48 protein-coding genes and 1 pseudogene (1 of these 49 cut by a window edge) are annotated in these 56619 nt (G+C 69.4%); 31 read left to right on the top strand and 18 right to left on the bottom strand.

The genetic code is table 11. From position 1 onward, the window contains the following. Positions 1–45: 45 nt before the first annotated feature. Positions 46–510, top strand: coding sequence for a cupin domain-containing protein (locus AC07NX_RS15765; RefSeq protein WP_494643050.1), 465 nt, complete (start codon positions 46–48; stop codon positions 508–510). Positions 511–666: 156 nt separating this feature from the next. Here AC07NX_RS15765 and AC07NX_RS15760 read toward each other — a convergent pair whose 3' ends face one another. From AC07NX_RS15760 to AC07NX_RS15715, 10 genes are all read right to left on the bottom strand, one after another. After that, complete coding sequence (locus tag AC07NX_RS15760) at positions 667–1947, bottom strand: leucine-rich repeat-containing protein kinase family protein (protein ID WP_494643049.1); 1281 nt, start codon at positions 1945–1947, stop codon at positions 667–669. A 141-nt stretch (positions 1948–2088) separates the two neighbouring features. Beyond that, the gene (gene dapD / locus AC07NX_RS15755; RefSeq protein WP_494643047.1) at positions 2089–2946 is read right to left on the bottom strand and encodes a 2,3,4,5-tetrahydropyridine-2,6-dicarboxylate N-succinyltransferase; all 858 of its coding nucleotides are present in this window, start codon (positions 2944–2946) and stop codon (positions 2089–2091) included. Between the two features lies 1 nt (position 2947). Beyond that, positions 2948–3607 (bottom strand): pyrimidine 5'-nucleotidase, encoded by a 660-nt coding sequence (locus AC07NX_RS15750; RefSeq protein WP_494643046.1) that lies wholly within the window; start codon positions 3605–3607, stop codon positions 2948–2950. Between the two features lie 157 nt (positions 3608–3764). Continuing rightward, positions 3765–4679 carry an acetylglutamate kinase gene (gene argB, locus AC07NX_RS15745; protein WP_494643044.1) on the bottom strand — a complete coding sequence of 305 codons (915 nt, stop codon included), beginning with the start codon at positions 4677–4679 and terminating at the stop codon, positions 3765–3767. A 253-nt stretch (positions 4680–4932) separates the two neighbouring features. Further along, entirely contained in the window at positions 4933–5220 is a 288-nt protein-coding gene (locus tag AC07NX_RS15740; RefSeq protein WP_494643043.1) for a SemiSWEET family sugar transporter, read from the bottom strand. 2 nt (positions 5221–5222) lie between these two features. Continuing rightward, complete coding sequence (locus tag AC07NX_RS15735) at positions 5223–5687, bottom strand: response regulator (RefSeq protein WP_494643042.1); 465 nt, start codon at positions 5685–5687, stop codon at positions 5223–5225. Positions 5688–5706: 19 nt separating this feature from the next. Further along, positions 5707–6828: a photosensory histidine protein kinase LovK gene (lovK, locus tag AC07NX_RS15730; protein WP_494643040.1), complete on the bottom strand. Its 1122-nt coding sequence runs from the start codon at positions 6826–6828 to the stop codon at positions 5707–5709. Positions 6829–6987: 159 nt separating this feature from the next. Beyond that, positions 6988–8040 carry a sulfate ABC transporter substrate-binding protein gene (locus AC07NX_RS15725; RefSeq protein ID WP_494643039.1) on the bottom strand — a complete coding sequence of 351 codons (1053 nt, stop codon included), beginning with the start codon at positions 8038–8040 and terminating at the stop codon, positions 6988–6990. Positions 8041–8173: 133 nt separating this feature from the next. Then, complete coding sequence (locus AC07NX_RS15720; protein ID WP_494643038.1) at positions 8174–9643, bottom strand: OprO/OprP family phosphate-selective porin; 1470 nt, start codon at positions 9641–9643, stop codon at positions 8174–8176. Positions 9644–9892: 249 nt separating this feature from the next. Next, positions 9893–13159, bottom strand: a complete 3267-nt coding sequence (locus AC07NX_RS15715) for an autotransporter domain-containing protein (RefSeq protein WP_494643037.1) — start codon at positions 13157–13159, stop codon at positions 9893–9895. A 176-nt stretch (positions 13160–13335) separates the two neighbouring features. Between AC07NX_RS15715 and AC07NX_RS15710 the strand changes: the two genes are divergently transcribed. The 6 genes from AC07NX_RS15710 (at position 13336) to phoB (ending at position 20068) form a co-directional block, all read left to right on the top strand. After that, complete coding sequence (locus tag AC07NX_RS15710; RefSeq protein ID WP_494643035.1) at positions 13336–14733, top strand: sensor histidine kinase; 1398 nt, start codon at positions 13336–13338, stop codon at positions 14731–14733. A gap of 266 nt (positions 14734–14999) precedes the next feature. After that, positions 15000–16442 (top strand): phosphate ABC transporter permease subunit PstC, encoded by a 1443-nt coding sequence (gene pstC, locus AC07NX_RS15705; RefSeq protein WP_494643034.1) that lies wholly within the window; start codon positions 15000–15002, stop codon positions 16440–16442. Then, positions 16435–17736, top strand: a complete 1302-nt coding sequence (gene pstA, locus AC07NX_RS15700) for a phosphate ABC transporter permease PstA (protein WP_494643033.1) — start codon at positions 16435–16437, stop codon at positions 17734–17736. Before pstC ends, pstA begins: the two co-directional genes overlap by 8 nt. 52 nt (positions 17737–17788) lie before the next feature. Further along, positions 17789–18652, top strand: coding sequence for a phosphate ABC transporter ATP-binding protein PstB (gene pstB / locus AC07NX_RS15695; RefSeq protein WP_494643031.1), 864 nt, complete (start codon positions 17789–17791; stop codon positions 18650–18652). Between the two features lie 16 nt (positions 18653–18668). Beyond that, positions 18669–19358 (top strand): phosphate signaling complex protein PhoU, encoded by a 690-nt coding sequence (gene phoU, locus AC07NX_RS15690; RefSeq protein WP_035076664.1) that lies wholly within the window; start codon positions 18669–18671, stop codon positions 19356–19358. Positions 19359–19375: 17 nt separating this feature from the next. Then, positions 19376–20068 (top strand): phosphate regulon transcriptional regulator PhoB, encoded by a 693-nt coding sequence (gene phoB, locus AC07NX_RS15685; protein WP_012288542.1) that lies wholly within the window; start codon positions 19376–19378, stop codon positions 20066–20068. A gap of 16 nt (positions 20069–20084) precedes the next feature. On the opposite strand, the gene AC07NX_RS15680 is transcribed toward phoB, so the two are convergent. From AC07NX_RS15680 to AC07NX_RS15670, 3 genes are all read right to left on the bottom strand, one after another. Next, the gene (locus AC07NX_RS15680) at positions 20085–21056 is read right to left on the bottom strand and encodes a hypothetical protein (RefSeq protein ID WP_494643029.1); all 972 of its coding nucleotides are present in this window, start codon (positions 21054–21056) and stop codon (positions 20085–20087) included. Between the two features lie 567 nt (positions 21057–21623). Continuing rightward, on the bottom strand, positions 21624–22433 hold the full coding sequence (locus tag AC07NX_RS15675) for a nuclear transport factor 2 family protein (protein WP_494643027.1): 810 nt from the start codon (positions 22431–22433) through the stop codon (positions 21624–21626). 139 nt (positions 22434–22572) lie between these two features. Continuing rightward, complete coding sequence (locus AC07NX_RS15670) at positions 22573–22923, bottom strand: hypothetical protein (protein ID WP_494643026.1); 351 nt, start codon at positions 22921–22923, stop codon at positions 22573–22575. 197 nt (positions 22924–23120) lie between these two features. On the opposite strand from AC07NX_RS15670, the pseudogene AC07NX_RS15665 reads away from it, so the two are divergent. Next, a pseudogene (locus tag AC07NX_RS15665) lies at positions 23121–23258 on the top strand (hypothetical protein); the annotation flags it as partial. Here the strand turns inward: AC07NX_RS15665 and AC07NX_RS15660 are convergent. Further along, positions 23227–23694 carry an Lrp/AsnC family transcriptional regulator gene (locus AC07NX_RS15660; RefSeq protein ID WP_494643024.1) on the bottom strand — a complete coding sequence of 156 codons (468 nt, stop codon included), beginning with the start codon at positions 23692–23694 and terminating at the stop codon, positions 23227–23229. The pseudogene AC07NX_RS15665 and the gene AC07NX_RS15660 overlap by 32 nt on opposite strands. A 123-nt stretch (positions 23695–23817) precedes the next feature. On the opposite strand from AC07NX_RS15660, the gene AC07NX_RS15655 reads away from it, so the two are divergent. The 4 genes from AC07NX_RS15655 (at position 23818) to AC07NX_RS15640 (ending at position 29265) form a co-directional block, all read left to right on the top strand. Continuing rightward, positions 23818–24069: a DUF6356 family protein gene (locus AC07NX_RS15655; protein WP_035076140.1), complete on the top strand. Its 252-nt coding sequence runs from the start codon at positions 23818–23820 to the stop codon at positions 24067–24069. 248 nt (positions 24070–24317) lie between these two features. Continuing rightward, positions 24318–25736, top strand: a complete 1419-nt coding sequence (locus tag AC07NX_RS15650) for an amino acid permease (RefSeq protein WP_494643022.1) — start codon at positions 24318–24320, stop codon at positions 25734–25736. 35 nt (positions 25737–25771) lie between these two features. Further along, entirely contained in the window at positions 25772–28048 is a 2277-nt protein-coding gene (locus AC07NX_RS15645; protein WP_494643021.1) for a S8 family serine peptidase, read from the top strand. A gap of 68 nt (positions 28049–28116) precedes the next feature. Beyond that, entirely contained in the window at positions 28117–29265 is a 1149-nt protein-coding gene (locus AC07NX_RS15640) for an acyl-CoA dehydrogenase family protein (protein ID WP_494643019.1), read from the top strand. 113 nt (positions 29266–29378) lie between these two features. Here AC07NX_RS15640 and AC07NX_RS15635 read toward each other — a convergent pair whose 3' ends face one another. Continuing rightward, complete coding sequence (locus AC07NX_RS15635) at positions 29379–29690, bottom strand: hypothetical protein (RefSeq protein WP_494643018.1); 312 nt, start codon at positions 29688–29690, stop codon at positions 29379–29381. A 405-nt stretch (positions 29691–30095) separates the two neighbouring features. On the opposite strand from AC07NX_RS15635, the gene AC07NX_RS15630 reads away from it, so the two are divergent. The 13 genes from AC07NX_RS15630 (at position 30096) to AC07NX_RS15570 (ending at position 43152) form a co-directional block, all read left to right on the top strand. Further along, entirely contained in the window at positions 30096–32072 is a 1977-nt protein-coding gene (locus AC07NX_RS15630) for a methyl-accepting chemotaxis protein (protein ID WP_494643017.1), read from the top strand. Then, positions 32072–32359: an STAS domain-containing protein gene (locus tag AC07NX_RS15625; RefSeq protein WP_310083789.1), complete on the top strand. Its 288-nt coding sequence runs from the start codon at positions 32072–32074 to the stop codon at positions 32357–32359. Before AC07NX_RS15630 ends, AC07NX_RS15625 begins: the two co-directional genes overlap by 1 nt. After that, on the top strand, positions 32356–32721 hold the full coding sequence (locus tag AC07NX_RS15620; protein WP_028038734.1) for a response regulator: 366 nt from the start codon (positions 32356–32358) through the stop codon (positions 32719–32721). Before AC07NX_RS15625 ends, AC07NX_RS15620 begins: the two co-directional genes overlap by 4 nt. 48 nt (positions 32722–32769) lie before the next feature. Then, complete coding sequence (locus AC07NX_RS15615) at positions 32770–35043, top strand: chemotaxis protein CheA (RefSeq protein WP_494643015.1); 2274 nt, start codon at positions 32770–32772, stop codon at positions 35041–35043. A 4-nt stretch (positions 35044–35047) separates the two neighbouring features. Beyond that, a complete protein-coding gene (locus AC07NX_RS15610; RefSeq protein WP_494643014.1) occupies positions 35048–35515 on the top strand; it encodes a chemotaxis protein CheW in 468 nt (155 codons plus the stop codon). A 1-nt stretch (position 35516) separates the two neighbouring features. Beyond that, positions 35517–36401: a CheR family methyltransferase gene (locus AC07NX_RS15605; RefSeq protein ID WP_494643013.1), complete on the top strand. Its 885-nt coding sequence runs from the start codon at positions 35517–35519 to the stop codon at positions 36399–36401. Then, positions 36401–37429 (top strand): protein-glutamate methylesterase/protein-glutamine glutaminase, encoded by a 1029-nt coding sequence (locus tag AC07NX_RS15600; RefSeq protein ID WP_494643012.1) that lies wholly within the window; start codon positions 36401–36403, stop codon positions 37427–37429. Before AC07NX_RS15605 ends, AC07NX_RS15600 begins: the two co-directional genes overlap by 1 nt. A gap of 4 nt (positions 37430–37433) precedes the next feature. Further along, the gene (locus AC07NX_RS15595) at positions 37434–37823 is read left to right on the top strand and encodes a response regulator (RefSeq protein WP_019847929.1); all 390 of its coding nucleotides are present in this window, start codon (positions 37434–37436) and stop codon (positions 37821–37823) included. Then, positions 37820–38389 carry a chemotaxis protein CheD gene (locus tag AC07NX_RS15590; protein ID WP_035076165.1) on the top strand — a complete coding sequence of 190 codons (570 nt, stop codon included), beginning with the start codon at positions 37820–37822 and terminating at the stop codon, positions 38387–38389. Before AC07NX_RS15595 ends, AC07NX_RS15590 begins: the two co-directional genes overlap by 4 nt. Positions 38390–38394: 5 nt before the next feature. Further along, positions 38395–38784 carry a DUF8776 family protein gene (locus AC07NX_RS15585; RefSeq protein ID WP_494643009.1) on the top strand — a complete coding sequence of 130 codons (390 nt, stop codon included), beginning with the start codon at positions 38395–38397 and terminating at the stop codon, positions 38782–38784. Positions 38785–38787: 3 nt separating this feature from the next. Next, entirely contained in the window at positions 38788–39375 is a 588-nt protein-coding gene (locus tag AC07NX_RS15580; RefSeq protein ID WP_494643007.1) for a response regulator, read from the top strand. Next, on the top strand, positions 39372–39842 hold the full coding sequence (locus tag AC07NX_RS15575; RefSeq protein WP_494643005.1) for a chemotaxis protein CheE: 471 nt from the start codon (positions 39372–39374) through the stop codon (positions 39840–39842). Before AC07NX_RS15580 ends, AC07NX_RS15575 begins: the two co-directional genes overlap by 4 nt. A gap of 355 nt (positions 39843–40197) precedes the next feature. After that, entirely contained in the window at positions 40198–43152 is a 2955-nt protein-coding gene (locus AC07NX_RS15570) for a TonB-dependent receptor (protein WP_494643081.1), read from the top strand. Positions 43153–43247: 95 nt separating this feature from the next. Here the strand turns inward: AC07NX_RS15570 and nagA are convergent, their stop codons facing one another. The 3 genes from nagA to AC07NX_RS15555 are packed head-to-tail and all read right to left on the bottom strand — an operon-like array spanning position 43248 to position 46266. Further along, entirely contained in the window at positions 43248–44384 is a 1137-nt protein-coding gene (gene nagA, locus AC07NX_RS15565; RefSeq protein WP_494643003.1) for an N-acetylglucosamine-6-phosphate deacetylase, read from the bottom strand. Next, positions 44384–45475: an SIS domain-containing protein gene (locus tag AC07NX_RS15560; RefSeq protein WP_494643002.1), complete on the bottom strand. Its 1092-nt coding sequence runs from the start codon at positions 45473–45475 to the stop codon at positions 44384–44386. Before AC07NX_RS15560 ends, nagA begins: the two co-directional genes overlap by 1 nt. A 53-nt stretch (positions 45476–45528) precedes the next feature. Further along, complete coding sequence (locus AC07NX_RS15555; protein ID WP_035076181.1) at positions 45529–46266, bottom strand: GntR family transcriptional regulator; 738 nt, start codon at positions 46264–46266, stop codon at positions 45529–45531. Positions 46267–46520: 254 nt separating this feature from the next. On the opposite strand from AC07NX_RS15555, the gene AC07NX_RS15550 reads away from it, so the two are divergent. From AC07NX_RS15550 to AC07NX_RS15525, 6 genes are all read left to right on the top strand, one after another. Then, the gene (locus AC07NX_RS15550; RefSeq protein WP_494643000.1) at positions 46521–49292 is read left to right on the top strand and encodes a TonB-dependent receptor; all 2772 of its coding nucleotides are present in this window, start codon (positions 46521–46523) and stop codon (positions 49290–49292) included. Between the two features lie 76 nt (positions 49293–49368). After that, complete coding sequence (locus AC07NX_RS15545; RefSeq protein WP_494642998.1) at positions 49369–49566, top strand: hypothetical protein; 198 nt, start codon at positions 49369–49371, stop codon at positions 49564–49566. Then, on the top strand, positions 49566–51926 hold the full coding sequence (locus AC07NX_RS15540) for a family 20 glycosylhydrolase (RefSeq protein ID WP_494643080.1): 2361 nt from the start codon (positions 49566–49568) through the stop codon (positions 51924–51926). The genes AC07NX_RS15545 and AC07NX_RS15540 overlap by 1 nt, the downstream gene beginning before the upstream one ends. Before the next feature lie 26 nt (positions 51927–51952). After that, positions 51953–54469 carry a phosphoenolpyruvate--protein phosphotransferase gene (gene ptsP, locus AC07NX_RS15535; protein ID WP_494642996.1) on the top strand — a complete coding sequence of 839 codons (2517 nt, stop codon included), beginning with the start codon at positions 51953–51955 and terminating at the stop codon, positions 54467–54469. A 4-nt stretch (positions 54470–54473) separates the two neighbouring features. Then, a complete protein-coding gene (nagE, locus tag AC07NX_RS15530; RefSeq protein ID WP_494642994.1) occupies positions 54474–56228 on the top strand; it encodes an N-acetylglucosamine-specific PTS transporter subunit IIBC in 1755 nt (584 codons plus the stop codon). 4 nt (positions 56229–56232) lie between these two features. Continuing rightward, positions 56233–56619 carry the beginning of a tryptophan halogenase family protein gene (locus AC07NX_RS15525; protein WP_494642992.1) on the top strand. Its footprint extends 1206 nt past the window's final position, so 387 of the gene's 1593 nt are visible here — the first part of the coding sequence; it begins with the start codon at positions 56233–56235; its stop codon lies off the right edge, out of view.

Below are 56619 nucleotides of genomic sequence, written 5' to 3'. Positions count from 1 at the left end.
CCTCCGACGGGACGCAAACCACGCACGCTTCTTCCACGGATTCCCATGCCCAAGATCGACATCGACACGGCGCCCACCCGCTTCGGCACGGCCTATCCGCCGCCGTTCGACGCGCCCTGCCTGGGCCGCAAGCGCTGGGCCCTGGGCGACGCGGCCGGGCTTGACCAGTTCGGCGTCAACCTGATGCGCCTGCCGCCGGGCCAGTGGAGCAGCCAGCGCCACTGGCACTCGGCCGAGGACGAGTTCGTCTGGGTGGTCGAGGGCGAGGTGGTGCTGGTCGACGACGGCGGCGAGACGGTCCTGCGGGCCGGCGACTGCGCGGGCTTCAAGGCCGGGGTCGCCAACGGCCATCACCTGGAGAACCGCTCGAACCGCGAGGCGGTGCTGCTGGAGATGGGCTCGCGCCGCCTGGACCAGGACGCCTGCACCTATCCGGACATCGACATGGTGGCGCGGGCGGGCGAGGATTTCTACCGGCGCCGCGACGGGACGCCGTATCCGCGAGGCTAGGACTGGTGTGTCGTTAGCCCCTCTCCGTTGTCATCCCGGAAAGCGCGCAGCGCTTGTCCGGGACCCAGGTGAACCGCACCGCTTCTGCCCAGTCCCCTGGGTCCCGGACAGCCTCTGCGAGGCTTCCGGGATGACAACGGTTTGGGGTGCGCGGATCTAGGCCAGGGCTTCCACGGCTTCAGCCAGATCCGGCCGTTCGGCGGGGACGGGACTTTCGCAGGCGCGCCGCAGGGCCTGGATCGCGTCCGGGACGTCGCCCTCGCAATGTTCCAGCAACTCGCCCAGCAGCCGGCCCCAGGCCAGGACGTCCAGCCGTTCCAGCCGATCCCCAGGGCCGCCGGGCAGGAACGAGGCCCCGCCCAGGTCGCTGAGCACGGCCTGGCCGGTCGCGCCGTCCCACAGGGTGTTGTGGGCGTAGAGGTCGCCGTGCGACAGGCCCCGGGCGTGCAGGTGGGCCGCGCCGGTCGCCACGTCGCGGGCGATGCGCAGCGCGACGTCCAGGTCGAGGCGCAAGGTCGGGTCGTAGATGTCGCGGCTGCAGCTTTCCAGGCTGGGCGGCCCGGCCAGCACCCGCCAGTCCGGCGGCAGCAGGGCCATCAGCAGGCCCTGGGCGTCGTCGGGGTGGTCGACCAGCCGGCCCAGGGCGCCGGTCAGGTTCGGATGCTCGCCGGCGGCCAGGCAGGCGGCCATCTCGCGCTCGGGCAGGCCGTCGCTGGTCATGGCGCCCTTGAACAGCTTCAGGGCCACGGGACGGGTCCGGGCGCCGTCGATCCAGTCGGCCGCCTGGACCTGGCCCGAGGCGCCCTCGCCCAGCCGACGGCCCGGCCGCAGGGCCGACCAGGCGACCGTCCGGCCCGGGGGCGGGGCGCCGTGGTCGAACGGATTGCCGGCCCAGGCCAGCCAGGCCAGGCTCGGCGCCTCGGCCAGCCAGCCGGGCAGGGCGTCCAAGCGGTTGGCCGACAGCCGCAGCAGCTCCAGCCGCGCGTGGCCGGCCAGGCTGCGCGGCAGGGCCTGCAGGCGATTGCCCGACAGCATCAGCTTCTGGAGCGCGGGTCGCTCGCCCAGGGCGTCGGGCAGGGCTTCGAGGGCGTTGTCGGTCAGGGTCAGCCAGCGGAGCGCCGGCGGCAGGGCCTCGGCCGGGATCTCGCGCAGGCCGCAGCCGCGAAAGCCGACCTGGCTCAGCGCCGTGCAGTCGCCCAGGGCGGGCGGCAGGCGCTGGAAGGGATTGCCCGAGCAGAACAGCACCCGCAGCTTCGTCAGCCGGCCCAGGTCGTCGGGCAGGGCGGTCAGGGCGTTGCCGCCGAGGTCCAGCACCTCAAGCGTGTCCGCCAGGGCGAAGATCTCGCGCGGGAATTCGGTCAGGCCCTCGCGCAGGGTGAGCCGCCGGGCGCCGGCCAGGTCGCCGTCGCGCAGGGCGTTCAGGGTCTGGCCGGGCATCTCTTTATCCTTGGCGTCGGGGTGAAGGCCCCCTCAGTCGGCTTCGCCGACAGCTCCCCCAGAGGGGCAGCATCTGGCGCGACGTAGCTCCTCCCCCTCTGGGGGAGGTGGCCCGAAGGGCCGGAGGGGGCCCCGCGCGACCTAGTCGCGCAGCAGATCGTTGATCGAGGTCTTGGACCGGGTCTTGGCGTCGACGGTCTTGACGATTACGGCGCAGGCCAGGCTGGGGCCGCCCTTGGGGTCGGGCAGGCTGCCGGGCACGACGACGCTGTAGGGCGGCACCTTGCCGATGTGGACCGCTCCGGTGGCGCGGTCGACGATCTTGGTCGAGGCGCTGATGAACACGCCCATCGACAGCACCGAGCCCTCGCCGACCACCACGCCTTCGACCACTTCCGAGCGGGCGCCGATGAAGCAGTCGTCCTCGATGATGGTCGGATTGGCCTGCAGGGGCTCCAGCACGCCGCCGATGCCGACGCCGCCCGACAGGTGGACGCGCTTGCCGATCTGGGCGCACGAGCCGACCGTCACCCAGGTGTCGACCATGGTGCTGTCGTCCACATAGGCGCCGATGTTCACGAACGACGGCATCAGGATGACGTTCTTGCCGACATAGGCGCCGCGGCGGACGATCGAACCGGGCACGGCGCGGAAGCCGGCGGCCTCGAACTGCGGGGCGTCCCAGCCGTCGAACTTGTTGGGGACCTTGTCCCACCACGGGCCCACCGCCCCGCCCAGGGTCCCGGCGTGCATCACCCGGTTGGGGTTGAGGCGGAACGACAGCAGCACGGCCTTCTTCAGCCACTGGTGGGTGGTCCATTCGCCGTCGATCTTCTCGGACACCCGCACCTTGCCGGCGTCGATCATCAGCAGGGTCTCCTCGACCGCCGTGCGCAGCGGGCCGGTAGTGGCGGTGGAGACGCCGTCGCGGGCCTCCCAGGCGGCTTCGACTTCGGTCCGCAGGTCGGCGAGGGTCAGGCCAGGGTCTTGGGCGGTCATGTCAGGCTTCCTTCAGGCGCGCCGAGGTCAGGAACCCGGCGAGGTCGTGCGTGCGGTGATGGACGAAATCGGCGGTCGAGGCGGCCGCGTGGGCGCCGACCAGGACGGTGGTCATGCCCAGCAGGGCGGCGGGGGCGAGGTTCTTCTCGCTGTCCTCGAAGAAGGCGGTGGCCGGCGGGGCGAAGGCGTGGCGGGCCACCACCTTCTCGAAGGTCGCCATGGCCGGCTTGGGCAGGTAGTCGGCCGTCTCGATGGCGAAGACGTCCTCCATCAGGTGGGCCAGTCCCAGGTGGTTCAGCACCCGGTCGGCGTGGCCCAGCGAGCCGTTGGTGAACACCAGCCGGCGGCCGGGCAGGGCCTCGATCGCCGCCCGCAGCGCCGGGTCGGGCGTCAGGCAGTCCATCGAGACGTCGTGCACCTCGTCCAGGAACGCCTTGGGCTCGACGCCGTGATGGGCCATCAGCCCGGCCAGGGTGGTGCCGTGCTCGGTGTAGTAGCGCTTCTGGATGGCCCGGGCCTCTTCGCGGGGCAGGCCGGTCGCCTTCTCCATGAAGTCGGTCATCTTGCCCTCGATCAGGGCCATGAACTCGCATTCGGCCGGATAGAGGGTGTTGTCGAGATCAAAGAGCCAGGTCTCGACGTGGGAGAGGTCGGCGGTCATGCGACCCTCTCCCAGAGGGAGGGTGAGGGGTTAAGGCGTCGGCCGGCGTGCCGGCGGGGCGTCGTGAGAAAACGGCGAGGTCCTACCCCCTCACCCTCCCACGCTTCGCGCGGGCCCCGCCCTCTCCCCATGGGAGAGGGTGCTTTCCGGCAAAGGCTCATTTCGAGATCAGCGTGCCCGCGCCGTGCTCGCTGAACAGTTCGACCAGCATGGCGTGGGGACGGCGGCCGTCCAGGATGACCACGGCCTCGACGCCCGATTCCACGGCGTGGATGGCGTTCTCCAGCTTGGGGATCATGCCGCCACTGGCCACGCCGCTCTCGATCAGGCCGCGGGCCTCGGCGATCGTCATCTGGCGGATCAGCTGGCCCTCGCCGTCCAGCACGCCGGCGATGTCGGTCAGCATCAGCATCCGCTTGGCCTTCAAGGCGCCCGCCAGGGCGCCGGCCACGGTGTCGGCGTTGATGTTGAAGGTCTGGCCGGCCTCCGACACGCCGATCGGGGCGATGACCGGGATGTAGTCGGTTTCCGAGCTCAGCAGGGCCTGGATGATGTGGGGGTCGATCTTGGTCGGCTCGCCCACGAAGCCAAGGTCGACGGCCTGCTCGATATTGCTGTCGGGATCCTTGCGGGTGCGGGTCACCTTCTCGGCGGTGATCATCCGGGCGTCCTTGCCCGACAGGCCCACGCCGCGCACGTCGGCCTCGGCCCCGGCCAGGGTGATCCAGTTGGCGATTTCCTTGTTGATGGCGCCCGACAGCACCATCTCGGCCACTTCCATCGTCGCCTCGTCGGTGACGCGCAGGCCGTCGACGAAGGTCGACTTGACGCCGGCCTTGTCGAGCATGCGGCTGATCTGCGGCCCGCCACCGTGCACCACCACGGGATGGACGCCCAGCAGCTTGAGCAGCACGGCGTCGGCCGCGAACACCTTGGCGACCTCCTCCTGGCCCATGGCGTGGCCGCCGTATTTGATCACCACCGTCTCGCGGTCGTAGATCTGGATGTAGGGCAGGGCTTCGGCCAGGGTCTTGGCGGTGGCCCAGCCCGCTTCCTCGGCGACGTCGGTCAAGGCGGCGGTCCTGTAAGGCGAAAGGCGCGCCTCGATAGCGGACGTGGGGACCCCTGTCACGCGTCGCCTGAAGTTTTGCAGGGGACCGCGCCGCCGCCCGGGATTTCCCATCGCCCCCGATCGTTGTCATCCCGGAAGCCTCGCAGAGGCTGTCCGGGACCCAGGGGACTGGGCCCATGCCTTGCGGTTCATCTGGATCCCGGACAAACGCTACGCGCTTTCCGGGATGACAACTCAGGGGGATCGGGGCGGCTCAGTCGCCCCGCCGGTCGAACCGCCACTTCAGCGCCAGCACCGCGCCCGACATCAGCAGGCAGGCGGTGTTGGAGGCGATCACCGGCCAGGCCTTGATCAGCACGCCGTAGGCGATCCAGCAGGAAAAGCCGGTGACGGTCACGACATAGGTGCGCAGCGACACCGAGGCGGCGTCCTTCTCGCGCCAGATCTTGACGATCTGCGGGGCGAAGCTGGTGATCGACAGCAGGGCGGCGGCCGTGCCGACGGCCGAGACGACCAGGGGAGCCGCCAGCGCAGCGCCCATGCCTAGACGGCGCGGGGCTGGGCGTTGAGGCCCCAGCGCTCGGCATAGGCCGGCGACAGTTCCAGGCCGAGCGGCGGCGGGCCGGGCGCCAGGCCCTCGCGCAGGCAGACCGTCAGATAGGTCAGGGCGGTCTTCACGCCGTATTCCGAATAGGGCTTGCCGATCACCCCGCAGGCGCCGGCGAAGTCGTCGGGCAGCCGCTTGACGTTGGCGGTCATGAACAGGGCCACGCCGCCGCAGTCGTTCTGGATGGTGCGCGCCACGTCCACGCCCGTGGGACCGTCGCGCAGGTGGACGTCGACCAGGGCCAGGTCGGGATGCAGGTCGCAGGCCAGGGCCACCGCCTCGTCCGAGCTCATGGCCAAGCCGACCGAATGGAAGCCGACTTCCTCGACCAGGAACTCCAGCTCGGTGGCCAGCAGGACCTCGTCCTCCACGATCAGAACGTCGAGCGGACGCTCGCTCATCACCAGACCCAACCCTTCCTCAATGATGACCGCCGTTGATCGGCAGGTGCACCACGACCCGCGTTCCGGGGTCGGCGGGCAGGGTCTCCGACCGCGCCTTGAGCTGCTGGCACAGCAGCTGGACGATGGTCAGTCCGAATCCGCCCGACGATGCGGAACTCCCAAGTCCAACGCCGTCATCGGTGATTTCGATCCGGAATTCGTCCTCCCCGCGAGTGATGCCGACGAAGATCTCGCCGTTGCGGCCGGCCATGGCCTCCGGCGGGAAGGCGTGGCGCAGGGCGTTGGAGAACAGCTCGCTGATGACCAGGGCCAGGGGCGCGGCCTTGGAGGCGGCGATGTCGACGCGCTCCAGGTCCAGGCGGACCTTGATGTCGTCGCGCCGCGCTGTCCCCACCATGTCGCCGACCAGGTCGCGCACGAAGGCCGAGACGTCGAAGCGCTCGACGTCGTCGCTCTGGAACAGGCGGCGGTGGACGGTGGCGATGGCGCTGACCCGCTCCAGCATGCCCCGCAGGCTGTTCTTCACCGCCGGGTCGGTGACGCGGCGGTTCTGCAGCAGCAGCAGGGACGAGATGAGCTGGAGGTTGTTCTTGACCCGGTGGTCCACCTCGTGGAGCAGGGCGGTCTTCTGCTGCAGGGCCTGGGTCAGGTCGGCGGTGCGGGCCTCGACGGCGGCCTCCAGCCGGTCGCGGGCGTCGCCCAGCTCGAACTCGACGCGCTTCTTGTCGCTGACGTTCAGCTGCGACCCGAAGAAGTAGTCGATCCGGCCGCTCTCGCCGCGCACGGGCGACAGGTTCAGGGCGTTCCAGAAGGTGGCGCCGTCCTTGCGGTAGTTGAGGATGTCGATCGTCACATCCTCGCCGTTGGCGACGGCGCGGCGGAGGGTCGCGACCGCGGCCGGATCGGTGCCGGGCCCCTGCAGGAAGCGGCAGTTGCGGCCGATGACCTCGTCGCGGTGGTAGCCGGTCAGGGCCAGGAAGGCGTCGTTGGCGAAGATGATCGGATTGTCGGGCTGGTGGGCGTCGGTGACGATCATCGCCATGCGGGCGGCGCGGATCGCCGCGGCGAACGGGTCGCCGACGCCATGCTCGGCGGCCAGCTCCTCCGCCGCGCGTTCCGACCGCAAGATGTCCGTCATTTCGTGAGACGCCCCCGACTTCCCGGTACAACCATGGCTCCCCAGAACGCGAGCCGGGATGTCGGGTTCCAGACATGCGAGCAAAACGCACAACGGCGGAAACGCCAACCGTTTCCGCCGCCATGGCCGTCAGGACGGGATGGAGGGAGCCGATCGGCCCTATTTGGGCCGGTAGATCCGGTCGAAGACGCCGCCGTCGGCGAAGTGGGTAGCCTGGGCCTTCTTCCAGCCGCCGAAGGTGTCGTCGATGGTCACCAGCGGGATCGCCTTGAACCGCGAGGCGTACTTGGCCGCGGCCGCGGCGTTGCGCGGACGATAGTAGTTCTTGCCGATCAGGTCCTGGGCGATGGGGCTGTAGAGGAAGTTCAGATAGCCCTGGGCCGCCACGCGGGTCTTGTGGCGGTCGACGTTCCTGTCGACCAGGGCGACCGGCGGCTCGGCCAGGATCGACAGCGACGGATAGACGATGTCGAACTTGCCCGGTAGTTCCTCCTGCGCCAGGTAGGCCTCGTTCTCCCACGACAGCAGCACGTCGCCCAGGCCGCGCTGGGTGAAGCTGGTCGTCGCGCCGCGGGCCCCAGTGTCCAGCACCGGCACGTGCTTGAACAGTTCGGTGACATAGGCCTCGGCCTTGGCCGGGTTGCCGCCCGGCTGCTTCAGGGCCCAGGCCCAGGCGGCCAGGTAGTTCCAGCGCGCCCCGCCCGAGGTCTTGGGGTTGGGGGTGATCACGTCGATGCCCGGCTTGATCAGGTCGCCCCAGTCCTTGATCTTCCAGGGATTGCCCTTGCGGACCAGGAACACGATCGTCGAGGTGTAGGGCGTGGAGTTCTGCGGCAGGCGCGACTGCCAGTTGGCCGGCAGCAGCTTGGCCTTGGCGGCGATCTCGTCGATGTCGTAGGCCAGGGCCAGGGTGACGACGTCGGCCTGCAGGCCGTCGATCACCGAGCGGGCCTGCTTGCCCGAGCCGCCGTGGCTCTGGTTGATGGTCAGGGTCTGGCCGACCTTGTCCTTCCAGTACTTGGCGTAGGCGGCGTTGATGTCCTTGTAGAGCTCGCGGGTCGGGTCGTAGCTGACGTTCAGCAGGGTCAGCGGCTTGTCGCCCTGGGCCTGGGCCGAGCCGGCCAGGGCGGCGGGAACCGCCAGGGCGGCGGCGCCGGCGGCGCCCGAGCCCAGGAGGCCGCGTCGCGTGGGGGTCTTGAGATCTTGGGTCATGGCGATGTCGCTCGCTTGAGAAGGTGGATCTTGAATACTCGCGACCAGCCTGGCCCTGGCTGGCGACGCCGCTTGGGCGTCGGTCCGCGTCCCTCCCGCCCGCGAAGGGAGAGGTACGCGGCTTCGCCCGATCTTAGAACGCGTACTGGCTGCGCAGGTTGACGGCCTTGTAGCTCTGGCCGATCTGGACGCCCGAGGCGTCGCGACGGTCGACGTCGACGTCCAGATAGTCCAGCGAGAACTTGGTCACCGAGTTGGGGAACCAGTTCAGGCCGACGGTGGCGATCTCCTGCACGCCGCCGCGCACCCGGTCGGCCGCCACGGTCGCGTATTCGTGGTGGTTGAGGTCCAGCACCGAATAGCGGGCCGCCAGCTCCCAGGCGCCCCACTTGCCGGCCTTGGGGTCGAACGGGTTGTCGATGGCCGGAGCGTCGAAGGCGAAGTTGGCGGCGTTGTACCGGCGCTGCTCGCCGGTCAGCACCCAGCCGCCCTCGACGTACCAGCCCGAGAACTTCGGGTCGGTGACGTTGGCGGCGCGGTTGCGGCGGTCCAGCGCGATGTCGAAATACTCGCCCTGGATCAGCAGGTTCTTCTTCTGGGCGGCCAGTTCGAAGCCGTAGTGGCGGGCGCCCGACGAGTCGATGGCGCCGGAGCTGACCAGGCGCGTGCCGTCGGTGCGCAGCTCGGGACGGTCCTCCACGGTGATCGGGTAGGGGCCGGCCACGGTCGTCTGGGCGGGCTGGGCGATCCGGCTGGCGTTGACGCCGACATGGGTCAGCCAGTCATAGCCCTTGAACGGCACGAAGGCGACGCGGCCGACATAGCCCAGCTGCTCGTCGAAGGTGGCGCCGTCGCCGGCCTTGGCCCCGGTCACCGCGCCCGAGATCAGCCAGCGCTCGCCCACGGCCTGGGCCTGCAGCGAGATGCGGCGGTCGGCGCCGGCCAGGCCGCGCGCGGCCTCGGAGCCGGCGGGGCGCTCGGGGAACAGCGAGCCGTTGGTGGAGGCGGCGTCCTCCAGGCCCAGGTTCGGCGCGAAGGCCCCGACCTTCACCTTGAAGGGCGCGTAGTTGTACTGCAGGTACAGCTCCTGCAGCTGGCCGGCGCCGTCGGTGCCCGAGCCGCCGAAGTCCAGCAGCACGCCGTAGTCGAAGTTCTTGAACGCCCTGCCGTCGACGCCCAGGCGGGCGCGGCGGAAGTTGGTGCCGCTGTTCAGGTCGCGGCCGGTGGTCGTGGCCGGCAGGCCGCTGTCCTGGTTGTACCAGGTGGCGTCCAGCTGCATCACCGCGTGGATGTTGGCGCTGAAGGCCCCGTCGCCCGAGGCGATGGTCGGCTTGCCGCCGGCGATGCTGACGGTGGTCTGGGCCTGGGCGGTGCGCACGTCCTTCAGGCTGGCGGCGGTCGCGGCCTTCAGGTCGGCGATCTGGCTGGACAGGGCCTGGAGCTGGGCTTCCAGCGCCTCGATGCGGGCCTGCTGCTGCTCGGCCGTCTGGGCCGCCCCCGAGGCGCTCTGGGCGTGGGCCGCGCCGGTCATGGCGATCAGCGAGGCGCCGGCGATCAGCCCCGCGCGCAAGGCGGCCCGGGTGGCGCTGTGGATCTTGGTCATGGTTTTCCCCTTTCGACGCCTTGGCCGGCGTCGCCGTTAGCGAGACAAAAGACGATTATTCCTACGTGTTAAATAGAGATATGAGCGGAAGGCTTAGAGTTTTCCTTCAGGCTCCTTTTTCGGACCCGCGGGTCCGCACGCAGGCGGGCGGTTGGATTCAAAACGAAACAGGCCCGCGCCGAAGCGCGGGCCTATTGATCAGTGTGCGTACCAGTTGGCCGAAAGTCGATGAGACTTGCGGTCGCGGTTTTAGAACATCGCCCGGCCGGTGAGCTTGAGGTTGTAGCGCTTCTGCTTCTTGGCCGCCTCGGCGTTGGCCTCCAGCGCCAGGTAGGACATCGGCGTGCCGGCCCGCAGGGCGAAGCCCAGGGTCACCGCGCCGTCCTTGTCGTCGGCGGCCGCCAGGGTGAAGGGCGCGCCGCCGCCGGTGAACTGGGCCACGGTGTCGCCGATCTCGCCCGCCAGCAGCTGGCGATAGCCGACCCGCACTTCCGGACGCCACCACACGTCGCGGCCGTAGTCGGCGCCCAGCACCACCCCGACGTCGCCGGTCAGGCTGCTGGACTTGCGCTTGTGGACGATCTGGTCGAAGCCGTCGCCGCCGCCCGATTCCTTGCGCTGGCCCTCGCTCAGATGGAGGTAGTCGAGATAGGCCTCGGGGCGGACGAAGTAGCGGCCGGCGAACTTGGCCTCGTAGGCCGTGCCGGCGAAGGCGTTGAAGGTGTAGCCGTTCCACTTGGCGCTGTTCTTGCGCTGGACGTCGGCCACGCCGTCGCCGTTCAGGTCGCCGGAATTGAACGTCCGGTCGCCGTCGTACCAGCCGTAGCCGCCGCCGCCGCCGATGTTCATGCGCCAGCCGCCGATCGACCGGCGCCAGTAGGCGCCCAGCTGGACGAAGTTGCCGGTGGTCTGCTCGCCGACCTTGGCGGCGATGTCGTGTTCCTCGACGCTGACATAGGCCAGGGTCAGGCCCAGGGCCCCGCCGGCGTCGCCCATCGCCTCGTAGCCGCCCACGAAGCCGAAGGCCTGGGTGTCGGAACCCATGGTGTCGTCGGTGTCGCGCCGCACCAGGGTGTTGATCTCCTGGACCCACAGGCTGTCGGGCCCGTAGCGGTCGCCCGGATCGGGGCGGAAGGCGGTGGCGGTGGAGATCGCGTGGGTGACGTTCTGCAGGGCCGCGAAGAAGCCTTCGCCCTGGTCGGGCATCATCTGGTCGTAGAGGCCCAGCAGGCCGTCCTTGGTCGTCTGGCTCAGGAAGGCGGTGGAGATGTCCTTGTCCTTGCCCAGGGCCGCGAAGGTGGCGTCATAGGCCGAGGCCTGGGCCGTGTTCATGCCGATCTCGCCGGCCGTGCGGCGACGGACGTCCAGATAGACGTTGTTGGTGTCGGTGCGGCTGGAGGCGACATAGAGGTAGGGCGTGCCGCCCAGCAGGTCCTGGTTGATCGTCCCGGCCGTCAGCGAGCCGGCGGTGATCACCGTGTAGCTGGTGGGCGCGGTCAGCAGGCTGGTCAGGCGCAGGCCGATCTGGGCGCCCGAGGCGATGTTGGCCGCGCCCGAGACCACCAGGCGGGTGTTGGCCCCCGCGCCGTTGTTGGCGCTGGGATCGGCGGTGAACACCATCTTGCTGTCGGCGCCCAGGGTCAGGCTGGTGGCGTTGATGGTCTCGGCGTTGGTCAGGCCCAGCGAGCCCTTGCCGACATTGATCGCCAGCTGGCCGTCCGAATCGCGCAGGGCGCCCAGCACCACCGCGCCTCCGCCGACGTTCAGGGTGTCGGCGCCGGCCCCGAACGACATGTCGCCCACCACGTTCCCGGCCTGGACGTCGAAGGTGTCCGCGCCCGAGCCGAAGCGGATGGCGCCGACGATCGTCGGGGTGATGGTGGTCGAGGTCGAGGTCGCCGTGGTGACGGTGTCGGTGCTGGGGAAGGTGGTGGTGACGGTGGTGGAGACCGGCGCCGCCTGGGTCAGGGTCACGCCGCCGCTCGAGGCGCTCAGGTCCAGGGCGACCGCCGTGCCGGTAGCCTTGGCCGTCGAGGTGGTGGTGCCGTCCTTCTTGGCGGTGGGGGCGGCGACCTGGGCGGTGATCGTGCCGCTGTTGGTGATCGTCTTCAACGTGCCGGACGTGTCGAGCACGGCGATGGCGTCGCCCGTCTCGCCGCTGCGGATCGCCGAGATGCTGCCGCTGTTGGTGAGGTTGGCCAGGTTGGCGCCGGCGTTGACCACCAGGCCGCGGGCGTCGCCCGTCACGCCCGATCCGGCGTAGGAGGCGCTGACCGCGCTGATCCCGCCGCGGTTCCACAGCGAGGGGACCGCCGCGCCGGCCGTCAGGTTGATCGCGGTGGCGTTGGCTTCGCGGGCGCTGGCGTTGACGGTGCTGTCGAAGCGGGCGCCGCCGACCAGGGTGGTGGTCTGGCCGGTCTGGCCGCCGATCTGCACGCCGGTCGCCGCGATCTTGTCATAGACGCCGTTGGCCACGATGGCGCCCTTGGCCAGCAGGCCGTAGGCGTTGTCGGCCGCGCCCACGGCGCCGACGGTGACGGCGCGGGTGTCCGACCCGATCAGCAGGGCGGGGGCGCCGCCGGAGACGCTGATCGATCCCGTGCCCGTCGTCGAGGACGAGATCGTGGTCGTGGTCGTCGTCGTGCCGTTGATGGCGGTGGACGAGGTCGGTCCGTTCAGCAGCACGCCGCCGGTGACGTCGCCGGCGACCCGCACCGCCGGCCCGCCCTGCAGCAGGTCGTCGGCGTCGAGCTTGTCGATCGCGGTCTCGGCCGGCCGGGTGGTGTAGCGGTAGCCGGTCGCCGAGACCGCGCCCTGGATGGCGAAGGCCCCGGTGACGTCGCCGTCCAGGGCCACGCCGACCGCGTTCTGGCCCAGCACCGAAACCGAGCCGTTCTGGGTGACCTTGCCGGTGACCGGGCCGGCGACGTGGACGCCGTAGGCGTTGTCGCCGGTGACGGTGATCGAGCCGGCGGTCGTCAGGTTGCCGACCAGGCCGCTTTCCAGCGAGATGCCGGCCGAATTGTTGCCCTCGATGGCGATCGAGCCGGTCGAGCCCTGGACGATGTCGCCGGTGAACACGCCGGGGCCGACCAGGCGGATCCCGTAGCGGTTGGCGCCCTTGGCGAACGCGCCGTCGGTGTCGCCGTCGCTGTCGGTGTCGGTCGGGGTGTAGTCCTCGGTCAGGCCGATGACGGCGTTGTTGGTCACCGAACCCGTCGTGCCGCCCTGGATCAGGACGCCGGTCGAGTTGTCGACGCCGACCGTGGTCAGGCCGTTGCCGCCCAGGGTGACCTTGTTGTTGCTGTTCAGGGTGACCAGCGGGCCGGCCGTGGTCAGGGTGATCCCGCCGCCGGTGTCGACCTTCACGTCGTCGGCGGCGCCGGCGGACGTCGCGGTCGCGGTGGCGATCGGCGTCGTGCGGGCCGTGTTGATGACCGTCTCAGCATAAGCGCCGAACGCCATGGCGAGGAGAGGAGCGGTTGCGACTGTCGCGACCAGGACCTTGCGCTGCATTCCGAACGACACCTTAGAGATAATCCCAGACCCCAGATTGCGGCACGTTGCGGCGAAATTGCGGTGCTTTCCGACAACGTCGCGCCACGAGGCGTTTGACGGTCTATCGCAAGCGTTCCCGGGGCGCCATATCTGGTTCGCCGAATCCTCCCCTCGCTAAAAATCGAGACTGCCGCATGCCGATGGCCTCGCCGTCTTCGTCAGCCCGTTCCGACGGAGCCGCCAGCACGCCCCTGGCCGTATGGGGCGCCGTCCTGGCCGGGCCGGCCGCCCTGCTGGCGCTGGCGGCGACGGGCGGGGCGAACGTCGCGGCGGCGGTTCCGCTGGCCCTGTTCAGCGGCGTCGCCAGCTATGGGCTGGCCCGCCGGACGCTGAACCGCCCCGCCGACCCGGCCGTCCCGGCCCCGGTCCCGGCCGCCCAGGACCAGCCGCCGCCCTTCGGCCTGATTCTCGAGACCCTGCCCGATCCGCTGATGGTCATCGCCGCCGAGGAGGCCGACGACCTGACCGGCCGGCGGTTCGTGTTCGCCAACGCCGCGGCGCGCGAGCTGTTCAAGCTGCAGCCGCGCGGCGGGCTGCTGGTCTCGGCCCTGCGCAGCCCGCAGGTGCTGGAGGCGGTGGACGAAAGCCTGTTCGGCGGCGTGCGCCGCTCGGTCGACTATGTCGGCGGCGGGGCCCAGGGGCGCGAATGGGCGGCGCACTGCGCGCCGCTGGGCGTCGACGAGCGCGGATCGCGCCTGGCCCTGCTGGTGCTCAGCGACGAGACCGACGCCCGCCGCAGCGAGCGGACCCGGGCCGACTTCCTGGCCAACGCCAGCCACGAGCTGCGCACGCCCCTGGCCTCACTGTCGGGCTTCATCGAGACCCTGCGCGGCCACGCCAAGGACGACGTCGGCGCGCGCGACAAGTTCCTGGGCATCATGCAGGCCCAGGCCGAGCGGATGGCGCGGCTGATCGACGACCTGATGAGCCTGTCGCGAATCGAGCTCAACGAGCACATCGCCCCGCTGGGCCAGGTCGACCTGGCCATGGCCACGATCGACGTCCTGGACGCCCTGACGCCCCAGACCAAGGAAAAGGCCGTCACCTTCGATCCGGTCCTGCCGCCGCGCGGCGCGGCCGTGGTCGAGGGCGACCGCGACCAGATCGTCCAGGTGATCCAGAACCTGGTCGACAACGCCATCAAGTACACCCCGCGCGACGGGGTCGTGCGGGTGGAGGTCTTCTCGGGCCTGACCGCCGACATGGCCGCCGCCCCGCGCGATCCGGGCGCGGCGCGCATGTCGCTGCTGACCCCCGACCACGCGGTCGACGAGCGCTACGCCAGCCTGCGGGTCAGCGACCGGGGGCCGGGCCTGGCCCGCGAGCACCTGCCGCGCCTGACCGAGCGGTTCTACCGGGTCGAGGGCCAGAAGAGCGGCGAACGCTCGGGCACCGGCCTGGGCCTGGCCATCGTCAAGCACATCATGAACCGCCACCGCGGCGGCATGACCGTCGAGAGCGTGCAGGGCGAGGGCGCGGCGTTCGGGGTCTATTTCCCGATGGCGCGCGGGGCGGGCGCGGCCGGCCAGTAGGGCCTGGAGCCGTTCAAGGGCGGCGGCGGGAATTTCCGACGCCGGCAATCGTTGTCATCCCGGACAAGCGCTGCGCGCTTTCCGGAATGACAACGACAGAAGCGCGACAAATATAAACTCGAGCAAAATCGGGCCCTTGGGCGGTGTCGCAAAACTGTCGTCAAAACGTCGCATAAGGTCGGCGCCCGCCCGGCATAGATCGGCGTGGGCGGTACGGCGCGTTGGGCGCCGTCATCGCATCCTTCGCGCAAGACCCCGCCGCACGCATGCTGACCTGGCTCTCGCTCCTCTTCCTCGCCCTGTTCTCCGGCGCGGCGTTCATGGCCGGCCGCGGCCGCGCGCTGAAGGCGTCCGGCGGCTCCAAGGCCAAGCTCCACTCGCTGCCGAACTATTACGGCCTCTACGCCGCCCTCTGGGCCGGCGCGCCGGCGGCGCTGCTGCTGCTGCTGGGCGCCACCTTCGGCGGCCGGGTCGAGGACGCCATGCTGCAGGCCCAGCGCCCGGCCGCGGTCCAAGCCCTGACCCCTGATCGCCAGGACGTGTTCTTCAGCGACGTCAGCGCCGTCGCCGTCGGCCAGGCGCCCAGCGAGGTGGCCTATGACGGCCCGCTGAAGGCCGCCTTCGACGCCAAGGTGGTCGAGGCCAAGCGCATCGACGGCATCGTCAGCTATTCGGTCCTGGGCCTGGCCGGCCTGCTGGCCCTGGCCGGCTTCCTGCTGGCCACCCCGCGCATCAACACCGAATTCCGCGCCCGCAACCGGGTCGAGGGCTGGATCAGCGGCGTGCTGATCGCCTGCTCGGTCGCCGCCGTACTGACGACGCTCGGCATCGTCATGTCGCTGATCTACGAAAGCTGGCGGTTCTTCGAGAGCGTCTCGCCGCTCAGCTTCCTGTTCGGCACCGAATGGGCGCCGCAGATCGCCATGCGCGCCGACCAGGTGGCCTCGTCGGGGGCGTTCGGCGCCGTGCCGCTGTTCGCCGGCACCTTCCTGGTGATGCTGATCGCCATGCTGGTGGCCGCGCCGGTCGGCCTCTACTCGGCCATCTACCTGTCGGAATACGCCAATCGCGGCCTGCGCTCGACCATCAAGCCGCTGCTCGAGATCCTGGCCGGCGTGCCGACCGTGGTCTACGGCTTCTTCGCCGCCCTGACCGTCGGGCCGCTGTTCCGCGCCTTCTTCAACGGCATCGGCGAGCAGATGGCCGGCGGCCCGCTGGACGGGATCGCCCAGTACCTGATGCAGGTCCAGAACCAGATGGCCCTGGTGGCCGGGGTGGTGATGGGCATCATGCTGATCCCCTTCGTGTCCTCGCTGTCGGACGACATCATCAACGCCGTGCCCCAGAGCCTGCGCGACGGCAGCTACGCCATGGGCGCGACCAAGTCCGAGACCGTCAAGAAGGTGGTCCTGCCCGCCGCCCTGCCGGGCATCATGGCCGCCATGCTGCTGGCCGTGTCCCGCGCCGTCGGCGAGACCATGATCGTCACCATGGCCGCCGGCCTGCAGGCCAAGCTGACCGCCAACCCGCTGGACACCGTCACCACCGTGACCGTCCAGATCGTCACCCTGCTGACCGGCGACCAGGAGTTCGACAGCCCCAAGACCCTGTCGGCCTTCGGCCTGGGCCTGACCCTGTTCGTGGTCACCCTGGGCCTCAACATCATCGCCCTGCGCATCGTCCAGAAGTACCGGGAACAATATGACTGACGCGGCCATTTCCCCCGGCGCCCCCGCCGCTCGCCCGGGCTTGTCGGCCCGCGACGCCCTGCTGAAGAAGCGCCATCGCTCCGAGAAGCTGTTCCGCGCCCAGGGCATGGCGGCGATCGTCGTCGCCATGATCTTCCTGGTCGTGCTGGTCGGCCGCATCGTCGCCCAGGGTTACTCGACCTTCGAGACCCACACCCTGACGGTGCCGGTCTACCTGAACCCCGAGCGCATCGACGTGACCGCGCTGGAAGGGGTCAACTACGACTACATCGTCGCCGAGGCGATGATGAAGAAGCTGGGCGTCCAGGACGACGACCTGGGCACGGTGTCCAGCAAGGTCCAGGACCTGGTGTCGCGCGACTTCGGCAACCAGCTGCTGCAGATGATCAAGAAGGACCGCTCGCTGATCGGCAAGACCGTCGACGTCACCGGCTCGGTCAAGGCCGACGCCGACCTCTACTACAAGGGCGAGATCAAGCGCTCGACGGCCGAGGGCGACCGCAAGCTCGACAACCAGCAGTTGGACTGGCTGGACAAGCTGCGCCAGGACGGCACCGTCAAGGCCGGCTTCAACACCCGGTTCTTCACCAATTCCGACTCCACCGAGCCCGAGCAGGCCGGCGTCTGGGGCGCGGTGATCGGCTCGGCCATGATGCTGGTCATCACCGCCCTGATCGCCATCCCGGTGGGCGTGATGGCCGCGGTCTATCTCGAGGAGTTCGCCCCGAAGAACCGCTGGACCGACGTCATCGAGGTCAACATCAACAACCTGGCCGCCGTGCCGTCGATCGTCTACGGCCTGCTGGGCCTGGCCCTGTTCATCAACTGGCTGCACGTGCCGCGCGGCTCGCCGCTGGTCGGCGGCCTGGTCCTGGCCCTGATGGCCCTGCCGACCGTGATCATCGCCACCCGCAGCTCGCTGAAGGCGGTGCCGCCGTCGATCCGCGAGGCCGCCCTGGGCGTCGGCGCCTCCAAGGCCCAGACCGTCTTCCACCACGTGCTGCCGCTGGCCATGCCCGGCGTGATGACCGGCGCCATCCTGTCGCTGGCCCACGCCCTGGGCGAGACCGCGCCGCTGCTGATGATCGGCATGGTCGCCTTCGTGCCCGGCGCGCCGGAAAGCTTCACCAGCTCGGCCACCGTGCTGCCGGTCCAGGTGTTCATCTGGGAGAACGCATCGGAGCGCGCCTTCCACGAACGCACCGCCGCCGCCATCATCGTGCTGCTGGTCTTCATGATCGTCATGAACGCCGCCGCGGTGATCCTGCGTCGCCGCTTCGAACGCCGGTGGTAGACTGATGCGCCTCCTCAATCCCCTCGCTTCCTCCCTTTCGCTGGGACACGCCATGCCGACCGAAAACCGCGACGACACCCTCGCCGCCTCCCAACATCAAGCGGCGGCCCCCGCCCTGGCGGCCGCCATCCCGCCCGGCCACGGCCACGTGACCACCGGCGAGTTCAAGATCCGCGCCCGCGACGTCAACGTCTTCTACGGCGAGAAACAGGCGCTGTTCGACGTCAGCCTGGACGTGCCGGCCAAGTCGGTCACCGCCTTCATCGGCCCGTCGGGCTGCGGCAAGTCGACCTTCCTGCGCTGCATCAACCGGATGAACGACACCATCCCGTCGGCCAAGGTCGTGGGCTCGATCGAGATCGACGGCGACGACGTCAACGCCAAGTCGGTCGATCCGGTGGTGCTGCGCTCGCGCGTGGGCATGGTGTTCCAGAAGCCGAACCCGTTCCCCAAGACGATCTTCGAAAACGTCGCCTACGGCCCCAAGATCCACGGCCTGGCCACCGGCAAGGCCGAGCTGGAAGCCATCGTCGAGAGCAGCCTGAAGAAGGCCGGCCTGTGGAACGAGGTCTCCGACCGCCTGCACCAGCCCGGCACCGGCCTGTCCGGCGGCCAGCAGCAGCGCCTGGTCATCGCCCGCGCCATCGCCGTCTCGCCCGAGGTGATCCTGATGGACGAGCCCTGCTCGGCGCTGGACCCGATCGCCACCGCCAAGATCGAGGAACTGATCGACGAGCTGCGCAGCCAGTTCTGCATCGTCATCGTCACCCACTCGATGGCCCAGGCTGCCCGCGTGTCGCAGAAGACCGCCTTCTTCCACCTGGGCAAGCTGGTCGAGAGCGGTCCGACCGAGGAGATGTTCACCAATCCTCGCGACACCCGCACCCAGGACTACATCACCGGCCGCTTCGGCTAACCGGTAGGGACCACAGATGACCGAACATACCGTCAAGTCCTACGGCGAAGAGCTGAACCACCTCACGGCCGAGGTCACCCGCATGGGCGGCCTGGCCGAGGCCCAGGTCGCCGACGCCATCGACTGCATCGCCCGCCGCGACGCGCCCCTGGCCCAGCAGGTCGTGGCCCGCGACGAGCGGCTCGACACCCTGCAGGCCGAGATCGAGCGCAAGGCCTTCAGGCTGATCGCCCTGCGCCAGCCGATGGCCGTGGACCTGCGCCACGCCGTGGCCGCCCTGAAGATCTCGATGAGCCTGGAACGCTGCGGCGACATGGCCAAGAACATCGGCAAGCGCGCCCTGATCCTGACCGAGGCCGACCCGATGAGCGCCCTGACCCGCTCGATCGAGCGCATGGGCCGCCTGGTCCAGGGCCGGCTCAAGGACGTGCTGGACGCCTACACCGCCTCGGACCTGCAGCGCGCCATCGGCGTGTGGGGCCGCGACGAGGAGGTCGACGAGCACTACAACGCCATCTTCCGCGAACTGCTGACCTACATGATGGGCGACCCCCGGACGATCAATCCGTGCGCCCACCTGCTGTTCGTGGCCAAGAACCTCGAGCGCATCGGCGACCACGCCACCAACATCGCCGAGATCATCCATTTCGAGCTGACCGGCGAGGAGATCGTCTCCCAGCGTCCCAAGCTCGAGCTGTCGAACTAAGTAGAGGGCCAGCGCAAGTGACTCCGTACGTTCTGGTGGTCGAAGACGAAGACGCCCTGGCCACCCTGCTGCACTACAATCTCGACAAGGAAGGCTACGTCGTCGGCGTGGCCGGCGACGGCGAGGAGGCCCTGACCATGGCCTCCGAGCGCGCCCCCGACCTGGTGATCCTCGACTGGATGCTGCCCAAGGTCTCCGGCATCGAGGTCTGCCGCCGCCTGCGCGGCCGCTCCGAAACCCGCAACGTGCCGATCATCATGCTGACGGCGCGCGGCGAGGAGAGCGACCGGATCCGCGGCCTCGACACCGGGGCCGACGACTACGTGGTCAAGCCGTTCTCGATGATCGAGCTGACCGCCCGCGTCCGCGCCGTGCTGCGCCGCATCCGCCCGGGCCTGGCCGACGACCGCATCACGGTCGGCGACATCGTCATCGACCGCGTCGCCCACCGCGTGAAGCGCCAGGGCAAGGAGGTCCACCTGGGCCCCACCGAGTTCCGCCTGCTCGACTACCTGATGCAGCACCCGGGCCGGGTGTTCAGCCGCGAACAGCTGCTGGACGCGGTCTGGGGCTCGGACGTCTATGTCGAGGCGCGGACCGTGGACGTCCACATCGGCCGGCTGCGCAAGGCGCTGAACGGGGATGTCGACGGCGACCCGATCCGGACGGTGCGGTCGGCGGGGTATTCGCTGGATCTGGACGCGGCGTAGGGGGGAAGCGGGGCCCTCAACCCCATAGGCCAGCGGCGCTAGTTGAAAAGGCTCGGTTTGCGTCTACATCTGCGACGAACTCAGCCCAAAGTTCCTTTCCCAGTTTTCGTGAGGCAAATGCCCCTCCCATTGCGAGAAATGCACGTAATACGATGGCTTGGTCTTCTACAAAACCGGCCAATAGCGTGTCGGTAGCTTTCCCGTAAGCTAGGAAAAGGGCTTCTCGATAGTTGGCTTTGCCGCGATAACGTGAAGCTTGATGAACGAAACCCACAGATCGTGACGATAGACGCGAATCTCTGAGTTCCCTTGCGGCTTTCTTTCTGAAGTCGGTGACGCCAAGGTCTCTATACGCGGAAGTTTTGCGAACTTCCTCAGTGTTCTTCCAGGCGTACCATTTCGCAGATCCGGAAAGATAACCTGCGGCGGCACCCATAGCGTCAAAGGCGGTGTAGGGCTTATTTTGTAAATCTCCCGTACTGTTCGCCCTATAAATACGTACTTCTTCTTTGTAATCATTTTCCAATAAGGTGCTAACTCTCCAGCTAAAGGGCTCCATTGCGAGCCCCTTAGAGGCTATATCCGTGTCCCATATTTTTGCTGTTCCAGAGTGATCTTCTTGAAAAGATCCATTTTGTGCGGCGATCATTGCGCTCGCGCAGTTTGAAATTCCATAATACCAGGCTAAGATCCCAATCCGCGCAAAATCAGCCGATTTCTTTTCGTTTTGCATCCTTTCGAGAGCGGATAAATGGTGAAGGCCCAGGAATAATTGCTCTAGAACAGTATTTTCTACCACCGACGCCATCGGTCTTTTGCCTATAGTCGAGTAGAATGTTTTTGATGTTTGAAAATCTATGCCTTTGTCTCTCACCAGAACGCTTATCGCGTGCATCCAGTTTACCGTGGACGGGAGAGCAAATTGGGGATCCGGTTTGCCCTCTGGCTCGTTGATCGTGCCGCCTTCGATGATTCTTTTGTAAAGCATCGTCGCCCCAATGATTAGTTTAGCTAACCTTCATCTCTCAACCTTGGGGAGGGGGGCAAGTTAATAAATTGCTGATGCGAGCCTGTTGGTGTGGGCCCCATCCCCATCCGCCCGCGGCGAGGCCCCACCTTAAAGCCTTGGTGGATCGGAGCTCTGGCGTCTGGCCGTGTCACGGCGCCAGGCGCCGCCGCGGCGCGGCCGCCGGAGGCGGTCCTTGACACGGCCAGACGCCAGAGCAGGCTCGCCATCAAGGATTTAAGGTGAGGCCTCGCCGCGGGCGGGGGCAGGGGAGTCGCCCTCATTGCCCGACGGCGCCCCGCCGCGAGGCCCCTTCCGGCCCTTCGGGCCACCTTTCCAAAAGGGGCAGGGCAAATCGCATATGACCCAAAACGGTTGTCATCCCGGACGAGCGCGCAGCGCGAAGATCCGGGACCGGGGCGTGAACTCAGCGCTTCCGGCGGTCCCGGATCGGCGCTCGGCTTCGCCGAGCTTGTCCGGGATGACAGTCTTTCTGGAGCAGATCCATATGCGAAGCCCTGCCCAGAGGCGGAGGATCAAAGGTCCTAGCTAAGGCCCCTCCCGGACGAACAGCAACGCCACCATGCGCCACCCCGACGCCGTTCGCAGCATCAGCGCGCGGTCGGTCCATTCGCCGCTTTCCGTGCGGAACGACCAGCGGGCCATGCCGATGTCGCCCTGGGCGTCGACGACGCGGCTGGTGACCTCGAACTTCGCGCCGGGCGAGGTCTTGCGGCGGTCCTCGTAGCGCGCTTGCCACTCGGCCACGGACGCGGCGACGAACTGGCCGTCCTCGACGCTCATGACCAGGGCGCGGGGATCGAGGGTCGCGCCGAGCCGAGCCGCGTCCCAGCGGCGGTCGGCCTCGAACTTGTCGTCCACTACCCCGGCCACGCCCGCCGCCGAGGCCGGATTCTCGGCCGGGGCGGGCTGGCAGAGCGTTCCCACGATGCGCCAGTCGCCCGCCAGCCGCGCCAGCAGCACGTAGTCGACGCGGGGCGGGCCGTCGCGGACCGAGCGCAGCCTGGCCAGGGCGGTGGTCTCGCCGGCGTCGATCCGCGCGATCGTCGGGGGCGGCGCCGACGGCCCGGACTCCTTGGCCAGCCGGGCCTTCCATTGGGCCTGGTAGGTGGCGGTGACCGTCCCGCCGTCGGTGCAGTAGGCGATCGCGCTCGGCTGGAAGGCGCGCCCGAGCTTGACGGGATCCCGCTCGGCGATCGCCTCGCCATAGAGGCGCACGGCGTCGGCGGGGGTCGCGTTGGTCGCCGCCGGCGGCGGGGCCGCCCGCGCGGGTTCGGCGGCGCGGACCGAGGCGGGGAACAGGGCGGCGGCCAGCAGCGCGGTCAGGATCAGTCGCATCGTCGCCTCCGGTGAGGTGACGAGCTTGCGGCGAGGGGCGACGCCTTGGCCATTCGAAAGCAAGCGGGCCGTCGTTCAACCCAGTTGAAGGATCCGTGGCCGGCGCGCTGGTCTCACAGCCGCGTGCGGCCGCCGCCCTTCAGCTTGTCCAGCGCGCGGCGGGAGAGCTCGGCCTGGGCGGCGGTGGGGGCGCGGGCGGCGACCAGGGCCTCGGCGGCCAGGCCGGGGCCATGACGCGGGCCAGCATCTCGGCCTTGGCGGCGACATTGGCGTCGGCCTTCGGCTCCCTGGGCGTGATCAGCGCCACCTTGCGGGCCTGGGCGGCCAGGTCGCCGATGGCCCTGGCCCGTTCGCGGACCCTTCGGATCTCGGCGGGGTCATTGCTGCGCTCGAGGGTCGCCCAGGCCGCGTCGAGGGCGTCCATGAGCTTGGCTTGCAGGGCCTGGCACCAGGCCAGGGACGGGGCGGGGGTGTGTTGGGTCTGGGTCATGACACGAGTGTGCGCCGGCCCCGGAGGGTGGGGACAGGAAACGTGCGTTTTCGTGTAGCGCGTTGATTTCGTTGAGGGCGGATCCGGATTTCGCGGGGATAAACGTCAGTTTCCTTCTCCCCTTGCGGGAGAAGGTGGCGCGAAGCGCCGGATGAGGGGGCTCTCAAAAGTTTCCGGCCCTGATCGGTTGAATCGCCGTCGCGGCGGACCCGACCTTCAACCCCTCATCCGACCCGCTACGCGGGCCACCTTCTCCCGCAAGGGGAGAAGGAACGTGGAGGTCTGTGGATAACTTGCCGCGCCCTACGCCGTCGCGATCGGCAGGGCCGTCGTGAACTTGATCTGCTCCATGGCGAAGCTGGACGACACGTCGGTCAGCGGGGCGGTGGCGATCAGGCGGCGGTAGAAGCGGTCATAGGCGGCGATGTCGCGGACCACGACCTTGAGCAGGTAGTCGACCTCGCCGCTCATCCGGTAGAACTCGACCACCTCGGGCAGGGCCCTGGCGCCGGCCGCGAAGGTGGCCAGCCAGTCCTCGTCGTGGCGGCCGGTCTTGACCGCCACGAACACGGTCAGCGGCAGGTCCAGGGCGTCGCGGTCGACCAGGGCGACGCGGGCGGTGATGACGCCGCTGTCCTGCAGGCGCTTGACCCGCTTCCAGCAGGGCGTCTGGGACAGGCCCACCCGCTCGGCCAGCTCGGCGATGGGCACGGTGGCGTCCTGCTGCAGGATGGCCAGCAGGCGGCGGTCGATCTGGTCCAGCGAAATCATTCTCTATCAAGCCATGTTTGGAGAACCAAGTTCTCCGTTTTTGCCACGGCGCGGCGTCTGAGACCATGTCATTTTCGCCGGACGCGGCATCATGCAACGACCTTCCACGGGGCCCCCGCGATCATGCTCGACCTCTTCACCCGCCACCCCCGCTCGGTCGACGAGACCTATGGCGAGCACATGGCCGTGGCCTGGAGCTTCGCCTTCCCGATGCTGCTGGGCGGCGCGGCCTGTTTCGTCCACGGGATCTTCCCGTTCCTGTTCGAGACCACGGGCAGCCGCTGCGTGAAGCTGCTGTACGCCCGGATCGCCAACCGCGGCCGCAAGGCCAACGGCGAAATGCCCAGCTGGGCGGCCTTCGACGCGGTGATCTGAGCCCAATCCTCCCCCCGTGGGGGAGGTGTCGCCCCGGACTTGGTCCGGGGTGACGGAGGGGGGAGCGATCGGCCGGCGGCCCGATCCAAAATCGACCATCCCGCGCCACCCCCCCACCGATCGCTACGCGATCACCTCCCCCACAGGGGGAGGAGTGTGCTCGAAACGTCGTCTGCGGAGCAAATTCTCCCCCTTGGCGGCGGCGCATCCCTAGCCCATCGTCCCGGCGAAAGAGTCGGGAGGACCGTATGAGTTTCTGGAACCGCCGCAAGGCGATCGACACGGCGAGCGGCGACGCCGCCCACGCCCTGAAGAAGACCTTGAGCTGGTATCACCTGGTGGCCCTGGGCGTCGGGGCCATCGTCGGCACGGGCATCTACACCCTGACCGGCGTCGGGGCGGGGCTGGCGGGGCCGGGGGTGATGCTGTCGTTCCTGATCGCCGGGGCGGTCTGCGCCTGCGCGGCCCTGTGCTACGCCGAGCTGTCGACGATGATCCCGGCCTCGGGCAGCGCCTACACCTACAGCTACGTGGCCATGGGCGAGCCGGTGGCCTGGTTCGTCGGCTGGAGCCTGATCCTCGAATACACCCTGGTCTGCGCGGCCGTGGCGGTGGGCTGGTCGGCCCACGCCCAGGGGCTGTTCCAGGTGGCGGGCTTCCCGCCCGCGCTGCTGGCCGGGCCGCACCAGGGCGGGATCGTCAACCTGCCGGCCGTGATCATCTCGTTCGCGGTGGCGGGGCTGCTGGCCCTGGGCACCAAGGAGAGCGCCACGGTCAACATGGTGCTGGTGGTGATCAAGATCGCCGCCCTGGCGATCTTCGTGGTCCTTTGCCTGCCGGCCTTCGACGCCAGCCACTTCACGCCGTTCATGCCGCAGGGCTTCGCCGCCGCCGAGGGCCCGGACGGGGTCAAGGTCGGGGTGATGGCCGCCGCCAGCCTGATCTTCTTCGCCTTCTACGGCTTCGACGCCGTCTCGACCGCCGCCGAGGAGACCAAGAACCCCCGGCGCGACCTGACGATCGGCATCGTCGGCTCGATGCTGGCCTGCACCCTGATCTACATGCTGGTGGCCGCCGTCGCGATCGGCGCCTCGCGGACCGAGGTGTTCTCCAGGAGCGAAGCCCCGCTGGTCTTCATCCTGGAGGCCCTGAAGCATCCGAAGATGGCCCAGCTGGTGGCCCTGGCCGCGGTGGTCGCCCTGCCGACCGTGATCCTGGCTTTCATGTACGGCCAGAGCCGGATCTTCTTCGTCATGGCCCGCGACGGCCTGCTGCCGCCGGCCCTGTCGCGGGTGAACCGCAAGACCGGCACGCCGGTGCTGATGACCCTGCTGACCGGCGCCCTGTCGGCCGCGCTGTCGGGGCTGCTGTCGCTGAAGGACATCGCCGAGCTGGCCAACGCCGGCACCCTGGCGGCCTTCATCGCCGTGGGGCTGTCGGTGATCATCCTGCGGGTGCGCGACCCGGGGCGGCCGCGGATGTTCTCCACCCCGCTGTGGCAGGTGGTGGCGCCCGGCGCCATCCTGGGGTGCCTGTATCTGTTCTACAGCCTGCCGGCCAAGACCCAGCTCTACTTCCTCTACGCCCACCTGATCGGGGCGGCCGTGTACTTCCTTTACGGGGTGCGACGTAGCGCCCTCGCGCGGGCCGAGACCGGAAAGGTGTAAGACGAAGGGGACATTTGGCGTCCCTGGGGGTGAACGTGCTGCGTTTGGTTCGGTCTGGCCTGTATCGCCCCGGCGCCTGGGCCCTGCTCGCGGCGATCCCGCTGGTCGCGTGCGGCGGGGGCGGCGGCGGCGGTTCGGGACCCGCGCCGGGCGTCGTCACACCTCCGCCTCCTCCGCCTCCTCCGCCGCCGCCGCCGCCCCCTCCGCCGCCGCCCCCGCCGGTCCCCTCGGCCAGCAGCGCCGAATACCAGCGCGGCTGGAACCTGGGCGCGATCCAGGCCGACGTCGCCTACGGCAAGGGGGCCAGCGGCCAGGGAATCACCGTGGCGGTGATCGACACCGGCGTCGACGGCGCCCAGGCCGACCTGATCGGCGCGGTCTCGGCCGATTCCACCGACATCATCGGGCGCGGCGCCCTGGTCGGCTCCAGCCGCCACGGCACGCGGGTGGCCGGCATCATCGCCGCCCGGTTCAACGGCGCCGGCACGATCGGCGTGGCCTACGGGTCCACGATCCTGTCGGTCCGGGCCGACGACAGCCGCGCGGCCCCCGCCGACTGCCCCGACTGCGTCTTCGACTCCGACGACCTGGCCGACGCCCTGGATTACGCCGTGGCCAAGGGGGCCAAGGTGGTCAACCTGTCGCTGGGCGGGGACGGCCCGGAGGGGCCGAGGTTCGAGGCGGCCCTGGCCCGCGCCGTCGCCGCCGGGACGGTGGTCGCCGTCTCGTCGGGCAACGACGGTGATCCCGACCCGTCCTGGCCGGCCCGCTACGCGGTCGATCCGCGCTACGCCGGCGCGGTGGTCGCGGTCGGCGCCCTGACCCAGGCCGGGGCGATGGCCAGCTATTCCAACAAGGCCGGCGTGGCGGCCAGCGGCTACATGGCCGCGCCCGGCGACGCCATCGCCACCGAGTGCGACAGCACGAGCTGCGCGGTGGTGTCGGGCACCTCGTTCTCCGCGCCCCAGGTCTCGGGCGCCCTGGCCCTGCTGCTGCAGGCCTTTCCCAACCTGTCGGGACGGGACGCGGTCGACATCCTGCTGCGCACGGCCGACGACCTGGGGGCGACGGGGACCGATTCCACCTATGGCCGCGGCGGCCTGGACCTGGCCCGCGCCTTCGCGCCCGTGGGGGCCAGCAGCCTGTCCCTGCCCGACGGCGGGACCGTCGCCCTGACCGGCGCCGGCCTGGGCGGCGCCGTCGCCTCGGCGTTCGGCTCGGCCCTCAGCCGCGCCGACGGCCTGCGGACGGTGATCCACGACGACTACGACCGATTGTTCTCGGTGAACCTGGCCGACGGCCTGCCGGGCGAGCGCCGCCGCGCCCTGCTGGCCCCGCCGCCGATCCAGGCGTCCAGCCAGGTGGTGCTGGGCGGTCCGGCGCTGGGCGGGCTGAACTTGGCGGTTTCGGTCGAGGGGCCGGTGTTCGACGAGCGCGCCCACGAGCCCGAGCCGTCGCTGGCCCTGGGGCCCCGGCCGATGCGGTCGGTGCGCATGCAGGCCGCCTACGGGCGCCTGAGCCTGTCCAACTGGAGCGGCGAGGGCGGGGCGGCGGCCCCGGCCGGTCCGGCGGGCCGCGACGCCTTCCAGGCCGTCGCCCGGCCCGATCGCGCCACCCAGGCCGCCCTGCGCCTGGGCCGGTTGGCCCTGCTGGCCGAGCAGGGCTCGGCCCATCCGCGCCAGCCGCTGCAGATCACCGAGATCGAAGGCTCCTCCTACGCCTCGGCCACCGGCATGATGGAGGTCGGCGCCGCCCTGGTCAGCCTGACCGGCGGGACGCTGGACGAGCCCCTGGGGCCGCTGGGATCCTATGTGACGCCGGGTTCGACCCTGGCCCTGCCGGCCCGGACCCGGTTCGGGGCGGCGGCGGTGGACCTCTATCCAAGGCCCGGCCTGTCGTTGCACGCCGACCTGTCGATCGGCCGCACGGCGGTGGACGGCGGCCTGCTGTCGCTGGACCGGGCGATCAGCAGCGCCTGGCGGCTGGAGGCTGGCGCGGACTGCCGGCTGGTCGGCTGGGCCTGCTCGCGCCTGACCCTCGGCGTGTCCCAGCCCCTGCGCATCGAGAGCGGCAAGTTCCAGGCCGTCCTGGCCGACGTGCCGCTGGCCTATGACGATCCGATCACCTTCTCGACCCGCCGGTTCGGCGCATCGCCGGACGGCCGCGAGATCGACGTCAGCCTGGGCCTGGAGCGGGCCTTCGGACCCTGGCGCTCGCTGGTGGTGCGCGCCAGCCTGGCCCTGCAGCCCGGCCACCAGGCCGACGCCGCGCCGGAGGTCGGGGCCCTGGCCACCTGGCGGTCGAGGTTCTAACCCCTTTCCTTCCGGCCGGCCGCCGCTACAGTCTGCTCAAAACAGATGTTTGAAGCGGAGGGAACGCCATGGCCCTGGACCTCGAGACCCGCGACCAGCTGATCGACACGGTGCGGCGTTTCGTCGCTGAACGGCTGCGTCCGATCGAGGCCAAGGTCGCCGAGGACGACGCCGTGCCGGCCGAGATCGTCGAGGCGATGAAGGGCCTGGGCCTCTTCGGCCTGTCGATCCCGGAGGACTTCGGCGGCCTGGGCCTGAACATGGAGGAGGAGTGCCTGGTCGGGATCGAGCTGGGCCGCGCCTCGCCGGCCTTCCGCTCGGTGTTCGGCACCAATGTCGGCATCGGCAGCCAGGGACTGGTGATGTTCGGAACCGACGACCAGAAGGCCCGGTGGCTGCCGGGCATAGCGTCGGGCGAGATCGTCACCTCGTTCGCCCTGACCGAGGCCGAGGCCGGGTCCGACAGCGCCGCGGTCCAGACCCGGGCCGTGCTGGACGGCGACGCCTATGTGCTGAACGGGTCCAAGCGCTACATCACCAACGCCGGCAAGGCCTCGCTGTTCACGGTGATGGCCCGCACGAACCCCGACGCCAAGGGCGCTTCGGGCGTCTCGGCCTTCCTGGTCCCGCGCGACCTGCCGGGGCTCTCGGTCAGCAAGCCCGAGAAGAAGATGGGCCAGCAGGGCGCCCACATCCACGACGTGACCTTCGACAATGTCCGCGTGCCGGCCTGGAACCGGCTGGGCGGGGAGGGCGAGGGCTTCAAGGTGGCCATGCAGGTGCTGGACCGCGGCCGGCTGCACATCGCCGGGGTCTGCGTGGGCGTGGCCGAGCGGCTGCTGGCCGACTGCGTGGCCTATGCTTCGGAACGCAAGCAGTTCGGCCAGCCGATCGCCAGCTTCCAGCTGATCCAGGCGATGATCGCCGACAGCAAGACCGAGGCCCTGGCGGCCCGGGCTCTTGTCCTGGAGACCGCCCGAAAGCGCGACGCCGGCCAGGGCGTCACCCTGGAGGCGGCGGCCGCCAAGCTGTTCGCCTCGGAAATGGTCGGCCGGGTCGCCGACCGGGCGGTGCAGATCTTCGGCGGGGCGGGCTATGTCGCCGACTACGGCATCGAGCGCCTGTACCGCGACGTGCGGATCTTCCGGATCTACGAGGGCACCAGCCAGATCCAGCAGCTGGTCATCGCCCGCGAGACGCTGAAGCGGGGCGGGTAGGGGTCCAAACGCAAAACGCCCCCGCCGGCCCCGGGCCGGAACGTCCCCTGTAAGGACGCTCCGGCGGAGCCAGCGGAGGCGTATTAAGATCCCCGGAAGGGGAGCTTTTAGTCTTACGCGCCGCCCGGGAAGCGGAACGGAACCTTCACGGTGCCGGTCTTGGCGCCCATGGGCAGCTTTTCAGCGATGCACATGGCGGCCTTGTCGAAGCCCTTGCCCGCGGCGCTGTTGTCCACGACCTTGCAGGCCGAGAGCTTGCCGGCGTCGGCGGTGCATTCCAGCATCACCTGGGCGGCGTCGCGGGTGTTGGCGAATTGTTGCAGGCAACGGCCCATTTGGTCTTCGAAGCCGCCAGCCGCCGAGGCGGCTTGAGCGACGAAAAAGCTGCCAGCGATTCCCGCGGCAATAGCGATCGGATATTTCATCCCGCTGCTCCTAGTAGTGTGTCTCGCCCCTTGGACGTCGCGTCGTCCGGACGCCTGAGCTTTTTCGCAGAACCGAGTTAAAATATTCTGAGTCACCGGAAGATAGTTTTCTTCATTTATTGGTAACCACGCTTACTTGGCGAATACGCAAGTTTCACTTGAAACTACACTCAGATTGCACGGTCGACGACTCGCCCCTTGCACGAGCGTGACTCACGCGCGCGCCCGGTCCTTACTCCAGGCCTGGGGCTGGAGGTCCTTGCGGGATGGGAAATTCGAGGGTGCGACACGCCCTGCGGCAAACGCCCTTAACCAAAGTCAGGAACTATTAGGAATATGCCGTGATGATCGCCCTCGACGTTGGTGATCCGTGCGCACGGAACACCGCTAGAGGGGACCAATCCGATGAAGCGCTTTCGGCTCGTCGATCTTCCGTTGATCATCAAAATCGGCTTCGCGCCGGCGTTCGCTCTTCTCATGCTGGCCCTGATGGCCGGCGGGGCGGTCGTCGTGCAGAAGAGCCAGTCCGCCGCGCTCAAGCAGGTCGTCGAGAACGACATGCGCGAGAACATGGAGATCCAGGCGATCTCCAAGCGGATCTCCAACATCAACGGCGAACTGTTCACCGTGATGACCCACAAGGCCGGGAATATCGAGGTCGACAAGAACGACGCCCGCATGGCGGCGATCCTGACCGAGACGGACGCCATCAAGAAGGACCTCACCGCCCTGAAGGCCAAGCTGCCCAAGGAAGAGCAGAGCAAGATCGCCGAGCTGGTCAAGTCGCTCGACGAATGCCGCAGCGCCATCGACACGGTCAGCGGCATGATCGGCGTCGACTTCAACATGGCCGCCGGCTTCATCGCCCCGTTCGAAGAGCAGTACGCGAAGATGACCGCCCAGCTGGACGAGGTCGTCGCCGCCGCCAACACCCGCATCGCCACCGAAAGCGCCAAGAAGCAGGCCGAGGCCAATGCGGCGATGAGCGGCACGATCGTCCTGTCGCTGATCACGCTCTGCGCGGTCGCCGGCCTGGCCTTCATGACCGTCATGACCACCCGCAAGTCGATCGGCGACATCGCCGGCGCCACCGAGAAGCTGTCGAAGGGCGACAACACGATCGACCTGGAGAAGATGACCCGCGGCGACGAGCTGGGCGCCATCGTCCGCTCGCTGAAGGTCTTCCGCGACAACCAGCTGCACCTGGAGCAGATGCGCGCCGAGCAGGAGCGGTCGGCCGCCCTGACCGCCGACGAGCGCCGAGCCAAGGAAGAGACCGCCGCCGCCGCCGCCCGCGAGAACGCCCTGGTGGTGTCGTCGCTGGCCGACGCGCTGGAGCACCTGGCCAAGGGCGACCTGACCTACCGCGTCCAGGCCGACTTCCCGGGCGACTACCGCAAGCTGAAGGACGACTTCAACGCGGCCATCACCCAGCTGCAGGAAACCATCAAGGTCATCGCGGCCTCGACGGACGGCCTGCGCACCGGCGCCGACGAGATCGCCCACGCCTCGGACGACCTGTCGCGCCGCACCGAGCAGCAGGCCGCTTCGCTGGAAGAGACCGCCGCCGCCCTGGACGAGCTGACCGCCACGGTGCGCCGCACCGCCAGCGGCGCCAAGCAGGCCTCGGAAGTGGTCTCCAGCACCCGCGGCGAAGCCACCCATTCGGGCCAGGTCGTGCACGAGGCCGTCTCGGCCATGGGCGCCATCGAGGACTCGTCCAAGCAGATCAACCAGATCATCGGCGTCATCGACGAGATCGCCTTCCAGACCAACCTGCTGGCCCTGAACGCCGGCGTGGAAGCGGCCCGGGCCGGTGACGCGGGCCGAGGCTTCGCGGTCGTGGCCCAGGAAGTCCGGGCCCTGGCCCAGCGCTCGGCCGAAGCCGCCAAGGAGATCAAGACCCTGATCTCGTCCTCGACCCAGCAGGTCAGCCAGGGCGTCAGCCTGGTCGGCCAGACCGGCGAGGCCTTGCAGCGGATCGTCACCAAGGTCGGCGAGATCGACGCCCTGGTCACCGAGATCGCCGCCTCGGCCGCCGAGCAGGCCACTGGCCTGAACGAGGTCAACACCGCCGTCAACCAGATGGACCAGGTGACCCAGCAGAACGCCGCCATGGTCGAGCAGTCGACCGCCGCCACCCACTCGCTGAAGGGCGAGACCGGCGAGCTGGTGCGCCTGATCGGCCGCTTCCGGGTCGGCGACGGCCGTCCGCAGACGACCGCCTACGAGCGTCCGCAGATGGCCGATCCCGCCCACCACGCCCCCGCCGCCAATCCGGTGGCTGAACAGCGCGCCCGCCTCAACGCCTTCGCCCGTCCTGGACGCGGCGGGACGGCGACCGCGGCCGCCCCGGCCAGCGACGGCTGGGAGGAGTTCTGATGTCGACAGCGATCGCCCTGCCCGAAACCCTTGACCTGAAGGCTTCGGGGCCGCTCAAGCAGGCGTTCGTCGAACGCCGCGGCCAGGACATCGAGGTCCATGCCGACCAGGTGCGCCGCCTCGGCGGGCTGTGCCTGCAGGTCCTGCTGGCCGCCCGCAAGGCCTGGGCCGAGGACGGCAAGCCTTTTTCGATCACCGCGCCTTCCGAGGCGTTCGTGGAAACCATCCGTCTTTTCGGGGCCGAAGGGGTCCTGCTTCAGGCCGAAATCCAAGGAGCTGCATCGTGACGCGTACTGTCCTCACGGTCGATGACTCGCGTACGATGCGGGACATGCTGCGCATGGCCCTCGCCGGCGCCGGGTTCAACGTCGTCGAAGCCGTCGACGGCGAACACGGGCTGGAAGTGCTGTCCGCCCATCGCCCCGACGTGATCATCACCGACATCAACATGCCCAAGCTGGACGGCTTCGGCTTCATCGAGGCGGTGCGGGTCGACGACGACTATCGCGCCATCCCGATCCTGGTGCTGACCACGGAAAGCGACCCCAGCAAGAAGCAGCGGGCCCGCGAGGCCGGCGCGACGGGCTGGATCGTCAAGCCGTTCAATCCCGAGAAGCTCGTTGAGGCGATCCGCCGCGTCGCGGCCTGATCGTCCAAGTGCTCTAGGTACTGAAATACCTTTGTAGGAAGTCGGGGAATGGACGAGCTAGAGGCCATCAAGGTCACCTTCTTTCAGGAATGCGAGGAACTGCTCGCGGATCTTGAAGGCGGGCTCTTGGCCATGCAGGACGGCAACGACGATGGCGACACCGTCAACGCCGTCTTCCGGGCCGTGCACTCGATCAAGGGCGGAGCCGGCGCCTTCGGCCTCGAACCGCTGGTGCGCTTCGCCCACGTGTTCGAGACCCTGCTGGACGCCCTGAGGTCGAACGAGATCCCGGGCACGCCGGACCTGACGGCCCTGCTGCTGCGCGCCTCCGACGTGCTGGCCGACCACGTCAGCGCCGCCCGCGGCCTGGGCGTCGTCGACATGGACGCCTCGGCCGCCATGGCCGCCGAGCTGAAGGCGGTCACCGATCCCAGCGCCGCGCCGGCCCCGGTCGCCGCCGCGCCGGTGGAAGCGCCGCCCCAGTATGTCGACGCCGCGCCGATCGTCATCGGGGCTGACGAAGGCCTGGACGACGACGACCTGGGCTTCGACTTCCAGCCGATGACCATCACCCTCGACGCCCAGGCCGCCGACGCGGCCGTGCTCGACGGTAATGTCTGGACGGTGTCGATCCGTCCGAAGTCGGACCTGTACCGCAAGGCCAACGAAACGGCCCTGCTACTGCGCGAGCTGAGCCGCCTGGGCCCGATCCAGGCGACCCTGGACGACAGCGCCCTGCCGGCCCTCGAATTCATCGATCCCGAAGCCGCCTACGTCACCTGGAGCGTCCGGGTCGAGACCGAGCAGGGCGAGGAGGCGATCCGCGAAGTCTTCGAGTTCGTCGACGGCGACTGCGATCTGGAGATCACCCGCGGCGAGGCCCCCGTGGCCGAGGTGCTGGCCAGCCTGCTCGACGTCGCCGCTCCGGCGCCCGAACCCGCGCCCGCCGCGATCGAAACCCCTGTCGAAGCGCCGGTCCTCGCCGCTCCGGTGGTCGAGATCGCCGCGCCGGCGCCCGTTGCAGCTCCGGCCCCCGCCCCGGTCGCCGCCAACGCGCCGGCCGCGCCCGCCTCGGCCGCCAAGCCGGCCCAGATCGACGTCCCGGGACCGGGCCAGTCGGTGATCCGCGTCGATCCCGAGCGTATCGACCACCTGATCGACCTGGTCGGCGAACTGGTCATCAACCAGGCCATGCTGGCGCAGCGCGTCGGCGAATACGGCATCGCCCCGTCCTCGAACCTGGCCATGGGCCTGGATGAGCTGGAACAGCTCACCCGCCAGATCCAGGACAGCGTCATGGCCATCCGCGCCCAGCCGGTGAAGTCGGTGTTCCAGCGCATGCCGCGCCTGGTCCGCGAAGTCGCCAACATGACGGGCAAGCAGGCCCGCCTGGTGATGGACGGCGAGAACACCGAGGTCGACAAGACGGTCATCGAGCGTCTGGCCGATCCGATCACCCACATGCTGCGCAACGCCATCGACCACGGGCTGGAAAGCCCCGAGGAGCGCAGGGCGGCCGGCAAGAATCCCGAGGGCGTCGTGCGCCTGGCCGCCCTGCACCGCAGCGGCCGGATCGTCATCGAGGTCCAGGACGACGGCAAGGGCATCAACCGCGAGCGGGTGTTGTCGATCGCCGTCAACAAGGGCCTGATCTCGCCGGACCTGACCCTGACCGACGAAGAGATCGACAACCTGATCTTCCTCCCGGGCTTCTCGACCGCCGACAAGATCTCGGACGTCTCGGGCCGCGGCGTCGGCATGGACGTGGTCAAGCGTTCGGTGCAGGCCCTGGGCGGCCGCATCTCGATCTCCTCGCGCCCGGGCCTGGGCTCGACCTTCACCCTCAGCCTGCCGCTGACCCTGGCCGTCCTGGACGGCATGGTGGTCGACGTGGCCGGCGAGACCCTGGTCATCCCGCTGGCCTGCATCGTCGAGAGCCTGCGCCCGAAGGCCGAGGAAATCCGGCCCCTGGGTCCGACCGGTTCGGTCCTGGCCGTGCGCGACAGCTTCGTGCCGCTGATCGACGTGGGCCTGACCCTGAACTATCGCAGCAAGTCGCCGTCGGCGACCGAGGGCGTGGTTCTGCTGGTCGAGGGCGAGGACGGCTCGCGCGCCGCCCTGGTGGCCGACGCCATCCACGGCCAGCGCCAGGTGGTCATCAAGTCGCTGGAGCAGAACTACCAGCAGGTCGAGGGCGTCGCCGCCGCGACGATCCTGGGCGACGGCCGGGTGGCCCTGATCCTCGACGTGGACGCGGTGATCAACCTGCGTCGCCGCAGCCCGCCGCCCGCCGTCGATCCCACCCTCATCGCCGCGGAATAGCTCGATGACCGAACCCAACGCCATCCATAGCAACGAAACCCGCGAACTGATCTCGTTCCGCGTGGGCGAGCAGGAATACTGCGTGGACATCATGGCCGTCCGCGAGATCCGCGGCTGGAGTCCGGCCACCACCCTGCCGCAGTCGCCCGCCTACATGCGCGGCGTGATCAACCTGCGCGGCGCGGTCCTGCCGATCATGGACCTGGCCGCCCGCATCGGCATGCCGACCACCGAGCCGAACGTGCGCAGCGTGTTCATCGTGGTCCAGGCCGGCGACCGCACGGTCGGCCTGCTGGTCGACGCGGTGTCCGACATCCTGTCGATCACCGACGACATGTGCCAGCCGACCCCGGACATCGCCTGCGAGAACGTCCGCCACTTCGTGCGCGGGATCATTTCCATCGAAGGGCGGATGATCAGCGAGATCTCGCTGGACCGCCTGCTCCCCGAGCGCGAGGCCCTGGCCGCCTGATATGACCACCCCCTCGACCTCCTTCTCCGATCGCCGCGAGGCCCTCGTCGATGGCGAGTTCGCCTTCACGAGCGCCGACTTCAAGCGGATCGCGGCCCTGCTGTACGACCAGGCCGGCATCAGCCTGCCCGACAGCAAGGCGACGCTGGTCTATTCGCGCCTGGCCAAGCGCCTGCGCACCCTGGGCCTGAAGTCGTTCGCCGAGTACTGCGCGTTCGTCGCCCAGGCCGGCAATGTCGACGAACAGCAGCACATGCTCCGGGCCCTGACGACCAACGTCACCCGGTTCTTCCGCGAGCCGCACCACTTCGACGACCTGCGCGCCAACATCCTGGAGCCCATGGCCGACAAGGTCCGGGCCGGCGGGCGCCTGCGCCTGTGGTCGGCGGCCTGCTCGTCGGGCCAGGAACCCTACTCGATGGCCTTCACCGTGCTGTCGGTGTGGCCGAACGCCGCCGAGCTGGACATCCGGATCCTGGGCACCGACATCGACACCAACGTGCTGGCCACCGGCCGGGCGGCCGTCTACGAGGAACAGCTCCTCGAGGGCATCCCCGCCAACATGCGCGGCCAGTATTTCGAACGCGACGCCAACGACCGCCGCAGCTTCCGGGTCTGCGAGGCCGCCCGCCAGCTGGTGGCGTTCCGCGAGCTGAACCTGAACGGCCCCAGCTGGCCGATGAAGGGCCCGTTCGACGCCATCTTCTGCCGCAACGTGGTGATCTATTTCGACGAGCCCACCCAGGAGCGGGTCTGGCAGCGCTTCGCGCCGCTGGTGTCGCCGGGCGGCAAGCTCTATGTCGGCCACTCCGAGCGCGTGGGCGCGTCGGTCACGGCCTTTGAAAGCGCCGGCCTGACCGCCTATCGCAAGGTGGGAGGTCGCTGATGGCCCGGATTCGCGTTCTCGTCGTCGACGACTCCGCCACCATGCGCGGCCTGATCACGGCCGCCCTGACCCGCGACCCCGAGATCGAGGTGGTCGGCGCCGCCGGCGACCCGTTCGAGGCCCGGGGCATGATCAAGGCCCTGAACCCGGACGTCGTCACCCTCGACATCGAGATGCCGAACATGAACGGCATCGAGTTCCTCGAGAAGATCATGCGCCTGCGGCCGATGCCGGTGGTCATGGTCTCCAGCCTGACCCAGGCCGGGGCCGAGATGACCCTGCGCGCCCTGGAGCTGGGCGCGGTCGACTGCGTGGGCAAGCCCACCAACGCGACCGGCACCGCCGAGGCCCTGGCCGAGGTGGCCGACAAGGTCAAGGCCGCAGCCCGCGCCTCGGTGCGGACCAAGGCTGACGCCGCCCCGGCCACCGCCCGCCGCCTGAACTACCTGCCCTCGGGCGACATCGTGGCGATCGGTTCCTCGACCGGCGGGGTGGAAGCCCTGCTGTCGATCCTCAGCCAGTTCCCCGAGACCGGCCCGCCGACGGTGATCACCCAGCACATGCCGGCCACCTTCACCGCCAGCTTCGCCGCCCGCCTCGACCGGGCCAGCGGCGCCAAGGTGCAGGAAGCCGTCGACGGCGCCCTGCTGGAGCCGGGCAAGGTCTATGTCGCGCCGGGCGGGGCCACCCACCTGGAGGTCGTCCGCTCGGCCGGGCTGCGCTGCCGCCTGGTGCAGGGCGACCCGGTCAGCGGCCACCGGCCGTCGGTCGACGTGCTGTTCAACTCGGTGGCCCAGGCCGTCGGCGACAAGGCGGTCGGCGCCATCCTCACCGGCATGGGCCGCGACGGCGCGCAGGGCCTGCTGGCCATGCGCAAGGCCGGGGCCCGGACGATCGGCCAGGACGAACAGAGCTGCGTCGTCTACGGCATGCCGCGCACGGCCTTTGAACTCGGCGCCGTGGAGAAGCAGGTCCCCCTGTCCTCCATGGGCCAAACCATCCTCGATCTGGCCTCCGCGAGGCGATGAACCCATGCCCCAAGCAAGCTCCATTTCCGTTCTCGTCGTCGATGACCAGCTGACCATGCGGGCGTTGATCCGCAACGCCTTGCAGCAGATCGGCTTCAAGGACATCCGCGAGGCCCCCGACGGCGAGGAGGCCCTCAAGAACCTCCTGGCCAAGCCGGCCAACCTGGTCATCTCGGACTTCAACATGCCGAAGATGGACGGGCTGGCCCTGCTGCGGGCCGTGCGCTCGCACCCGCCGATCCGCCAGACGGCCTTCGTCATGCTGACCGGCCGGGCCGACCGCGAGCTGGTCCAGCGCGCCGTGCAGTTCGGCGTCAACAACTACTGCGTCAAGCCGTTCACCGTCCAAGGCCTGAAGGAAAAGATCGAACAGGTCTTTGGCCAGCTGACATGATCGGCCGAGACCCCTATCCCGACGAAGCCGGTCCGGCGATCAAGGTCCACGTCACCCAGGGCGAGAGCCACGTGTCGGCCGACCCCAACGTGGTCATGACCACGGTGCTGGGCTCGTGCATCGCCGCGTGCCTGCGCGATCCGACGACCGGCATCGGCGGCATGAACCACTTCCTGCTGCCCGACGCGGGCGACCGCAAGGACGGCGGCGACGCGGTTCGCTACGGCGCCTACGCCATGGAGCTGCTGATCAACGGCCTCTTGAAGAAGGGCGCGCGCCGCGATCGCCTCGAGGCCAAGATCTTCGGCGGCGGCAAGCTGTTCGACGGCCTTTCGGACGTCGGCGCCAGCAACGCCGCCTTCGCCGAGCGCTTCCTGCGCGACGAGGGCATTCCGATCGTCTCGTCCAGCACCGGCGGCCTGTCGGCGCGTCGCGTCGAGTTCTGGCCGGCGTCCGGCCGGGTGCGCCAGCGCCTGGTCGCCGTCGACAACGCCCCGCAGGACGTCCGCCGTCCCGCGCCCGCCCCGATGCCCGCCGCGTCCAGCGGCGACGTGGACCTGTTCTGACGCCCATGACCGCCCAGCCGCTCGCCCTGACCGACGCCGACGAGACCTCCCCCGGGCAGCTGCCCGTGGGCGAGCTTTCGCGTCGGCTGGCGGCCGAGCTGATGGCCGCCGCCGCGATCTGCCGCGACTGCGAGCATATCGCCGGCGACCTGGCCAGTGGCGGCGCGGCCCTGGAGAACCTGTCGCGGCTGCAGGCCCTGGACGAGCTGAGCCAGCGCCTGCACGGCCTGTCCGACGTCCTGGCCCGCATCGGCCAGCACGCCTCGGGCGAGTGGAGCATGGCCGTCGAGCCGCTGCTCGAGGGCCTGGGCCTGGCCGACCTGGTGGTGCGTCTGCGCGACGCCGAGAACCACGAGGGCTGGAGCGCCGCGGCCGGCGAACTCGACTTCTTCTAGGCCATGCGCGAACCGCTCCAAGCCGCGACCCGGATCAATCTCGAAAAGGTCGACGTCCTGCTCGTCGACGACAGCCTGCCGTCGCTGAACCTGATGGCCCAGGTGCTGCTGGGGTTCGGCATCAAGAACCTGACCCGCGCCGAAAGCGCCAAGGCGGCCCAGGCGATGCTGCGCGAACGCACCTTCGACCTGGTGATCAGCGCCACCAACATGGCCGGGGTCGACGGCTACGAACTGGTCAAGTGGCAGCGCCGCGGCGCGCTTGAGGCCAACCGCTACCTGCCGGTGATCCTGGTCTCCGGCCACACCCCGCCCTCGCAGGTCTTCAAGGGCCGCGACGCGGGCGCCAACTTCACGATCGCCAAGCCGATCACGCCCAAGATCGTGCTGGAGCGGATCCTGTGGGCGGCCAAGGAAGATCGCCAGTTCATCGAGTGCGACAGCTATCTGGGTCCCGATCGCCGGTTCAAGAACGACGGGCCGCCGGCCGGCGTCAAGGGACGGCGCCGCGAGGACCCGCCCGAAGCGCTCCGCCCGCCGGGCGCGTCGGCCCCGGCCCCGGCCGACGACGACGAGAAAGTCAGATCATGAGCACCGTCCGCAAGTTCCGCGCGCCCAATCGCCTGTCGATGCTGGTGCGGGCCAATGGCGGCGTGACGGCCAAGGACGCCCTGGCGGCCGCCGACGCGGCGCTGGAGCCGCTGCGCGCCGAATCGCTGGCGGTGCTGGACGCCGCCCTGGCGGAGATCGAGGCGCGGTTCGGCCGGCCGGCGGCGGCGACCCGGGGCTCCGCCGCCTTCCAGGACCTCTACACCCTGGCCCTGCGCATCATCGACGTGTCGGGGTTCCTGCCGGGCTCGTGCGTCGACCAGGCGGCGGTCTCGTTCTGCGCCCTGGTCGACAATTGCGCCGAGGCCGGCGCCTGGCGCTGGGACGCCGTCGACGTGCACATCAACGCCCTGCGGCTGCTGCGCGCGACCGACCTGAGCCCGGACCAGCGACGCGCGGTGATCGACGGGCTCAACAAGGTCAGCCAGCGGCGGCTCGGCGACGCCTGAAGACGGCGCCCGGCGAAGAGGTCGGCGAAACAAGCTTGGCCTCAATGTGACCGAAACGACACGATTGCCGGGTCGCTACAATCCGCCATGCTTCAGCCATCTTGTGATCAGCCGTTTCATTTGATACCGCTTGCATTGCTACCGGTGTCAGGACAACGCCTCGCTCAGGTGTGACACCGGTGTCAGAATAGACGGCCCAAGAACGGCCGCGCGGGAAGGAAGCGCGTACGCACTCTTCGGCCGGGCGATGCGAAAGCATCGTTCAAAAGAAATGTGGTCACGGGAGGAGGATCCATTGTCTCAGGTCTCTAAGCAGCGCGTTCGCGCGCTGAAGCTCGGCGCGTCCAGCGGCGCCATGCTCATGGCGCTGGCGTTGGCCGGCGCCGCCGCCGCGCAGGAAACGCCGGCGCCCGCCGCCGACGACACCGCGGTCGAGGAAGTGGTCGTCACCGGCTTCCGCGCCAGCCTCGCCAACGCCCTGGACATCAAGCGTCGCGAAAACGACCTGGTCGACGTCATCAAGGCGCAGGACATCGCCGACTTCCCCGACCTGAACCTGGCCGAGTCGCTGCAGCGCGTGCCGGGCGTGTCGATCGACCGCGACGGCGGCGAGGGCCGCACGATCACCGTGCGCGGCCTGGGCCCCGACTTCACCGTGGTGCGCCTGAACGGCCTGGAAGCCCTGGCCACCACCGGCGGCAAGGACAGCTCGGGCGGCGCCAACCGCGGCCGCCAGTTCGACTTCTCGATCTTCGCCTCGGAACTGTTCAACAGCGTCACCGTGCGCAAGTCGACCTCGGCCATGAACGAGGAAGGCTCGCTGGGCGCGATCATCGACCTGCAGGCCTCCCGCCCGTTCGACTTCAGCGGCGCCGCCTTGAGCATGGGCGCCAAGATCGGCTGGAACGACCTGTCGCGGAAGAAGGACCCGCGCTTCACCTTCCTGGCCAGCAATCGCTGGGACACCGGCATCGGTGAAATCGGCGCGCTGCTCTCGGTGGCCTATGCCGAGCGCAAGACGCTGGAAGAGGGCTCCTCGACCGGCCGTTGGGAAAACCCCAGCGTGGCCTTCAACTCCTCGACCGCGTTCCCCTGCACGGGCGCGGCCTATAACCCGGTCAGCGGCCCGCCCCTGACCTGCGCCCAGATCGGCACCGTGGTGGGCGGCACCACGCCGACGACGACGGCCGCCGCCGGCACCGCCAACAACCTCTGGCACCCGCGCATTCCGCGCTACGGCCGCCTGCAATACGACCAGAAGCGCCTGGGCGTGACCGGTTCGCTGCAATGGCGCCCGACCGAGAACTCGACCCTGACCTTGGACGCCCTGCTGGCCAAGTTCACCAACAACCGCGACGAGACCTATCTGGAAGTCATCTCGTTCAGCCGCAGCGGCGCGGGCCTGCCGCAGACCGACGTGGTCAACTTCCAGGCCGACGACAAAGGCCACCTGATCAAGGGCACGTTCGACGACGTCGACGCCCGGGTCGAGTACCGCCACGACGACCTGAAGACCGAGTTCAACCAGTTCACCCTGACCTACGACACCAAGTTCGGCGAGGCTGGGCACCTGAACGTCGTCTATGGCCAGTCACGGTCGATCCAGGACAACCCGGTCCAGACCACGTTCTCGTTCGATCGCTACAACAGCGACAACTACAGCTACGACTATTCGCAGAACGACAAGCTGCCGAACTTCAACTACGGCTTCGACCCGACCAATCCGGCCAACTTCACCTACTCCGCCAGCAACGCCAACGGCGACGCGTCGCTGCTGCGCCTGCGGCCCAGCAAGGCGGTCAACACGTTCAAGACCTTCCGGGCCGACGTCGACTACGAGATCCTCGACGGCTTCAAGCTGCGCTATGGCGGCGACTACAAGGAATACGGCTTCTCCTCGTGGGAAAAGCGCCTGTTCTCGCGCAACCTGGCCGCCACCGGCACGACCTTCACGGCCGAAGCCGGCTTCCCGCTGCCGGCCGGCGTCACCGTCGCCGACGTCTCGCGCCTGATCACCGGCTTCGGCCGGGGCCTCGACCTGCCCTCCGGCGTGCCCACCTCGTGGATCGCGCCCGACCTGGACAAGCTGAAGAAGGCCATCGGCTACGACTGCAACTGCATCAACGCCAACGGCGACTTCCGCCTCAGCGTGCTCAACCAGCTGGGAGCCCTGCGCGCGATCACCGAGAAGGACACCGCCTTCTACATCCAGGGTGACTTCGACTACGACATCTTCAACATCCCGGTGCGCGGCAATCTCGGCGTCCGTTACGTGAAGACCGAGCAGGCGGCGACCGGCCACTACAACGCGGGCAACGTCGCCACGCCGGTGTCCACGCCGTTCGGCACGATTTCCGAGCAGGTGGCCACCGACGCCGTCCAAAGCGTCAGTCGCGAATACACCAACACCCTGCCGGCCCTGAACATCTCGGCCCAGCCGATGGAGAACTTCTTCATCCGCTTCGCCGCCGCCAAGGTGATGACGCGTCCGCAGCTGCAGAACCTGACGCCGGGCTTCACCGCCATGAGCCAGAGCAACCAGACCCTGACGCGCGGCAACCCGGATCTCGATCCGATGCTGGCCAATAACCTGGACCTCAGCTTCGAGTGGTATCCGGACAAGGAAACCCTGCTGTCGGCGGGCTTCTTCCAGAAGGACATCAAGTCCTACATCCAGCAAACGGCCGAGGTCATGAGCTGGTCCGAGACCGGGCTGCCCAACAACCTGCTGAGCAACGGCAACACCAGCGCCACGCCGTTCACGGTGACGACGAACATCAACAGTCCCGGCGGCAAGCTGAAGGGCTTTGAACTGAGCGCCCAGCGCCCGTTCACCTTCCTGCCGGCCCCGTTCGACAAGTTCGGCGCGATCGTCAACTACACCCACGTCAAGAGCGACATCGACTACATCATCAGGTCGCCGACCTTCGGCGGCACGCCCCGGGTCCAGACCGCTCCGGCGGTGCTAGTCACCCAGCCGCTGCTGAACCTGTCGCCCGACGCCTTCAACGCCACGCTCTACTACGAGAACGCCGGCTTCAAGGCGCGGATCTCGGGGTCTTATCGCGACCAGTACCTGATCCAGGTCGCCCCCTCGGCGACCAACAACAACGACGTGCGGATCAAGGAAAAGACCTTCAACCTCGACGGCCAGGTCAGCTACGAGTTCAACAAGTTCACGGTCACCTTCGAGGCGATCAACCTGACCGACCAGGAAGACAGCAAGGTCGACGACTCCACGCGCTTGAGCTCGGAAGAGTACGTCCACTACGGCCGTCAGTTCTATCTGGGCGTGCGGTACAAGTTCTAGATCGTCGCCTCACCGAAACGACGGAAGGGCGCTGGTGCGAACCAGCGCCCTTCTTCTTTGGTCCCTGTCCGCGTCGCGTCGGCGGAAAGCGGCTATCAGCTCGAGACGCCGTCGATCCAGGTCTGGCGCACGGCCAGCGCCTCGTCCAGCAGCACCAGGTCGGCGGCCTGGCCGGCCTGGATCGCGCCGCGCCGGCCCGCCAGGCCCAGGAAGGCGGCGGGGGCGGCCGAGGCGATCGCGACGGCGTCCTCCAGCGACAGGCCCAGCATCGTCATCGCGTTGCGCACCGCCCCGACCATGTCCAGGTCCGAGCCGGCCAGGGTGCCGTGGTCGTCGACGCAGACCCCGTCGACCACGCGGATATGGCGGCCCTGCAGGTCGAAGTTCTTGTCGCTCATGCCCACGGTCGGCATGGCGTCGGTCACCAGCATGAAGCGGTCCAGCGGCCGGGTGCGCAGGGCGATGCGCAGCACGGCGGGGTCCACGTGGCGGCCGTCGACGATGATCCCGCACCAGGCGGTCTGGCTTTCCAGGGCCGCGCCCACCACGCCCGGCTCGCGGCTGGTCAGCGGCGACATGGCGTTGAACAGGTGGGTGAAGCCGGTCAGGCCGGCGTTCAGCGCCTTGCGCGTCGTGCCGTAGGCGGCGTTGGTGTGGCCGGCGGCGACGATCACCCCGGCCTGGACCAGGCGGCGCACCATCTCCGGCGTGGTGGTCTCCGGGGCCAGGGTGACCAGGGTCTTGCCGCGCTTGAGCGAGCTCAGCAGCGCCACGGCCTTGTCGTCGAGGACGCGGAACTTGCTGGCGTCGTGGATGCCCTTGCGCTTGGCGTTGAGGAACGGGCCCTCGATATGCACGCCCAGCACGCCGGGCACGCCCGCCGCGATGGCCTGCTCGGTCGCCCGCATGGCCGCGTCGACCACGGCCAGGTCGTCGCTGATCAGGGTCGGCAGGAAGCCGGTGGTCCCGTAGGGACGGTGGGCGGCGCCGATGGCGGCGATCGCCTCCACCGTGGGCGAGTCGTTGAACAGCACCCCGCCGCCGCCATTGACCTGGGTGTCGATGAAGCCGGGGACCAGCAGGCCGCCGTCCAGGTCGTGGCGCGTGGCGTCGGCCGGCGTGTCGGCGGGGTCGAGGAGGCCCGCGATCCGGCCGTCGCGGATCGCCACGGTCTTGCCGTCGACGATTCCTTCCGGCGTCAGGACGCGGCCATTGACGAGAACAGACTGCATCAGACGGTTTCTGTGACCTTGTTGAGGTGCGGGGGGCTGTCGGGATCATAGCCGCGCGCCACCGACAGGGCGTTGGCCATGCGGTAGAAGCTCTGGATCATCAGGATCGGCTCGATCACCGGGTGGGCGGCGAGGGCGGGCAGAACGCCGGCGCCCGTTTCACCGGCCCCGGCCAGCAGCACGTCGCCGCCGCGCTCGGCCACGCCCTTGGCCATGGCGTCGACGCTGTCGCGGCTCTCGTCGTTCTGAGCGAACACCAGGACGGGGAAGCCCTCCTTCACCAGGGCCATCGGGCCGTGCAGCACCTCGGCGGCGCTGAAGGCCTCGGCGTGCAGGCCGCAGGTCTCCTTGAACTTCAGGGCCGCTTCCTGGGCGACGCCGAAGCCGACGCCGCGTCCCAGGACATAGAGGTTGCGGGCCAGCTTCAGGCGCTCGACCGCCGGGGTCCAGTCCAGGGTCCAGGCCTCGGCCAGCAGGGCGGGCAGGGTGGAAAGGGCGGCGGTCAGGTCGTCGTCCCCGGTCCAGGCGGCGACCAGCTGGGCGATGGCGGCCAGGGCGGCGATGTAGGACTTGGTGGCGGCCACGCTCAGCTCGGGGCCGGCGTGCAGGGGCAGGACCTCGTCGGCCAGGGCGGCCAGGGGCGAGGCGGTGTCGTTGACCAGGGCGATGACGAAGGCGCCGGCCGCCTTGGCGGCCTGGACGGAGGCCAGCAGGTCCGGGCTCTTGCCCGATTGCGAAATGGCCAGGTACAGCACCTCGCCCAGGTCCTGCTGGGCGAGGTACACCGAGCTGACCGACAGGGCGGCCGACGAGGTCAGCACCCCGGTGCGGGTCTCGATCAGGTACTTGGCGAAGGTGGCGGCGTGGTCCGAACTGCCGCGGGCGCAGGTGACGACGGCGCGGGGCGGCTTGGCGCGCAGGCGCTCGGCGATCTTGGCGGCGCGGGCGGCGTTGGCGCCCAGCTGGGCGGCGACCACCTGCGAGGCCTGGCCGGCCTCGAGGAACATGCGGGTCGATTCCGCCGTCAGGGGTCCACGCGCGGCGGAAGGGTCGGCGGGGGGGACGGATCGGGTCAAGACGTTGGCCTCCAAGGCGGGCGTTCCCTTCAGATAAGCGCGGGGCGGACCCCGTTCAGCACGAGCCCTCAGGAAAGGGCGTTCAGTTCGGCGACGAAGTCATAGGCGTCGCCGCGATAGTAGGACTGGGTCACCTCGACCGCCCGGCCGTCCTTCAGGAAGCCGCGGCGCTCGATCAGCAGGCCGGCGTCCTTGGCCGGGACGCCCAGGAGTTCGGCGTGCTCGGCGGTGAACAGCACCGCGCGCAGCCGCTGCAGGGCGCGGGCGGGGCGGTGGCCGGCGGCCTCCAGGGCCTCATACAGCGAGACGCCGACCGCCTCGGCCGACGGCAGGGCGAAGCCGGCGATGGTGGAGTATTCCACGGCCATCGGCGCGCCGTCGGCGTAGCGGATCCGCGCGAAGCGATAGACCGGGGTGCCGGGCGACAGGCCCAGGGTCAGGGACTCCTCCGGGGTGACCGAGCCCTCGGCCTTGCTGATCCACTCGCTGCGCGGGGTGCGTCCGCGCGAGATCATGTCCTCGGTGAACGACGACAGCTTGGAGAAGCTTTTTTCCACCCGGGCGGCGACGAAGGTGCCCGCGCCCTGGCGACGGGTCAGCAGGCCCTCGCTGACCAGGCCGTCCAGCGCCTTGCGCACGGTGATCCTCGAGATGCTGAACTCCTCGGCCAGGTCGCGTTCGGCCGGCAGGGCGTCGTCGGGCGACAGCACCTTCTTCTGGATGGCCTCGCGCAGGGCGCGCTGCAGCTGCTTGTAGAGCGGGGCATGGTCGTCGCCGGCCAGGCCGCCGATCTTCTCAGAAAACATCGCCAATTCCGCACCCCCGCTCAAAATCGCGCCACCCCGTGACCTTGGGGATAGCATATGACCATTTCCGTACCAATAAGAACCTGGTCTGGAATTGGTTCTTTTTTGGCCTTGTCATCCGACGAATTTCCGTCACAGTCGCCCTCCGAGGCCCGAGAAGTACCGCATTCTACGGATGTCCGCAGATAATTGGTATCAGATTGGACTTGGAGTTCGCTCCGAGCCAGAGGCCTGGAAAAGGGGAGAATTCGAAGATGAAAAGAATCCATAAAACCATACTGACCGCGTCCGCCAGCGTCCTGGCGGTTGCGCTGGCCGCGCCCGCCTTCGCGCAGGACTCCACGCAAGTCGACGAACTGGTCGTCACCGGCATCCGGGCCTCGCTGCAGGCGTCGGTCGAGGCCAAGCGTAACGCCAACGCGGTGATCGACGTGATCACCGCCGAGGACATTGGCAAGTTCCCGGACAAGAACGTCGCCGAATCCCTGCAACGGGTTCCGGGCGTCACCATCCAGCGCGAGTTCGGCGAAGGCGAGCGGATCTCGATCCGCGGCACCGCGCCGACCCTGAACCGCACCCTGCTGAACGGCCACGCGGTGGCCACCGCCGACTGGTTCATTCTCGACCAGTTCAAGGCCAGCCGCAGCTTCAACTACCTGATGCTGCCGTCGGAAATCGTCGGCAAGGTCGAGGTGTTCAAGAGCCCGATGGCCGACATCGACGAAGGCGGCGTGGGCGGCACGGTCAATGTGCACACCCGCAACCCGCTGGACCTGGCGCCGCTGTCGGTCTCCGGCTCGGTCCAGGCCTTCCATGACGAGAAGTCGGGCCATACCGATCCGACCGCCTCGGCCATGCTCAGCTGGCACAACGACGACAAGACCCTGGGCGTGCTGGTGGGCGGCATCTACGACAAGCGCCGCATCCGCCGCGACGGCATCGAGGTCCTGGGCTACCAGGCGGTGACCACCGCGTCGGGCGACGGCACGAACATCAGCGGCATCACCCCGGGCCAGACGGTCTACGCCCCCAGCCTGATCGGCTCGTCGCTGTTCACCCAGACCCGCGAGCGCAAGGGCGCCAACTTCGCCATCCAGTACGCGCCGACCGACAAGTTCGAGCTGAACCTGACCGGCCTCTATTCCAAGATGGACGCCGACAACTACAATCAGAACTACATGGCGTGGATCAGCCAGAAGATCGGCGCCCTCTCCACCTCGCCGGGCTCGCAGTTCAACATCACCCGCGTCGAGAACGGCACGGCCACCGCCGGCAACTTCAACGCCATCGGCGGCAACGGCGTGGTGTTCGACGCCATTGACCGCATCGCCCACACCAACGTCGGCTCGATCGATCTGGCCGGCAAGTGGCGTCCGGCCGACGGCTGGGAGTTCAGCGGCCGCGTCGGCTACACCAAGGCCAAGGGCGCCACCGACCTGCAGCCGTTCTGGGAGACCAACGCCCCGACCGGCCTGACCTACGACCTGTCGAACGGCCTGCCCAAGGTGGCCTTCACCAACATCACCCCGACCACGGCCGACGACGAGATGACGCTGGGCTGGGTGTCGGCCAACACCACGGTCAACACCGACGACGAGTTCTACACCTTCGTCGACGGCGAGAAGTTCCTGGACGGCGGCGTGTTCAGCTCGGTCAAGTTCGGCCTGAAATACACCGACCACGACCGCGACGTGGTGCAGACCTACGGCCAGCGTCGCGCTCTGTTCGGCGCCACGGCGTGCGGCGGCCATTCCTGCTCGCTGGCCGACGTGGCCAACGGCGTGACGCCGGGCGACTACCTGGACGGCATCAAGGGGCCGGGCGTGCTCAGCTCGTACCTGACCGCCAGCAAGGACAAGATCGAGGCGATCTACGCCGCGATGGGTCCGGCCACGGTCTATGATCCCAACAATCCCGACACGGGCGGCTGCATCGGCCTGGCCAACTGCAACCACTTCGGTCCGCTGGAAAGCTTCGACTTCAACGAGAAGACCTTCGGCGGCTACGTGATGGGCAACCTGAAGGGCGAGGGCTGGCGCGGCAATGTCGGCGTCCGCGTCGTCAACACCAAGATCGAGACCAACGCCTGGCGGGTGGGCGTGTCGGCCGGCACGCCGGGCGCCATCAACAACCCGTTCGGCCTGATGGCCCCGACCTCGGGCGAGAAGGAATACACCGACATCCTGCCGTCGGCGAACTTCTCGTTCGACGTCCGCGACGACGTGGTGATCCGCCTGGCCGCCGGCCGCGTCCTGGCCCGTCCGGACTACGCCCAGATGGCCGGCTTCACCTCGCTGACCGAGTCCCTGCTGACGGCCTCGGGCGGCAACCCGGACCTGGATCCCTATCGCGCCAACCAGTACGACGCGACGGTGGAGTGGTACTTCGCGCCGCAGTCGATCCTGTCGGTCGACTTCTTCTACAAGGACATCTCGACCTACATCGTCCAGGGCGCGACGGTCGAGAAGCTGCCGCTGCAGGCCGCCGCGACTGACCCGCGGGTCGTCAACCCGGCCAACAACTGCGTGCTGCAAAGCGCCGGCCTCTACAGCTGCGACTACAATGTCGGCCGTCCGGTCAACGTGGCGGGCGGCGAGACCAAGGGCTTCGAGGTCAACTTCCAGATGCCCGTCTGGAACGGCTTCGGCGTCCTGGCCAACTACACCTATTCCGACGCCAGCTCGTCGTCGGGCGTGCCGGTGCCGTCGAACTCGAAGAACATCTTCAACGTCAGCGGCTACTACGAGAACGAGCGCTTCAGCGCCCGCCTGTCCTACAACTACCGGTCCAAGTTCTTCGTCGACTACGACGCCGAGCGCGGCTACCGGCAGCTGTGGTCGGACTCGATCGCCTCGCTCGACGCGTCGGCCAGCGTCAACCTGACCGACCAGATCTCGCTCAGCCTCGACGCGGTGAACCTCACCGACGAGAAGCAGACCGACAACTACGACAACGACAAGAACCGTCCGGCCCGTATCTACAAGAACGGCCGCATGATCTTTGGCGGCGTCCGGTTCAAGTTCTAGCCAGCATGGACGGGGTCATTGGCATCCGGGCCGCGGGCCCCGTCCTTGTTTTCGAGATTGTCGCGTCGGAGGCGGCATGGTCCAGGATCGCTTCATGACCTGCCCGCCGCCGATCGCGACCCAAGTCCTCCTGACTGCAAGCATGGAGCTGGGGCGGAGCGGTAAAACGCTCCGCCCGCTTTTTGCTTCCAGAGCGTTTTCCGACGAAGCGGACGCCGGGTTCGTCGCCAGAAAATGCGTTGAAACAAAGAGTCGGCTGGTGAACGCCCCTTGATGATCTCCGCCCCGTCCTTCGCCCGCGCCGCCAAGAGCTTGGCCGGCGCCCTGTCGGTTTCGGCCGCGGTGCTGGCCTTCGCCGCGGCCGCCCGCGCCGCTGAACCGGCCCTGACCCTGACGCCCGCGCCCGCCCAGGCGGCGATGGGGCAGGGGACCTTCGCCCTGACCGCTCGGACCCGGATCTTCGTCGCCAAGGGCGATGTCGAGGCCCGCGTCGTGGCCAGCCAGCTTTCCGACATGCTGTTCAAGGCCCGGGGGCTCAAGCCCGCCGTGGTCGAGGGTCCGCCCCCCGCCGGCGAGGCCGCCATCGTCCTGGCTCGCGGCCCGGCCGGCGGCGACAAGCCGGAAGCCTACGCCCTGACGGTCGCGCCGGGCCAGGTGACGATCACCGCCGCCCGGCGCGCCGGCCTATTCTATGGCGCGGTCAGCGTCTGGCAGCTGGCCGTCCAGGACGCCGCCAAGGGCCCGGCCCAGCTGCCTGCCGTGGTCATCGACGACGCCCCGCGCTTTGCCTGGCGCGGCTTCATGCTGGACAGCGCCCGCCACTTCCAGAGCGTGGAGACGATCAAGTCGATCCTCGACGCCATGGCCGGCCACAAGCTGAACGTCCTGCACTGGCACTTGGTCGACGACCAGGGCTGGCGGCTGGAGATCAGGAAGTATCCGAAGCTGACGTCCGAAGGATCCTGGCGCGTGCCGGCCGGGGCGGCGGGCAAGGATCCCAGGACCGGCAAGGCCATCCGCTACCAGGGCTTCTACACCCAGGACCAGGTGCGCGACCTGGTCGCCTACGCCGCGGCGCGCGGGATCACCATCGTTCCCGAGATCGAGATGCCGGGCCATGCCCTGGCGCCGCTGGTGGCCTATCCCCAATTCGGCATGACCAAGGCCCCGCCGCGCGAGTCCATGGGCGACTGGGGCGTGTTCCCCTACCTCTACCGGCCCAGCGAGGAGACCTTCGGCTTCCTCAACGACGTGCTCGACGAGGTGATGGACCTGTTCCCGTCCGACTACATCCATGTCGGCGGCGACGAGGCGGTCAAGGACCAGTGGAAGGCCAGCCCCGAGGTCCAGGCCCAGATCCAGGCCCTGGGCGTCAAGGACGAGCACGGCCTGCAGAGCTGGTTCATCCAGCGGGCCGAGAGGCATATCAACGCCCGGGGTCGGCGGATGATCGGCTGGGACGAGATCCTCGAGGGCGGCCTGGCCCCCAACGCCACGGTGATGTCCTGGCGCGGGATCGACGGGGCGGTCGCCGCCGCCTCCCAGGGCCATGACGCCGTGCTGGCCCCCGACAGCACCCTCTACCTGGACCGCCGCCAGAGCGCCTCGGCCGACGAGCCGCCGGGCCGGATCAAGATCATCAGCCTCAAGGACGTCTACGACTTCGACGCCGCCCCGGCGGCGCTGACCCCGGCCCAGCGCGCCCATATCCTGGGCCTGCAGGCCACGTCGTTCACCGAGCACATGCGCACCGACGCGCGGCTGGAGACCATGACCTTCCCCCGCCTGGTCGCCGTGGCCGAGAACGGCTGGACCCCGGCGGCCCGACACGATTGGGACAGCTTCGCGGCCCGCCTGCCGGCCGAGATCGCGCGGCTGGACGTGCTGGGCGTCGCCCACGACACCGTGCCCTACGAGCCCCAGGCCACCCTGAGCCCGGCCGACGGCGGCCAGGTGTCGGTCGCCCTGGCCTCGGGCCTGGGCCTGGGCGAGATCCGCTACACCACCGACGGCAAGGCCCCGACCAAGACCTCGGACCGCTACGAAGCGCCCCTGGCCGTGGCGCCGGGCAAGACCGTCCGGGCCCGCACGTTCCTGGGCGACGACGCCCTGGGCCGGGTTCGCGACTATCCTGTCAGCCTGCTGGCGGCCCGGACGCGCGACAGTCACCAGCTGGAGCTCTGCGGGTCCGGTATCAACCTGTCGCTCGAGGACGACGCCCCGAAGGCCGGTTCCGGGAACGGCCCGCGCGCCGTGTTCGCGGTCGACCTGATGAACCCGTGCTGGGTGTGGAAGGGCGCCGACCTGTCGGCCGGCCTGGCGCTGACCGCCCGCATCGGCCAGGTCCCGTTCAACTTCCAGATCGGCGCCGACCGCGAGAAGATCCCGCTGCGCCCGCCCGCCACGCCGGCCGGCGAGCTGGAGGTGCGGATCGACGGCTGCGCTGGCGAGCGGATCGCCGTCCTCCCGCTGGGCGCCGCCGCGCGCGGGCCCGGCCTGGGGACGGTGTCCGGCGTCCTCCCCCGGCGCGCGGGCGTCCACGACCTTTGCCTGACCTTTACAGCGCGCACGGTCGAGCCGACGCTGGTGCTCGACCAGGTCACGCTGGCCCCGACCCAGACCAACACCTACTAGACCCCCAAGAAGCAGGAAGCGTATCGGTGCCCAATCTCGTACTGTCCTCGCCGCTCAAGGGCTGGATCGCCCCGCTGGACGAGACGCCCGACGCCGTCTTCGCCGAGCGCATGCTGGGCGACGGCCTGGCCATCGATCCCCTGGGCTCGACCCTGCACGCGCCCTGCGACGGGCAGGTGATCTCCGTGCACGCCACGCGCCACGCCGTCACCCTGCGGGCCGACAACGGCGCCGAGATCCTGATGCACGTGGGGCTGGAGACCGTCGGCCTGGGCGGCGAGGGCTTCGAGGTCCATGTCAAGGACGGCGATGTGGTGAAGGCGGGGGACAAGCTGATCAGCTTCGACCTGGACCTGCTGTCGCAGCGCGCCAAGAGCCTGATCACCCCGGTGGTGATCACCAATCCCGACGCCTTCCGGATCGTCCGCCGCGAGCAGGACCACGCCGCCGCGGTCGGCGACTTCCTGATGGAGCTGGCCCCGATCGGCGGGGCCGGCGCGACCCTGGCGGTCGCTGAGGGCGAGGTGTCGCGCGAGGTCGTGGTGCCGCTCCAGCACGGCATCCACGCCCGTCCGGCCGCCCGCATCGCCGAGAGCGCCCGCAAGTTCGCCTCGGACGTCGCCCTGGTCGCGGTCAACCGCCGGGCCAGCGCCAAGAGCCCGGTCGGGGTGATGTCCCTGGCCATCCGCCATGGCGACCGCATCAGCGTGGCGGCCAGCGGGCCGGACGCCGACTTCGCCGTGGCCGCCATCGTCGAGCTGATCGAGGGCGGCATGGGCGAGGGCGCGGCCCCGCCCCCGCCCGCCGCGCCGGCCCCCGTCGTGGAGGCCGTCCGCGTCGCGCCGCCTTCGGAGCCCGGCCTGCTGCGCGGCGTGATGGCCGCCCCGGGCCTGGCGATCGGCCAGGCCGTGCGCTTCGTCTCGGCCGATATCGCGGTGGTCGAGGCCGGCGCCGGGGCGGGCGTCGAGCGCGCCGCCCTCGAGGCCGCCCTGGGCCAGGTCCGGGCCCGGATCGAACAGGCGGCGGGGAAGGGTGACACGGCCCGCAAGGCCATCCTCGGGGCCCACCTGGCCTTCCTGGAGGACCCGGAACTGACCGCCGCCGCCCACCGGCTGATCGCCGACGGCAAGAGCGCGGGCTTCGCCTGGCGGCGGGCGGTCGGCGGCTATGTCGAGGCCCTGCGCGGCCTGGGCGACCGGCGGCTGGCCGAGCGCGTCGACGACCTGATCGACCTGGAGCGCCAGGTGCTGCGCGCCCTCAGCGGCGAGGAGGACGAGGCCCGCGCCCTGCCGCCCGGCGCCATCCTGCTGGCCGACGAACTGCTGCCCTCGCAGCTGATGGGCGTGGAGGCCGGCCAGGTGGCGGGCTTCTGCACCGCCAAGGGCGGACCGACCTCGCACGTGGCCATCCTGGCCGCCGCCATGGGCATCCCCGCCATCGTCGCCGCCGGCCCCGGCGTGCTCGAGGTCACCGAGGGCGCGAGCCTGATCCTCGACGCCGAGAACGGCAGCCTGCGCGTCGGGCCGGACGCCGGCCAGCTGGCCGCCGCCCAGACCGCCATCGCCGCTCGCCACGAGCGCAAGGCCGCCGCCAAGGCCGCCGCCCACCAGGAGAGCCGCACGGCCGACGGGACCCGCATCGAGGTGTTCGGCAATGTCGGCTCGCTGAACGACGCCCTGGCCGCCGCCGCCAACGGCGCCGAGGGCTCGGGCCTGCTGCGCACCGAGTTCCTGTTCCTGGAGCGCGAGACCCCGCCCGACGAGGACGAACAGGCCCGCCAGTACCAGGCCATCGCCTCGGCCCTGGACGGCCGGCCCCTGATCATCCGCACCCTGGACGTCGGCGGCGACAAGGCCGCGCCCTACCTGCCGATCCCGGCCGAGGAGAACCCGGCCCTGGGCCTGCGCGGCGTGCGGGTGTCGCTGTGGCGGCCGCACCTGCTGAAGACCCAGCTGCGCGCCATCCTGCGGGTCAAGCCGCTGGGCCAGTGCAGGATCATGGTCCCGATGATCGCCAGCCTCGACGAGCTGCGCGCCGTCCGCGCCGTGCTGGAGGAAGCCAAGCGCGAACTGCAGATCACCGAGCGCGTCGAGCTGGGGGTGATGATCGAGACCCCGGCCGCCGCCGTCACCGCCGACCTGCTGGCGGCCGAGGCCGACTTCCTGTCGGTGGGCACCAACGACCTGACCCAGTACGTGCTGGCCATGGACCGAGGCAATCCGGAGCTGGCCGCCCGCATCGACGCCCTGCACCCGGCGGTGCTGCGGATGATCGCCCAGACCTGCGCCGGCGCCGCCCGGCATCACCGCTGGGTCGGGGTCTGCGGGGGCCTGGCCTCCGACCTGGTCGCCGTGCCGGTGCTGGTCGGATTGGGCGTCACCGAGCTGTCGGCCACGGCCGCGACCGTGCCTGAGGTCAAGGCCCTGGTCCGCGCCCTGAACGTCGAAGCCTGCCAGGCCCTGGCCCGCCAGGCGCTGGACCAGACCTCGCCCGAGGCGGTCCGAGATCTCTGCAAGGCCTTCCACGCGAAGGTTGGAGCCTAAATCGATGAAGTCCCCGCTCGAATTCCTCCAGCCCCTGGGCCGCGCCCTGATGCTGCCGATCGCCGTCCTGCCGGTGGCTGGGCTGCTGCTGCGGCTGGGCCAGCCGGACCTGCTGAACATCGCCTTCGTGGCCGCGGCCGGCGACGCGATCTTCTCCAACCTGGGCCTGCTGTTCGCCATCGGCGTGGCCGTGGGCTTCGCCAAGGAGAACAACGGCGCGGCCGGCCTGGCCGGCGTGGTCTGTTTCCTGATCGCCACCGAGGGCGCCAAGGCCCTGCTGCACGTGCCGCCGGACGTCACGGCCGGCCTGATCAAGGCCCACGCCGACCTGGCCTCGGCCGCCTACAAGGCCAAGGCCCTGGCCAAGCTCAGCGTGCCGATCGGCATCGCCTCGGGCCTGGTCGGCGGCATGTTCTACAACCGCTTCTCGACCTTCAAGCTGCCCGAGTACCTGGCCTTCTTCAGCGGCCGGCGCTTCGTGCCGATCATCAGCGGCCTGGCCGGCCTGCTGATCGCGGTGCTGATCGGCCTGGGCTATGACGGCATCAACGGCGCCGTCGACGGGGCCAGCCGGGCCATCGTCGGCTCCGGCGAGTTCGGCCTGCTGGTCTACGGCTTCCTGAACCGGATCCTGATCGTCACCGGCCTGCACCACATCCTCAACAACATCGCCTGGTTCGTGATCGGCGACTATCACGGCGCGACCGGCGACCTGCGGCGGTTCTTCGCCGACGATCCCAGCGCCGGCGGCTTCATGAGCGGGTTCTTCCCGGTGATGATGTTCGGCCTGCCCGCCGCCTGCCTGGCCATGTACCACACGGCCCGGCCGGAGAAGAAAAAGGCGGTCGGCGGCATGCTGACCTCGCTGGCCCTGACCTCGTTCCTGACCGGCGTGACCGAGCCGATCGAGTTCAGCTTCATGTTCCTGGCCCCGCTGCTCTATGCGGTGCACGCGGTGCTGACCGGCGTGGCCATGGCCGTGATGAACGCCCTGGACATCAAGCTGGGCTTCACCTTCTCGGCCGGGCTGTTCGACTATGTGCTGAACTTCGGCAAGGCGACCCATCCGCTGTGGCTGCTGCCGCTGGGGGCGCTGTACGCCGGGGTCTATTACGGCCTGTTCCGCTTCTTCATCGTCAAGTTCGACCTCAAAACCCCGGGCCGCGAGGCCGACGATGTGGTCACGGCCGAAGCGGCGACCACGGGCGGCGGACGCGGAGCCGACTTCGTCCAGGCCCTGGGCGGGGCGGCCAACCTCGTGTCGGTCGACGCCTGCACCACCCGGCTGCGCCTGATCGTCGCCGACCAGGGCGCGGTCAACGAACCGGCCCTGAAGGCCTTGGGCGCGCGGGGGATCGTCAAGCCGTCGGACAAGGCCCTGCAGGTCGTGCTCGGCCCGATCGCCGACGGCGTGGCCGGCGAGATCCGCGCCGCGATGGCGGGCGGGGGAACCCCGGCTCCGGCCAAGCCCGTTGTGGCCAAGGCCGCCGCGCCCGTCGCCCTGCCGACCGCCGCCGACGACGCGCGGGCCGAGGCCCTGGTCGGCGCTTTGGGCGGCTTCGCCAATGTCGAGGCGGTCGGGGCCTGCTCCAGCCGCCTGCGGCTGGTGGTCCGCGACAACGCCGCCGTCGACGAGGCGGCCCTGGCGGCCCTGGACTCGCGCGGCGTGGTCCGGGTCGGCGCGCGGGCCGTGCACGTGGTGCTGGGCCCCGACGCCGAGCGGATCGGCGAGGCGGTGCGTTGCCTGCTGCCGGGGTGAGGCCATGAGCCAGACGATCAACGACATCCTGATCGTCGGCGGCGGCACGGCCGGCTGGATGACCGCCGCCTACCTGGCCCGGCGACTGGGCTCGACCCGGCCGGACGGCGTGCGCATCACCCTGATCGAGTCCAGCGAGATCGGCATCATCGGGGTGGGCGAGGGCACGTTCCCGACCATCCAGAACACCATGCGGACGCTGGGCGTCGACGAGGCGCGGTTCATGCGCGAGGCGGGGGCGGCCTTCAAGCAGGGCATCCGGTTCGTCGACTGGAAGACCGCGCCCCGGGACGGGGTCCACAGCCACTACTACCACCCGTTCGCCCAGCCCCGGCTGCTGAACGGCGGCCTGGACCTGGCGCCCTACTGGCTGATGGGCCAGGCGGGGGAC

The organism is Caulobacter sp. GW821-FHT09A05, assembly GCF_059418465.1.
The sequence above is the reverse complement of the archived record's forward strand: the minus strand, read 5'-3'. Positions and strand labels throughout refer to the sequence as shown.

Excerpts from the sequence above, each read along its gene's own strand:
- AC07NX_RS15765 (WP_494643050.1), top strand. The coding sequence starts at position 46 with ATGCCCAAGATCGACATCGACACGGCGCCCACCCGCTTCGGCACGGCC.
- AC07NX_RS15760 (WP_494643049.1), bottom strand. The coding sequence starts at position 1,947 with ATGCCCGGCCAGACCCTGAACGCCCTGCGCGACGGCGACCTGGCCGGC.
- dapD (WP_494643047.1), bottom strand. The coding sequence starts at position 2,946 with ATGACCGCCCAAGACCCTGGCCTGACCCTCGCCGACCTGCGGACCGAA.
- AC07NX_RS15750 (WP_494643046.1), bottom strand. The coding sequence starts at position 3,607 with ATGACCGCCGACCTCTCCCACGTCGAGACCTGGCTCTTTGATCTCGAC.
- AC07NX_RS15740 (WP_494643043.1), bottom strand. The coding sequence starts at position 5,220 with ATGGGCGCTGCGCTGGCGGCTCCCCTGGTCGTCTCGGCCGTCGGCACG.
- AC07NX_RS15735 (WP_494643042.1), bottom strand. The coding sequence starts at position 5,687 with ATGAGCGAGCGTCCGCTCGACGTTCTGATCGTGGAGGACGAGGTCCTG.
- lovK (WP_494643040.1), bottom strand. The coding sequence starts at position 6,828 with ATGACGGACATCTTGCGGTCGGAACGCGCGGCGGAGGAGCTGGCCGCC.
- AC07NX_RS15725 (WP_494643039.1), bottom strand. The coding sequence starts at position 8,040 with ATGACCCAAGATCTCAAGACCCCCACGCGACGCGGCCTCCTGGGCTCG.
- AC07NX_RS15720 (WP_494643038.1), bottom strand. The coding sequence starts at position 9,643 with ATGACCAAGATCCACAGCGCCACCCGGGCCGCCTTGCGCGCGGGGCTG.
- AC07NX_RS15715 (WP_494643037.1), bottom strand. The coding sequence starts at position 13,159 with ATGCAGCGCAAGGTCCTGGTCGCGACAGTCGCAACCGCTCCTCTCCTC.
- AC07NX_RS15710 (WP_494643035.1), top strand. The coding sequence starts at position 13,336 with ATGCCGATGGCCTCGCCGTCTTCGTCAGCCCGTTCCGACGGAGCCGCC.
- pstC (WP_494643034.1), top strand. The coding sequence starts at position 15,000 with ATGCTGACCTGGCTCTCGCTCCTCTTCCTCGCCCTGTTCTCCGGCGCG.
- pstA (WP_494643033.1), top strand. The coding sequence starts at position 16,435 with ATGACTGACGCGGCCATTTCCCCCGGCGCCCCCGCCGCTCGCCCGGGC.
- pstB (WP_494643031.1), top strand. The coding sequence starts at position 17,789 with ATGCCGACCGAAAACCGCGACGACACCCTCGCCGCCTCCCAACATCAA.
- phoU (WP_035076664.1), top strand. The coding sequence starts at position 18,669 with ATGACCGAACATACCGTCAAGTCCTACGGCGAAGAGCTGAACCACCTC.
- AC07NX_RS15680 (WP_494643029.1), bottom strand. The coding sequence starts at position 21,056 with ATGCTTTACAAAAGAATCATCGAAGGCGGCACGATCAACGAGCCAGAG.
- AC07NX_RS15675 (WP_494643027.1), bottom strand. The coding sequence starts at position 22,433 with ATGCGACTGATCCTGACCGCGCTGCTGGCCGCCGCCCTGTTCCCCGCC.
- AC07NX_RS15670 (WP_494643026.1), bottom strand. The coding sequence starts at position 22,923 with ATGACCCAGACCCAACACACCCCCGCCCCGTCCCTGGCCTGGTGCCAG.
- AC07NX_RS15660 (WP_494643024.1), bottom strand. The coding sequence starts at position 23,694 with ATGATTTCGCTGGACCAGATCGACCGCCGCCTGCTGGCCATCCTGCAG.
- AC07NX_RS15655 (WP_035076140.1), top strand. The coding sequence starts at position 23,818 with ATGCTCGACCTCTTCACCCGCCACCCCCGCTCGGTCGACGAGACCTAT.
- AC07NX_RS15650 (WP_494643022.1), top strand. The coding sequence starts at position 24,318 with ATGAGTTTCTGGAACCGCCGCAAGGCGATCGACACGGCGAGCGGCGAC.
- AC07NX_RS15640 (WP_494643019.1), top strand. The coding sequence starts at position 28,117 with ATGGCCCTGGACCTCGAGACCCGCGACCAGCTGATCGACACGGTGCGG.
- AC07NX_RS15635 (WP_494643018.1), bottom strand. The coding sequence starts at position 29,690 with ATGAAATATCCGATCGCTATTGCCGCGGGAATCGCTGGCAGCTTTTTC.
- AC07NX_RS15630 (WP_494643017.1), top strand. The coding sequence starts at position 30,096 with ATGAAGCGCTTTCGGCTCGTCGATCTTCCGTTGATCATCAAAATCGGC.
- AC07NX_RS15625 (WP_310083789.1), top strand. The coding sequence starts at position 32,072 with ATGTCGACAGCGATCGCCCTGCCCGAAACCCTTGACCTGAAGGCTTCG.
- AC07NX_RS15615 (WP_494643015.1), top strand. The coding sequence starts at position 32,770 with ATGGACGAGCTAGAGGCCATCAAGGTCACCTTCTTTCAGGAATGCGAG.
- AC07NX_RS15610 (WP_494643014.1), top strand. The coding sequence starts at position 35,048 with ATGACCGAACCCAACGCCATCCATAGCAACGAAACCCGCGAACTGATC.
- AC07NX_RS15605 (WP_494643013.1), top strand. The coding sequence starts at position 35,517 with ATGACCACCCCCTCGACCTCCTTCTCCGATCGCCGCGAGGCCCTCGTC.
- AC07NX_RS15600 (WP_494643012.1), top strand. The coding sequence starts at position 36,401 with ATGGCCCGGATTCGCGTTCTCGTCGTCGACGACTCCGCCACCATGCGC.
- AC07NX_RS15595 (WP_019847929.1), top strand. The coding sequence starts at position 37,434 with ATGCCCCAAGCAAGCTCCATTTCCGTTCTCGTCGTCGATGACCAGCTG.
- AC07NX_RS15590 (WP_035076165.1), top strand. The coding sequence starts at position 37,820 with ATGATCGGCCGAGACCCCTATCCCGACGAAGCCGGTCCGGCGATCAAG.
- AC07NX_RS15585 (WP_494643009.1), top strand. The coding sequence starts at position 38,395 with ATGACCGCCCAGCCGCTCGCCCTGACCGACGCCGACGAGACCTCCCCC.
- AC07NX_RS15580 (WP_494643007.1), top strand. The coding sequence starts at position 38,788 with ATGCGCGAACCGCTCCAAGCCGCGACCCGGATCAATCTCGAAAAGGTC.
- AC07NX_RS15575 (WP_494643005.1), top strand. The coding sequence starts at position 39,372 with ATGAGCACCGTCCGCAAGTTCCGCGCGCCCAATCGCCTGTCGATGCTG.
- AC07NX_RS15570 (WP_494643081.1), top strand. The coding sequence starts at position 40,198 with ATGCTCATGGCGCTGGCGTTGGCCGGCGCCGCCGCCGCGCAGGAAACG.
- nagA (WP_494643003.1), bottom strand. The coding sequence starts at position 44,384 with ATGCAGTCTGTTCTCGTCAATGGCCGCGTCCTGACGCCGGAAGGAATC.
- AC07NX_RS15555 (WP_035076181.1), bottom strand. The coding sequence starts at position 46,266 with ATGTTTTCTGAGAAGATCGGCGGCCTGGCCGGCGACGACCATGCCCCG.
- AC07NX_RS15550 (WP_494643000.1), top strand. The coding sequence starts at position 46,521 with ATGAAAAGAATCCATAAAACCATACTGACCGCGTCCGCCAGCGTCCTG.
- AC07NX_RS15545 (WP_494642998.1), top strand. The coding sequence starts at position 49,369 with ATGGTCCAGGATCGCTTCATGACCTGCCCGCCGCCGATCGCGACCCAA.
- AC07NX_RS15540 (WP_494643080.1), top strand. The coding sequence starts at position 49,566 with ATGATCTCCGCCCCGTCCTTCGCCCGCGCCGCCAAGAGCTTGGCCGGC.
- nagE (WP_494642994.1), top strand. The coding sequence starts at position 54,474 with ATGAAGTCCCCGCTCGAATTCCTCCAGCCCCTGGGCCGCGCCCTGATG.